The sequence below is a fragment of the Vreelandella songnenensis genome (assembly GCF_003002925.1).
In the GTDB taxonomy this organism is placed as follows: Bacteria; Pseudomonadota; Gammaproteobacteria; order Pseudomonadales; family Halomonadaceae; genus Vreelandella; species Vreelandella songnenensis.
Genome location: NZ_PVTK01000005.1, coordinates 115,344 through 170,955 on the forward strand (window position 1 = coordinate 115,344; position 55,612 = coordinate 170,955).

57 protein-coding genes and 1 riboswitch (2 of these 58 only partly in view) are annotated in these 55,612 nt (G+C 59.4%); of the genes, 30 read left to right on the plus strand and 27 right to left on the minus strand.

The window, feature by feature from the left end:
* The 3 genes in view from B0H98_RS17055 to B0H98_RS09930 are tightly spaced (at most 38 nt apart) and all read right to left on the minus strand, a layout consistent with a single transcriptional unit that may run on beyond the window.
* Window positions 1-1,766 carry the 5' end (the start) of a bifunctional diguanylate cyclase/phosphodiesterase gene (locus B0H98_RS17055; protein WP_167392667.1) on the minus strand. Its footprint begins 2,209 nt before the window's first position, so only the first 1,766 of its 3,975 coding nucleotides appear in the window; it begins with the start codon at window positions 1,764-1,766; its stop codon lies beyond the left edge, outside the window.
* Between the two features lie 38 nt (window positions 1,767-1,804).
* Window positions 1,805-2,791, minus strand: a complete 987-nt coding sequence (locus B0H98_RS09925) for a Bug family tripartite tricarboxylate transporter substrate binding protein (RefSeq protein WP_106374910.1) — start codon at window positions 2,789-2,791, stop codon at window positions 1,805-1,807.
* Window positions 2,792-2,826: 35 nt separating this feature from the next.
* On the minus strand, window positions 2,827-3,306 hold the full coding sequence (locus B0H98_RS09930; RefSeq protein ID WP_167392668.1) for a YchJ family protein: 480 nt from the start codon (window positions 3,304-3,306) through the stop codon (window positions 2,827-2,829).
* Window positions 3,307-3,606: 300 nt separating this feature from the next.
* On the opposite strand from B0H98_RS09930, the gene B0H98_RS09935 reads away from it, so the two are divergent.
* The gene (locus tag B0H98_RS09935) at window positions 3,607-3,918 is read left to right on the plus strand and encodes a hypothetical protein (protein ID WP_106374912.1); all 312 of its coding nucleotides are present in this window, start codon (window positions 3,607-3,609) and stop codon (window positions 3,916-3,918) included.
* Window positions 3,919-4,001: 83 nt separating this feature from the next.
* Here the strand turns inward: B0H98_RS09935 and argE are convergent, their stop codons facing one another.
* Window positions 4,002-5,171, minus strand: a complete 1,170-nt coding sequence (gene argE / locus B0H98_RS09940) for an acetylornithine deacetylase (protein ID WP_106374913.1) — start codon at window positions 5,169-5,171, stop codon at window positions 4,002-4,004.
* Window positions 5,172-5,371: 200 nt separating this feature from the next.
* On the opposite strand from argE, the gene ugpB reads away from it, so the two are divergent.
* The 4 genes from ugpB to B0H98_RS09960 all read left to right on the plus strand — a co-directional run bounded on the left by ugpB (window position 5,372) and on the right by B0H98_RS09960 (window position 9,664).
* Window positions 5,372-6,700, plus strand: coding sequence for a sn-glycerol-3-phosphate ABC transporter substrate-binding protein UgpB (gene ugpB / locus B0H98_RS09945; protein ID WP_106374914.1), 1,329 nt, complete (start codon window positions 5,372-5,374; stop codon window positions 6,698-6,700).
* Between the two features lie 158 nt (window positions 6,701-6,858).
* Window positions 6,859-7,743: a sn-glycerol-3-phosphate ABC transporter permease UgpA gene (gene ugpA, locus B0H98_RS09950; RefSeq protein ID WP_106374915.1), complete on the plus strand. Its 885-nt coding sequence runs from the start codon at window positions 6,859-6,861 to the stop codon at window positions 7,741-7,743.
* A gap of 18 nt (window positions 7,744-7,761) precedes the next feature.
* Complete coding sequence (ugpE, locus tag B0H98_RS09955; protein ID WP_106374916.1) at window positions 7,762-8,610, plus strand: sn-glycerol-3-phosphate ABC transporter permease UgpE; 849 nt, start codon at window positions 7,762-7,764, stop codon at window positions 8,608-8,610.
* Between the two features lies 1 nt (window position 8,611).
* Window positions 8,612-9,664 (plus strand): sn-glycerol-3-phosphate import ATP-binding protein UgpC, encoded by a 1,053-nt coding sequence (locus tag B0H98_RS09960; protein ID WP_106374917.1) that lies wholly within the window; start codon window positions 8,612-8,614, stop codon window positions 9,662-9,664.
* 12 nt (window positions 9,665-9,676) lie between these two features.
* Here the strand turns inward: B0H98_RS09960 and B0H98_RS09965 are convergent, their stop codons facing one another.
* On the minus strand, window positions 9,677-11,320 hold the full coding sequence (locus B0H98_RS09965; RefSeq protein ID WP_106374918.1) for a bifunctional metallophosphatase/5'-nucleotidase: 1,644 nt from the start codon (window positions 11,318-11,320) through the stop codon (window positions 9,677-9,679).
* A 172-nt stretch (window positions 11,321-11,492) separates the two neighbouring features.
* On the opposite strand from B0H98_RS09965, the gene B0H98_RS09970 reads away from it, so the two are divergent.
* Window positions 11,493-12,572, plus strand: coding sequence for an aldo/keto reductase (locus tag B0H98_RS09970; protein ID WP_106374919.1), 1,080 nt, complete (start codon window positions 11,493-11,495; stop codon window positions 12,570-12,572).
* A gap of 102 nt (window positions 12,573-12,674) precedes the next feature.
* Here the strand turns inward: B0H98_RS09970 and B0H98_RS09975 are convergent, their stop codons facing one another.
* Window positions 12,675-13,676: a porin gene (locus B0H98_RS09975; protein ID WP_106374920.1), complete on the minus strand. Its 1,002-nt coding sequence runs from the start codon at window positions 13,674-13,676 to the stop codon at window positions 12,675-12,677.
* A 330-nt stretch (window positions 13,677-14,006) separates the two neighbouring features.
* Here B0H98_RS09975 and B0H98_RS09980 point away from each other — a divergent pair, with 330 nt between their 5' ends.
* The 3 genes from B0H98_RS09980 to B0H98_RS09990 all read left to right on the plus strand — a co-directional run bounded on the left by B0H98_RS09980 (window position 14,007) and on the right by B0H98_RS09990 (window position 17,225).
* Complete coding sequence (locus B0H98_RS09980; protein WP_106374921.1) at window positions 14,007-15,170, plus strand: glycosyltransferase family 4 protein; 1,164 nt, start codon at window positions 14,007-14,009, stop codon at window positions 15,168-15,170.
* Window positions 15,133-15,672, plus strand: a complete 540-nt coding sequence (locus B0H98_RS09985) for a phosphatase PAP2 family protein (RefSeq protein WP_106374922.1) — start codon at window positions 15,133-15,135, stop codon at window positions 15,670-15,672. Before B0H98_RS09980 ends, B0H98_RS09985 begins: the two co-directional genes overlap by 38 nt.
* Before the next feature lie 107 nt (window positions 15,673-15,779).
* Window positions 15,780-17,225 (plus strand): sodium/glutamate symporter, encoded by a 1,446-nt coding sequence (locus B0H98_RS09990; RefSeq protein WP_106374923.1) that lies wholly within the window; start codon window positions 15,780-15,782, stop codon window positions 17,223-17,225.
* Window positions 17,226-17,891: 666 nt separating this feature from the next.
* On the opposite strand, the gene B0H98_RS16980 is transcribed toward B0H98_RS09990, so the two are convergent.
* Window positions 17,892-18,173 carry a hypothetical protein gene (locus tag B0H98_RS16980; protein WP_146130248.1) on the minus strand — a complete coding sequence of 94 codons (282 nt, stop codon included), beginning with the start codon at window positions 18,171-18,173 and terminating at the stop codon, window positions 17,892-17,894.
* Between B0H98_RS16980 and B0H98_RS09995 the strand changes: the two genes are divergently transcribed.
* Window positions 18,172-18,717, plus strand: a complete 546-nt coding sequence (locus B0H98_RS09995; protein ID WP_106374924.1) for a YqiA/YcfP family alpha/beta fold hydrolase — start codon at window positions 18,172-18,174, stop codon at window positions 18,715-18,717. The genes B0H98_RS16980 and B0H98_RS09995 overlap by 2 nt on opposite strands.
* A gap of 8 nt (window positions 18,718-18,725) precedes the next feature.
* Here the strand turns inward: B0H98_RS09995 and ntrC are convergent, their stop codons facing one another.
* The 4 genes from ntrC to B0H98_RS10015 form a co-directional block, all read right to left on the minus strand.
* Window positions 18,726-20,153 (minus strand): nitrogen regulation protein NR(I), encoded by a 1,428-nt coding sequence (ntrC, locus tag B0H98_RS10000; protein ID WP_106374925.1) that lies wholly within the window; start codon window positions 20,151-20,153, stop codon window positions 18,726-18,728.
* Window positions 20,150-21,208: a nitrogen regulation protein NR(II) gene (gene glnL / locus B0H98_RS10005; RefSeq protein ID WP_106374926.1), complete on the minus strand. Its 1,059-nt coding sequence runs from the start codon at window positions 21,206-21,208 to the stop codon at window positions 20,150-20,152. Before glnL ends, ntrC begins: the two co-directional genes overlap by 4 nt.
* Window positions 21,209-21,476: 268 nt before the next feature.
* Window positions 21,477-22,883, minus strand: a complete 1,407-nt coding sequence (glnA, locus tag B0H98_RS10010) for a glutamate--ammonia ligase (protein ID WP_106374927.1) — start codon at window positions 22,881-22,883, stop codon at window positions 21,477-21,479.
* 501 nt (window positions 22,884-23,384) lie between these two features.
* Window positions 23,385-24,413 carry an acyltransferase family protein gene (locus tag B0H98_RS10015; protein ID WP_106374928.1) on the minus strand — a complete coding sequence of 343 codons (1,029 nt, stop codon included), beginning with the start codon at window positions 24,411-24,413 and terminating at the stop codon, window positions 23,385-23,387.
* A gap of 183 nt (window positions 24,414-24,596) precedes the next feature.
* Here B0H98_RS10015 and B0H98_RS10020 point away from each other — a divergent pair, with 183 nt between their 5' ends.
* Together B0H98_RS10020 and B0H98_RS10025 are read left to right on the plus strand one after the other, a co-directional pair.
* A complete protein-coding gene (locus tag B0H98_RS10020) occupies window positions 24,597-25,454 on the plus strand; it encodes an alpha/beta hydrolase (protein WP_422822148.1) in 858 nt (285 codons plus the stop codon).
* Window positions 25,455-25,517: 63 nt separating this feature from the next.
* A complete protein-coding gene (locus tag B0H98_RS10025; RefSeq protein ID WP_106374929.1) occupies window positions 25,518-25,823 on the plus strand; it encodes a hypothetical protein in 306 nt (101 codons plus the stop codon).
* A 204-nt stretch (window positions 25,824-26,027) separates the two neighbouring features.
* Here B0H98_RS10025 and B0H98_RS10030 read toward each other — a convergent pair whose 3' ends face one another.
* Genes B0H98_RS10030 through B0H98_RS10050 form a run of 5 tightly spaced genes read right to left on the minus strand, consistent with a single transcriptional unit; the run spans window position 26,028 to window position 30,711 of the window.
* Complete coding sequence (locus tag B0H98_RS10030) at window positions 26,028-26,975, minus strand: 2-hydroxyacid dehydrogenase (protein ID WP_106374930.1); 948 nt, start codon at window positions 26,973-26,975, stop codon at window positions 26,028-26,030.
* A 45-nt stretch (window positions 26,976-27,020) separates the two neighbouring features.
* Window positions 27,021-27,704: a GntR family transcriptional regulator gene (locus B0H98_RS10035; RefSeq protein ID WP_167392669.1), complete on the minus strand. Its 684-nt coding sequence runs from the start codon at window positions 27,702-27,704 to the stop codon at window positions 27,021-27,023.
* On the minus strand, window positions 27,701-29,194 hold the full coding sequence (locus B0H98_RS10040; protein WP_106374932.1) for a tripartite tricarboxylate transporter permease: 1,494 nt from the start codon (window positions 29,192-29,194) through the stop codon (window positions 27,701-27,703). The genes B0H98_RS10035 and B0H98_RS10040 overlap by 4 nt, the downstream gene beginning before the upstream one ends.
* A complete protein-coding gene (locus B0H98_RS10045) occupies window positions 29,188-29,676 on the minus strand; it encodes a tripartite tricarboxylate transporter TctB family protein (RefSeq protein ID WP_106374933.1) in 489 nt (162 codons plus the stop codon). The genes B0H98_RS10040 and B0H98_RS10045 overlap by 7 nt, the downstream gene beginning before the upstream one ends.
* Before the next feature lie 57 nt (window positions 29,677-29,733).
* Complete coding sequence (locus B0H98_RS10050; protein WP_106374934.1) at window positions 29,734-30,711, minus strand: Bug family tripartite tricarboxylate transporter substrate binding protein; 978 nt, start codon at window positions 30,709-30,711, stop codon at window positions 29,734-29,736.
* A gap of 371 nt (window positions 30,712-31,082) precedes the next feature.
* Between B0H98_RS10050 and B0H98_RS10055 the strand changes: the two genes are divergently transcribed.
* From B0H98_RS10055 to B0H98_RS10105, 12 genes are all read left to right on the plus strand, one after another.
* Window positions 31,083-31,736 carry a hypothetical protein gene (locus tag B0H98_RS10055; RefSeq protein WP_106374935.1) on the plus strand — a complete coding sequence of 218 codons (654 nt, stop codon included), beginning with the start codon at window positions 31,083-31,085 and terminating at the stop codon, window positions 31,734-31,736.
* A gap of 120 nt (window positions 31,737-31,856) precedes the next feature.
* Window positions 31,857-33,575, plus strand: a complete 1,719-nt coding sequence (locus B0H98_RS10060; protein ID WP_106374936.1) for an HD domain-containing phosphohydrolase — start codon at window positions 31,857-31,859, stop codon at window positions 33,573-33,575.
* Between the two features lie 132 nt (window positions 33,576-33,707).
* The gene (locus B0H98_RS17060) at window positions 33,708-33,857 is read left to right on the plus strand and encodes a hypothetical protein (protein ID WP_167392670.1); all 150 of its coding nucleotides are present in this window, start codon (window positions 33,708-33,710) and stop codon (window positions 33,855-33,857) included.
* Complete coding sequence (locus B0H98_RS10065; RefSeq protein WP_106374937.1) at window positions 33,854-34,588, plus strand: metal ABC transporter ATP-binding protein; 735 nt, start codon at window positions 33,854-33,856, stop codon at window positions 34,586-34,588. Before B0H98_RS17060 ends, B0H98_RS10065 begins: the two co-directional genes overlap by 4 nt.
* The gene (locus tag B0H98_RS10070) at window positions 34,572-35,462 is read left to right on the plus strand and encodes a metal ABC transporter permease (protein WP_106374938.1); all 891 of its coding nucleotides are present in this window, start codon (window positions 34,572-34,574) and stop codon (window positions 35,460-35,462) included. Before B0H98_RS10065 ends, B0H98_RS10070 begins: the two co-directional genes overlap by 17 nt.
* A gap of 23 nt (window positions 35,463-35,485) precedes the next feature.
* Complete coding sequence (locus B0H98_RS10075) at window positions 35,486-36,601, plus strand: metal ABC transporter solute-binding protein, Zn/Mn family (RefSeq protein ID WP_106374939.1); 1,116 nt, start codon at window positions 35,486-35,488, stop codon at window positions 36,599-36,601.
* A gap of 160 nt (window positions 36,602-36,761) precedes the next feature.
* Complete coding sequence (gene ampC, locus B0H98_RS10080) at window positions 36,762-37,934, plus strand: class C beta-lactamase (RefSeq protein WP_106374940.1); 1,173 nt, start codon at window positions 36,762-36,764, stop codon at window positions 37,932-37,934.
* A gap of 382 nt (window positions 37,935-38,316) precedes the next feature.
* Window positions 38,317-39,327, plus strand: coding sequence for a UDP-glucose 4-epimerase GalE (galE, locus tag B0H98_RS10085; protein ID WP_106374941.1), 1,011 nt, complete (start codon window positions 38,317-38,319; stop codon window positions 39,325-39,327).
* A gap of 281 nt (window positions 39,328-39,608) precedes the next feature.
* Complete coding sequence (locus B0H98_RS10090) at window positions 39,609-40,796, plus strand: glycosyltransferase family 1 protein (protein ID WP_106374942.1); 1,188 nt, start codon at window positions 39,609-39,611, stop codon at window positions 40,794-40,796.
* On the plus strand, window positions 40,793-41,953 hold the full coding sequence (gene glf, locus B0H98_RS10095) for a UDP-galactopyranose mutase (RefSeq protein ID WP_167392671.1): 1,161 nt from the start codon (window positions 40,793-40,795) through the stop codon (window positions 41,951-41,953). The genes B0H98_RS10090 and glf overlap by 4 nt, the downstream gene beginning before the upstream one ends.
* 32 nt (window positions 41,954-41,985) lie before the next feature.
* Window positions 41,986-43,128 carry a glycoside hydrolase family protein gene (locus B0H98_RS10100; RefSeq protein ID WP_106374944.1) on the plus strand — a complete coding sequence of 381 codons (1,143 nt, stop codon included), beginning with the start codon at window positions 41,986-41,988 and terminating at the stop codon, window positions 43,126-43,128.
* 84 nt (window positions 43,129-43,212) lie between these two features.
* Window positions 43,213-43,878: a cupin domain-containing protein gene (locus B0H98_RS10105; RefSeq protein ID WP_106374945.1), complete on the plus strand. Its 666-nt coding sequence runs from the start codon at window positions 43,213-43,215 to the stop codon at window positions 43,876-43,878.
* An 8-nt stretch (window positions 43,879-43,886) separates the two neighbouring features.
* Here B0H98_RS10105 and B0H98_RS10110 read toward each other — a convergent pair whose 3' ends face one another.
* Together B0H98_RS10110 and gloA are read right to left on the minus strand one after the other, a co-directional pair.
* Window positions 43,887-44,255: a DUF6164 family protein gene (locus B0H98_RS10110; protein WP_106374946.1), complete on the minus strand. Its 369-nt coding sequence runs from the start codon at window positions 44,253-44,255 to the stop codon at window positions 43,887-43,889.
* A 2-nt stretch (window positions 44,256-44,257) separates the two neighbouring features.
* Window positions 44,258-44,791 (minus strand): lactoylglutathione lyase, encoded by a 534-nt coding sequence (gene gloA, locus B0H98_RS10115; RefSeq protein ID WP_106374947.1) that lies wholly within the window; start codon window positions 44,789-44,791, stop codon window positions 44,258-44,260.
* A 176-nt stretch (window positions 44,792-44,967) separates the two neighbouring features.
* Between gloA and B0H98_RS10120 the strand changes: the two genes are divergently transcribed.
* The 6 genes from B0H98_RS10120 (at window position 44,968) to B0H98_RS10145 (ending at window position 49,217) form a co-directional block, all read left to right on the plus strand.
* Window positions 44,968-45,342, plus strand: coding sequence for a DUF2237 family protein (locus B0H98_RS10120; protein WP_106374948.1), 375 nt, complete (start codon window positions 44,968-44,970; stop codon window positions 45,340-45,342).
* A 93-nt stretch (window positions 45,343-45,435) separates the two neighbouring features.
* Window positions 45,436-45,530: riboswitch (TPP riboswitch) on the plus strand.
* 26 nt (window positions 45,531-45,556) lie between these two features.
* Window positions 45,557-46,357 carry a hydroxyethylthiazole kinase gene (gene thiM, locus B0H98_RS10125; protein WP_106374949.1) on the plus strand — a complete coding sequence of 267 codons (801 nt, stop codon included), beginning with the start codon at window positions 45,557-45,559 and terminating at the stop codon, window positions 46,355-46,357.
* Window positions 46,357-46,977 carry a thiamine phosphate synthase gene (gene thiE / locus B0H98_RS10130; RefSeq protein WP_106374950.1) on the plus strand — a complete coding sequence of 207 codons (621 nt, stop codon included), beginning with the start codon at window positions 46,357-46,359 and terminating at the stop codon, window positions 46,975-46,977. The genes thiM and thiE overlap by 1 nt, the downstream gene beginning before the upstream one ends.
* Before the next feature lie 11 nt (window positions 46,978-46,988).
* Window positions 46,989-47,909, plus strand: coding sequence for a LysR family transcriptional regulator (locus B0H98_RS10135; protein ID WP_106374951.1), 921 nt, complete (start codon window positions 46,989-46,991; stop codon window positions 47,907-47,909).
* 87 nt (window positions 47,910-47,996) lie between these two features.
* Complete coding sequence (locus B0H98_RS10140) at window positions 47,997-48,416, plus strand: DoxX family protein (RefSeq protein WP_106374952.1); 420 nt, start codon at window positions 47,997-47,999, stop codon at window positions 48,414-48,416.
* Window positions 48,417-48,479: 63 nt separating this feature from the next.
* Window positions 48,480-49,217 carry a DODA-type extradiol aromatic ring-opening family dioxygenase gene (locus B0H98_RS10145; RefSeq protein ID WP_106374953.1) on the plus strand — a complete coding sequence of 246 codons (738 nt, stop codon included), beginning with the start codon at window positions 48,480-48,482 and terminating at the stop codon, window positions 49,215-49,217.
* Window positions 49,218-49,325: 108 nt separating this feature from the next.
* Here the strand turns inward: B0H98_RS10145 and B0H98_RS10150 are convergent, their stop codons facing one another.
* From B0H98_RS10150 to rplO, 9 genes are all read right to left on the minus strand, one after another.
* Window positions 49,326-50,690, minus strand: a complete 1,365-nt coding sequence (locus tag B0H98_RS10150) for a D-alanyl-D-alanine carboxypeptidase family protein (protein WP_106374954.1) — start codon at window positions 50,688-50,690, stop codon at window positions 49,326-49,328.
* A gap of 291 nt (window positions 50,691-50,981) precedes the next feature.
* A complete protein-coding gene (gene rplQ, locus B0H98_RS10155) occupies window positions 50,982-51,368 on the minus strand; it encodes a 50S ribosomal protein L17 (RefSeq protein ID WP_106374955.1) in 387 nt (128 codons plus the stop codon).
* A 39-nt stretch (window positions 51,369-51,407) separates the two neighbouring features.
* A complete protein-coding gene (locus tag B0H98_RS10160; protein WP_016915790.1) occupies window positions 51,408-52,403 on the minus strand; it encodes a DNA-directed RNA polymerase subunit alpha in 996 nt (331 codons plus the stop codon).
* A gap of 125 nt (window positions 52,404-52,528) precedes the next feature.
* Window positions 52,529-53,149: a 30S ribosomal protein S4 gene (gene rpsD, locus B0H98_RS10165; protein WP_078089857.1), complete on the minus strand. Its 621-nt coding sequence runs from the start codon at window positions 53,147-53,149 to the stop codon at window positions 52,529-52,531.
* A 12-nt stretch (window positions 53,150-53,161) separates the two neighbouring features.
* Entirely contained in the window at window positions 53,162-53,548 is a 387-nt protein-coding gene (gene rpsK, locus B0H98_RS10170; protein WP_106374956.1) for a 30S ribosomal protein S11, read from the minus strand.
* 52 nt (window positions 53,549-53,600) lie between these two features.
* Window positions 53,601-53,957 carry a 30S ribosomal protein S13 gene (gene rpsM / locus B0H98_RS10175; protein ID WP_018917719.1) on the minus strand — a complete coding sequence of 119 codons (357 nt, stop codon included), beginning with the start codon at window positions 53,955-53,957 and terminating at the stop codon, window positions 53,601-53,603.
* 123 nt (window positions 53,958-54,080) lie between these two features.
* Window positions 54,081-54,194 (minus strand): 50S ribosomal protein L36, encoded by a 114-nt coding sequence (rpmJ, locus tag B0H98_RS10180; RefSeq protein WP_081139244.1) that lies wholly within the window; start codon window positions 54,192-54,194, stop codon window positions 54,081-54,083.
* Between the two features lie 27 nt (window positions 54,195-54,221).
* Window positions 54,222-55,553, minus strand: a complete 1,332-nt coding sequence (gene secY / locus B0H98_RS10185; RefSeq protein ID WP_106374957.1) for a preprotein translocase subunit SecY — start codon at window positions 55,551-55,553, stop codon at window positions 54,222-54,224.
* Window positions 55,554-55,612, minus strand: partial view of a 50S ribosomal protein L15 gene (gene rplO, locus B0H98_RS10190; RefSeq protein WP_030074208.1) — the 3' portion only. Its footprint extends 376 nt past the window's final position; only the last 59 of its 435 coding nucleotides appear in the window; its start codon lies off the right edge, out of view — the gene reads right to left on this strand; the stop codon is at window positions 55,554-55,556. It lies immediately after the preceding gene.

Sequence of the window (55,612 nt, forward strand, 5' to 3'; positions counted from 1 at the left end):
GAGGCCAACCCTGCCTGCCGAGCGACGCCGTGGTAACCGCGCCAGCGCTCATCTTCGGCGATATTGGCGCAGATTACCGCGGCCCCCTGGAAGGCGGCGCTGCCACAGGCACCGTTGTTGGCGCTGATCAAGATGCGCGAAATGGCGTTACGGTAAGCGGCAGGCAGGCGGTTGCCCGCCGCAAACTCAAGATGCGTGCCTTCATCATTCACCAGCATGACCGAACAGATGGCGTGGGGCAGCTCGCGCTCGAGCATGAGGCACAGGCTTTCGAGTATCTCGCCAAGCGGCTGCTCCTGAGCAATCATGCGCTGCACCATCTGCTGGTCTTCGAGCGAGCGACGCGTCTGAGCAAGCTCGCGGGCGCGCAGTACACTCACGCTCACCACGCCCAGGCTGAACGCCAGCAAACCGCTCAGCAAAAGGCTGCCAAGCGCGATGGCAAACGGCAGCAGGTTAAGCTGGTACCAGTTGTGATGGCTACCCGGGTAGGCATATAGCTCCATGTTGATGCCACCAGGCAGGCCGATATAGCGTGACGCCAGCGCAAGTTCAGGGGTTTCCATCAAGTCGGCGGAAAACCCTGCCGGGTGAAGCCTGACAAGCGATGTTTCGTCGCGGTTGATCCGGACCTGGAAGGGCCCTACCTCAAGGCGCAGCTCGTTTTCGAGCATGGTGGCAAGGTCAAAGCTGGCCAGCAGATAGTGGCCGTTGGCAGGCACGGGGATGATGAACAGCGCTTCACGAGGCTGACTGCCATCCGCCATCAATAACCGCGGACGGTCCAGAGGGATCTGCATCCAGGTGCGGGTGAACTCATCTTCCAGACGCTGGCGCAGCCAGGCTTCTCTTTCCGCCGAGCGGCTTACCCCCCAGCTCCAGGTCAACTGCTCCTCGTCGACCAGCGCGATGGCGCCGATGCTGGGTGTATCACGCAGATAGTTTTGCGCATCGTTTTCCAGCAATGCCTCATCCCAGCGTGGCCCCATGGCGTTCAGGCGCTCGGCCATACGCTGCATGAGGCGCAGGCGGGTCTGGATCGCCTGTTCGATTTTCAGCTGTACGTTATCCAGAAGATACGCTGCCTGCTGCTGGGTTGCCGCCTGCTGGTAGCTATTGAGCAGTAGCCAGATAAAACAGCTGATAATGACGCCCCAAAGCGAGGCCGCCACCGTAACCCGCCCTGGATTCAAGCGTTGCGGCGTGCGGCGAGCGCCGATGATCAGCATGGCGGTTCCGGAAAGCCAGGCAAATACCAGCGCCACCATCGGTGACGAGGAAAACAGCGGCGAACTGGCGCCTGGCCCCTTCCACAGCTGAGCAATGACCAGCAGCGACAGCCCCCACAAGCAGATGCCTGCGCTCACCCACAGCCAACGCCGCCAGGACGTGGAAAGCCCTACCAGCAGGCATGCCCCAATCAGCGCAAGAAATGCCCCGGCAAGGCTGGTAACGCGCCGGCCTCCGGTCAGCCACGAGCCCTCCGCCCCACCTGCCAGGGCGTTATGCACGACGGTATAAACCACTACCAGCAGCAGCGCGCAGGCGCAAATGAGCCGCGCCCTGTTCCACTTCTGCAAGGCTGCCAGCAACCCGACACCGACCAGCAGCACCACCAGCGCACCATCCGGCACCAGTGTGGCAAAGAAAGGACTGGCTGGTACGCTGACACCAATGATCAGACCTACCGCTCCCATGCACACAAGCGTTGCCAGTATCATCAGCAATAGAGTTTCGAGCGCTAGATTACGCGTATTAATCGGCATGGTCGGCGTCTCTTGAAACCTGGGAGGTTTACACCAGATCAGCGTTTGAAGTGTACTTGTTCGGCCAGCGGCACCAGCACATGAAACTGCTCATCCATATAATTGCTATACGCCGCCAGCGGCCGGTAATCGATCAGCGAGCCGTAATCGTAGGCCAGGCGGTAGCGTAGCTGCGTATCGTTAATCGCTTGCGCCAGTGCACTGGCCAGTATGGCCAGGCGTTCCGGCGGCGTATCTTTCGGGGCAAGAATACCGCGATCGGTCGTATTCACCAGGTCGATTCCCTGCTCACGCAGGGTCTCGACATGCGGCAACCCTGGCAGGCGCTCGCTGCTTGCCACTCCCAGGGCCGTCAGGGCATGCGACGTATACAGCTGGCCTGACGACGGCATGTCCAGCATGGCAAAGTCGATTTCGCGGGCGAGCAAGGCCTCCACCTGAGAGGTCATGTCGGGAAAGTACACCATCAGTACATCGGCAGGTGAAATACCGCTTTGCTCGAAAAACTGTAGCCAGAAGAAATGATCGTTGGAGTTGTGGGTAATGCCAAAGGCGAGCGGTCTTGCCCGTTGACTTACCAGCGCTGCGATATCGCTGGCTTTTTGAGCACTGTGCCCGGCATAGGTAGTAGGTATGCTGACCGTGCGGATCAGCATTGAAACGGGAGCAAAGTGGGCATGATAAAAGGACGCCTGCCCGGCCAGATAGGCAAGATCAAGCGCCTGGTGGCTCACCAGCAGCGTATAGCCATCCGAGGCGGCCTCCTTGACGTAGTGCGCGCCGCGGACGGCACCACTGCCCGGCATGTACTCCACTGACACGGGCTGCCCCAGATAAGGTTGCGCTGCTCGGAAAATATCACGCAACAGCACATCAGTCGGCCCCCCAGCCACATAGGGAATCACGACGGTAATTTCTTTTTGTGGAAAGCTATCGCTGGCAACGGCCCAACCGGCAATTAACAGTAATCCGCTTACTACCCCTATTCTCAAGTAACGCCACGCGCCCCTGCCACTATACGTCATGCCCCCTGACCCTCATTTTTATTAGTAACGCATAGCTACTCGTTGCAACATAGCTTTAATTTGCGCCCGCTACCACAAAAGCATGGGTCGTTGCGGCGCGGTTTGAGGCGCACCACGGCAGGCGTTCCATCCACGTACCACCAGCGGCCGCTTTCATGCACAAAGCGCGAGTTCTCCTCCAGCATGTGCCAGCGCTCGCGCTCCTTGAAATAGGCACGAAAATGCACAAAACCGCCCTCTGCTTGAGAAGATGCCTTGGTGGCATCAGGGCCACTTTTGATAATTGATAAACCTTTCCACTGGGTTTCAGGATCGGGTGATAGCGCGGCCGGACGCGTACTGATGTGCCAGGTCGCCAGAAGGTAGTCGTGCAGTGTCAGGGCAAAGGCTGTGTAGCGCGAGCGCATCAAGGCCTCAGGCGTTGGCGCAGGCTCGCCCTGATGGTAGCGCCCGCAGCATTGAGGCGTGGATAGACCCGTCCCGCACGGGCAACTTGATGTGTCTTGCAACGTCATAATCTAGGCTCGATAAATCCGGTTAGGATAAGACTAACCGATCACCTGGGAGGCGTCTTGCTGCAGACCTGCTTTTAGTTCGATATTCATACGTTGTTAGGCGTATAGTGGTTGGCGCAGTATTTAAAAGGTAGTACTTGGTAAGATAGTACTTGGCAAGGTGGCGCCTGGGACAGCACTCGGCACATCGACGCCTAGCGCACTCAAGAACATAAGCGCACTCAAGAACCTATCAGAACGGCAGATAACGGAGCACGAAACACGACCCCATTATTCTTTCCAAATGCAGCGGAGGTTCTCATGAAGGTCTACAAACCGGAATGGCAGTGCACGTTTAGCGTAAACGAAGGCGCAGAAGAATCAGCTAACTGGAAAGAGCGAGTCGCCTGGCGGCTTCGCGCAATGGCCGACCGTCTGGACGGTGTCGGTCGGACGCTCAAGATCAACTGTAATGTGACCCCTCAGGTAAGCCGCGAGGAAGTCGATACCTGCCTTGGTAAAGGCTTTGAAGTGACCCAGCAGCTATTGACTCAACTGGCCCATCAACAGGCCTGCGAAGACGTCATGCGCGATGCCAAGGCCAACCTGTACGAAGAGCGCTCCTCGCTCTAGCCCCTTGCGCGTACAAGTCGATTTGAAGACACCCGCCCCGGCGGGTGTCCTTGTTTGCGGCGCACCGCATCGTTTCAATTGCCCTACTCCTCGAACGGCACGTCCAGCGCGCGGCCCATCCGGGTCATGAAGTCCAGGCACGCCTCAATCTCGCTTTTATCGATGTACTCATCCGGCTGGTGCGCCTGGGCGATGCTGCCCGGGCCCAGAATGATGGTCTGCAGTCCCTGGCCCTGAAACTGCCCCGCTTCGGTGGCGTAGGCCACCGCGTGGTTGCAGCACTGCCCGGGCAGGTGATCCTTGGCCAGGCGGAGCACCTTGTCATTATCCCGGTCGGCAAGCCCCGGCACCGTGACGTTCAACGCCTCGGTCGCGATATCCACCGTCTTGCCACGCGCCTCGAGTTCGCCGGTGAGCCGATCGCAATAGGCGCCGAAACGGGCGTAGATGGCATCGAAGGTGTCGGTAGGCAGGTGGCGAATCTCCCACTCGAACTGGCACTCCCGGGCCATGATGTTGATCGCCGTGCCGCCCTTGATACGGCCCACGTGCAGGCTGGTATGGGGCACGTTGAAGGCCTCGTCCACACGGCCCTCGTCGACCAGTTCCGCCATGGTGTCCTCGATGAACGTGACCAGGCGGGCGGCCACGTGAATCGCGGAGGTGCCCTGGTTGACCTGGCTGCTGTGCGCCTCACGGCCTGTGACCGTGGTGCGCAGGTTGGTTGCGCCCTTTTGCGCCACCACCGGCTGCATGCTGGTGGGTTCGCCGACGATCACGTGCGCGGTGGTCGAGTAGTGATCATGAAAGCGCTGAATCAGCGCCGGCGCGCCCACGCAGCCGATCTCTTCATCGTAGGAAAATCCGAAGTAGAGGGGCTGTTCGAGCGGCGCCTTTACCCACTCGGGCACCATGGCCAGCGCACAGGCGATAAAGCCTTTCATGTCGCAGGTGCCACGACCATAGAGTCTGCCGTCGTCGCCTTCGACCAGGGTGAAGGGGTCCGTCGACCAGGGCTGACCCTCGACCGGCACCACGTCGGTATGCCCGGAGAGCATCACTCCGCCCGGGGCGTCGGGGCCGATACGCGCGATCAGGTTCGCCTTGGTGCCGCAGGGGCTCATGACCCGCTCCGAGGCGACGCCGTGCTCATCGAGATACCCCTCGACAAACTCGATCAGCGCAAGGTTCGAGCCTTTTGATGTGGTGTCAAAGGCGACCAGTTTGCTCAATAACGAAATGGCGTCATTCATAAGGCTCTCGCTGGTTATACGTTTCATCTCACCCTATCACCGGCTTCCCCGTGCGCCTACTGCCAAAGTTGCACACGCGCGAGGCGTCACCTGCTTAGCGGTCATCAAAATGTCATCTACACTGACTACTGTTCAGTGCATCCAAAACCTCAACAAACGCACTGTGCCGCCTGGCGATGCCGGGCTCAAAAGGAGTCGATATGTCCCGCTTCACGTTACGCGCGTTATCTGCCGGTATCGCGGCGGCAAGCTTGAGCCTGTCCGCCCACGCCGCCACCGAGATCACCTGGTGGCACTCCATGGGTGGCGAGCTTGGCGAGCGCTTGAGCGCCCTGGCCGAGGACTTCAACGCCTCCCAGGACGAGTACCGTGTCACGCCCTCCTATCGGGGCGAATACGAACAGACCATGGTCAACACCATTGCCGCCTTCCGCGCCGGCGAGCAGCCGCACATCGTGCAGATCTACGAAGTGGGCACCGGCACCATGATGGCGGCGCGCGGTGCAATCTACCCCGTCTACGAGCTGATGGAAGAGCACGGCAACACCTTTGACCCGGATGACTACCTGCCCGTGGTGACCGGCTACTACACCGATACCGACGGCAACATGCTCTCCATGCCGTTCAACTCGTCGACGCCGATCCTGTACTACAACAAGGAGGCGTTCGAGGCCGCCGGTCTTGATCCTGAATCGCCGCCCACCACCTGGGCCGAGATGGGCGAGATGGGTCAACAGATCGTCGATGAAGGCGCGGCGTCGTGTGGCTTTACCATGGCCTATGCCGCCAACTGGATTGGCCTTGAGAACTTCTCGGCGCTGCACAATCAGCCCATCGGCACCCAGGAAAACGGCTTTGGCGGGCTGGACACCGAATTCGAATTCAACGGCGAGGTGCAGGCGCGCTTCTGGGATCAGTTGAAAGAGTGGAACGACAGCGGTGTCTACAGCTATGGCGGCCCGGCCAATGGCCCGGACGCAGCACCTTCGTTCTACTCCGGCGACTGCGCGATGTACATGAACTCCTCAGCCTCGCGCGCCGACGTGCTGGCGAACTCCGACTTCGAGGTCGGTTTCGGCATGCTGCCTTACTACGATGACATCGAGGGCGCCCCGCAGAACTCGATCATCGGCGGCGCGACCCTGTGGGTACTCTCGGGCCATGAAGACGACGAGTACACCGGCGTTGCCGAGTTCCTCGAGTACCTGTCGCTGCCTGAAGTGCAGGCCGAGTGGCACCAGGGTACCGGCTACCTGCCGATCACCACCGCGGCTTATGAGCTGAGCCAGGAGCAGGGTTACTACGACGAGAACCCGGGTGCAGATATCGCCATCGAGCAGATCAACCTGAACGAGCCGACGGCAAACTCCAAGGGCCTGCGTTTTGGCAACTACCCGCAGGTGCGCATGGTGCTGGACGAGGAGTTCCAGGCGGTGCTGGCGGGCACCAAGAGCGGCCAGCAGGCGCTGGATGACGCGGCGCGCCGCGGTAACCAGATCCTGCGCGACTTCGAATCGGCCAATAACTGATCCCTTCTCGCTGCGTGTAATGAAGTCCCGGCCTCGTGCCGGGGCTTGTCCAAGCCATCCCATACGCCCGGGTCAACAGGGCCTATGGGATGGCTTGCTTTCCAGCGGCCAACCGCGGCCATCACGTTGCATCAAGCGCCCGCAAGACAGGAAGTAACATGCAGACCAAACGCTCCACCTACCAGAACCGGTGGCTCCCCTTCTTTCTGCTCGCCCCGCAGCTGGCCATCACGCTGGTGTTCTTCATCTGGCCGGCGAGTCAGGCGGTCAAGTCGAGCTTTGAGCGCACCGACGCCTTCGGCTTCAAGACCACCTTCGTGGGCCTTGAAAACTACGCGCGCATTCTGGCCGACCCCAGCTACCTGAACGCGCTGGGGCGCACCGCCATTTTTGCCATCTCGGTGACGGTGCTCTCCATGGGCATGGCGCTGTTACTGGCGGTGTGCGTCAACCGCGTCCTCAAAAGCGCCAAGTTCTATACCACGCTGCTGGTCTGGCCATACGCGGTCGCGCCGGTAGTGGCCGGGGTACTGTGGTGGTTTCTGTTCAACCCGACCATCGGCCTCCTGCCGCATTTGCTCGACTGGTTCGGCATCAGCTGGAACCACCGCGTCTCGGGCTCACAGGCGATGATCCTGATCACCATCGCCGCCGCCTGGAAGCAGATCTCCTACAACTTTCTGTTCTTCCTGGCCGGGCTTCAGTCGGTGCCGCATTCACTGATCGAGGCGGCCGCGATTGACGGCGCCACGCCGTTCAAACGTTTCTGGACCATCGTGCTGCCGCTGTTGTCGCCCACCACCTTCTTTCTGCTGATCATCAACATCAACTACGTGATGTTCGACACCTTCGGAGTGATCGATGCCACTACCGGTGGCGGGCCGGGCCAGGCCACCATGACGCTGGTCTACAAGGTCTACACCGACGGCGTGGCGGGGCTGAACATCGGCTCGTCGTCGGCGCAGTCGGTCATGCTGATGGGGATCGTGATCATTCTAACGTTCATCCAGTTCCGCTACGTGGAACGCCGGGTCAACTACTAGTGCGTTAAGGACATGAACATGGTTGAAAGAAGACCCTTTCTCAATATTCTCACCCACCTGGTACTGATTGCCGGTGTGCTGATCGTGGCGTTCCCGGTGTACGTGGCGTTCATCGCCTCGACCCACGAACCCAGCGCCTTCGTGCGCGGCGTGCTGCCGCTCACGCCCGGCGACAACCTGCTCGAATCCTACGGACAGATGCTCAATGCCGGCTGGCAGGTGGGCGGCACGCCGCCGGTCTGGCTGATGCTGGGCAACTCGCTGATCATGGCGCTGACGATTGCCATCGGCAAGATCAGTATCTCGATTCTCTCGGCCTTCGCGATCGTCTATTTTCGCTTTCCGTTTCGCATGCTGGCGTTCTGGATCATCTTCATCACCCTGATGCTGCCGGTGGAAGTGCGCATCATCCCCACCTACGCCGTGGTGGCGAATCTGGGCATGCTGAACTCCTACGCCGGGCTCACTCTTCCGCTGATCGCCTCGGCCACCGCGACGTTTCTGTTTCGTCAGTTCTTCATGACCGTACCCGAAGAGCTGATGGAAGCCAGCCGGGTGGACGGCGCCGGACCAATGAAGTTCTTCAAGGACATACTGCTTCCGGTATCGATCACCAATATCGCCGCACTGTTCGTGATCATGTTCATCTACGGCTGGGTGCAGTACCTGTGGCCGCTGCTGGTCACCACCGATGAAGATTTCTACACCATCGTGCTGGGCATCAAGCGCCTGATGGCCTCGTCCGACCGGGTGCCGGCCTGGAACTTGATCATGGCGACGGTGACCCTTGCCATGCTGCCGCCGGTGCTGGTGGTGCTGTTCATGCAGAAACTGTTTGTGAAAGGCCTGACCGAGACGGAGAAATAAGATGGCCAGTATTACCTTGGAAGGGCTTAGAAAGACCTACGCGGGCAACGTGCAGGCGGTGAAAGGTGTGGATCTCGCGGTTGAAGACGGCGAGTTCGTGGTGCTGGTAGGCCCGTCAGGCTGCGGTAAATCCACACTCTTGCGCATGGTGGCTGGGCTCGAGACGATTTCCGAAGGCACGCTGAAGATCGGTGATCGGGTGGTCAACACGCTCGAACCCGCCGAGCGCGATATCGCCATGGTGTTCCAGAACTACGCGCTCTACCCGCACATGACGGTGTACCAGAACCTCGCCTACGGGCTGAAAAACCGCGGCTTCAAGAAGCCGGTGATCGAAGAGCGCGTACAGAAAGCGGCCAAGATGCTCGAAATCGAGGATTTTCTTTCGCGCAAGCCGCGCAATCTTTCCGGCGGCCAGCGCCAGCGCGTGGCCATGGGCCGGGCATTGGTGCGCGAGCCCGCCGCTTTCCTGTTCGATGAGCCGCTCTCCAACCTGGATGCCAAGCTGCGCGTGCAGATGCGCGTGGAGATCCGAAAACTCCAGCGGCGGCTCAAGACCACAAGCCTCTACGTCACCCACGATCAGCTGGAAGCCATGACCCTGGGCGACCGGCTGGTGGTGTTGAACGGCGGCTTGATCGAGCAGGTGGGCACGCCCATGGAGATTTACGCCCGCCCGGCGTCGATGTTCGTGGCAGGCTTTATCGGCTCCCCGGCGATGAACATGGTGCCCATCGAGTACCTCTCGAGCCGCGGTGCACGAGAGCTGCTGGTGGATTTGCCACCCGAGACCGATATCGTCGGCATTCGCCCGGATGACATGCGCCTGTCACCTCCCGAGACCCCGCACCTGGTGGTCGAATCAACGCTCGAGCTTTTCGAGGCTGCCGGGGCCGAGAGCCATCTCTACGTACGCCTTGCCGAGAGCGAGCAGCCCACGGTGATTCGGGTCAGCGGTCAGCCGCCGGTCAATGAAGGCGAAACGCTGCGCTTTTATGTTACCCGCGAAGCGCTTCATCCTTTCAACAGCGACACCGGTCAACGCACGGGTTAGCGCCTTGCCCGCCTACGGGCGGGCGATATCCTTGAGGCGCCCTTCCACCTGATACGCCACCTCGCCTGACGAGACCAGGTAGTCGCGCAGCATCTCCCAGTCGGTATTGCCGACGATATGGCTGCGGTCGTCATCATGGGCGGCCTCGAGCGCTGCGTGGCTATCGCCGCCGGCGGCGGTGAAGTTGTTGGTGGCGATGGTATAGGTGCGCGCCGGGTCAATGGCCTGCAGCTCGCCATTTTCAGTCACTTTCAGGCTCACCACGCGCTCGCCAGGGGGCTGGCGGCTGTCATACTCAACCTCGGTGCCGCGAGAAATCTGCAAGAAGGCGCCGCTCTCTTCCGGAGCATTGGCGAGCGCGATCTCGAAGGTTTCCAGAAGCTCCGCGCCGGTCACGTCCATCAGCGTCAACCGATTGCCGAAAGGCTGTACGGCGATCAGCTCGCCCACGGTGACCTCTCCCGCCGCCACCGGCTCACGAATGCCGCCGCCGTTTTGCAGCGCCAGTACCGTCTCCGGGTTCACTCGGCGGGCGGCGGCCAGCTGGCCATCGGCAATCAGGTTGCCAAGGGCGGTTTCATCGGCGCGTACGCTCGTTTCATCCCCCTTGCCGTGGCGCGGGTTGGGAAGCGCCTGTACCAGGTGGACACCCACTTGGGTATCGCGTACTTCTTCGATGCGCGCGGTGTAAGGCGCGAGCATCGCGGCCGCCTGGGCGTCGGGTTCGAAGTCCTCGGTGGCGAGCAGCTCACCCGTGGCGTCCGTCACCACGCCGTCGTCATCGAAGGTGACCTGCATCACGCCGAGATACTTGCCGTACTCGTTCGCCTGGCCGATCACGGTGGGCGCCTTGGCCTCGCCCAGGTCGTTTTCGGCCATGATCACCGGCGATGCCAGGCGCGTATGGCTGTGCCCGCCGATGATGACGTCGATACCTTCCACGTGCTGGGCAAGCAGTACGTCGTTACCCACCGCCGGGTCGCTGTCGTAACCCAGATGCGTCAGTGCGACGATCTTGTTCACCCCTTGGGCTTCGAACGCTGCCACCATCGCTTCAGCCGCTTCGCGGTAGTCGCCGATGGTGACGTTGCCGGGGCTTGAGACGGTGTCGCTTGATTGCGTGCTCAGCCCGAAGATACCGATGCGCTCGCCGTCCTGCTCGACGACGATGCCATCGTACAGATGGCCCGGCTGGGGTTTAAGTTCAGGCTCGCCGTTGATCGAATCACCCAGCAGCTCACCAAATTCGGGGGCGGCAGAGAAGTCCAGGTTCGCGCCCAGAATGGGAAAGTCCGCCGCCTCGAACAGGGCCACCAGCGCCTGGTGGCCCTGCTCGGGTTCGTTCAGGTCGAACTCGTGATTGCCGGGTACGAAGGCGTCATAGCCCATCAGGTTCATGAATTCGACGGCGTCCTGCCCCCGGTACTCGTTGAAATAGAGCGTGCCCGAAAAGATATCCCCGGCATCCAGCAGCAGGCCGTCGCCGAAGCGTTCGCGCGCATCCGCCAGCGCGCTGATCAGCTGTGGGTAGCTGTCGGTGCGCCCGTGCAGGTCGTTGGTGTGGAAGAGGGTCAGCGTATAGGGAGCGGCCGTGGCCGAGGAGCCGAACAGCCCAAGCGCGACGCCTAGCGCAAGGGCATGGGGGGTAACGCGCATCAGCAGAATTCCTTTTATAAGGTTTGATTAACCACGTTAGCCTGCTCTTGCCCCCGAGCAAACCACTGCGCCTGTTTTTTTGACATACAGCGCTGAGTTTCTAGGCTTAGAGGCATACGCAATCTAAGACTTTAGATTAACGCCACGTTCGATCAACAGGGAAGCTATCGAAATGAAATATCGTCCTCTAGGCAATTCAGGGCTGCTGGTATCTGAAATCGTGCTGGGTACCGTGCCGTTTGGCGGCAGCGGCGGTTTCGAGAAGGCGGCCAGCGTCGATGTAGAAGGCGCACGGCGCCAGATCGACATGGCCATCGATGCCGGCGTCAACCTGATCGATACCGCCGATCTCTACTCCATGGGCGAGTCCGAGGAGATTGTCGGCAAGGCGCTGGGCGACAAGCGTAACGACATCATTCTGGCCTCCAAGGCGCGCAGCCCCTTGGGCGACAACCCCAACCACAGCGGATTTTCGCGCTACCACCTGATCAACGCCTGTGAAGCAAGCTTGAAGCGCCTGGGCACCGACCATATCGACCTGTACCAGATGCACAACTGGGACGGCGTCACGCCGGTCGAGGAGATGCTCTACGCGCTGGACCACCTGGTGCAAAGCGGCAAGATCCGCTACTACGGCACGTCCAACTTTACCGGTTGGCAGATGATGAAGACCATCGGCAAGGCCGAGCTGCATAACCTGGCCGGGCCCATCAGTCAGCAGATCTACTACACCCCGGAGTCCCGCGAGGCCGAGTACGAGCTGATGCCGCTGGCGATCGATCAGAACATCGGTACGCTGGTCTGGGGGCCGCTGGGAGAAGGCGTGTTCAACGGCAAAGTGCGCCGCGGTCAGAAGGCCCCGGAAGGTACCCGCCAAGGCAACGGCTGGCCCGAGCCCTATATCCACGACATGGAGCGCGCTTACGACATCATCGAGCTTCTGGCCGAGATTGCCGAGACGCACAACACGTCCATTCCACGCACGTGCCTTGCCTGGCTGAAGGACCGCCCGGGCGTGACGTCGCTGATCGTGGGGGCGCGCAGCGAAGAGCACCTGAAGGACGACCTGGCAGCCGCCGAGCTTGCGCTGAGTGGTGAAGAGATCGAGCGTATCGAAGCCGCCACGCGCCCGGCACCGCAGTATCCCTACTGGCACCGCGTGGTGGCCGGCATGGACCGTATCGACAAGGCAGAAAAACCGTTTATCGATAACTACCGCAAGACCATCGATAACCGCCGCGACGAACGCTAATCGCGCAACGCCAAAAAGTCGGTATGGCGCATGCCATACCGACCAAAGATCGGAACAAGTCTTTAACTGCTGTCTTCAACTACCAAGGAACCTGGGCGCTGCCTAGAAGTGGTAACGCGCGCCGAACGCGTAGTACAGATCGTCTTCGTAGTTATTGATCGCGTCCAGATCCGCGTCATTCAGCTCGATAAAGGTATCCAGGCTGCTGGAAACCTTATACAGCGCACCGGCAGCCCAGGCGTTGCGGCTGGCGTCACGGTTGTCCGGGTCGATATTGTAGTAATCGGCATACAGCTTCCACGAATCGATGATGTAGGTGGCACCTACGCCGATCTTGTCGAAACCTCCACCGTAGACGTCGCTATCGCCACGGGTTTCGTAACCTACGCGGGCCGCGAATGCGTCGTTGACTTCAAACGCGCCGGTCGCGCCATAACGCGTCTTGCCGTTGCCGCCGCCACGCAGGGTATCTTCAACATAACCAATGGCCAGACGGGCCGGGCCGGTGGAGTAGACAAGGCCGCCTTGAGTGGCGATGACGCTGCCTTCATCGGTTTGATCTGCTTCTGTCAGGCCGCGCTCGGAGAAGTGCTTGGCCGAAATGACGGCCTGGAAACCGTTCAGTTCCGGCGTCTTGTAGCCCAGTGAGTCACCACGGGCCTGTACGCCGCCACCGGCAAACTCATAGCCGCGCTCAACGTAGACGTCGAACGGCGTCATGATGTAGTTGTCGTAGAAACTGTTGTAGTTACCCGCCATGAACGTACCGAACTGCTCACTTTCCAGACCCAGGTAGCTGTTGCGCACTTCATCAAAGCCCGGGCGGCTGCGCTCATCGCCTTGGAAGCGCCACTCTACGCGGGCAAAGGCACGCAGGTCAGGGGTGATCTGGTGGCCGGCCGTGAAGCGCAGGCGTGAACCGAAGTTGCGGAACTCTTCGCCGTTATCGACACCGTTTTTAGCGCCACCGCCATCAAACCCCATGGCAATACGGCCATAGATATCCAGCGTGGTGCCATCCTGGTCGTATACCATGGCCGCCTGAGCGGCGCTGGCACCCAACAAGCCGCAAATACCCAGCGCCAGTGTCGTCTTCTTGAACATGTCTGATCCCTTCGAAATAAAAATAATTAATTTTTTTAGGCGTTCATGTTTAGTCCGGCAGAGACCACGTCATGGCCTGCCTCGACGCTGCGAATATTAGAGGGGATATATTTCAGTTCGCTTAACGTTTTATTAATTAATAACTTGAAAGAATTATTTAAACTTTCACAGAAAAGCCGCATGCACTTAATAAGAAAATGCTAATAGGAAAACAGGGGGGAAACTAAGTATTCCTTGTCCTTTTGTCATCACTTGGTCACTCGCCTGACTTGGCAGTGTCACCGTCTCTGGCCACACTGAATCAAAATGTGAGCAAGGGACGGATCGCTTATGCGGCTTTGCATTGTTAGCGAAACATGGGCACCGGAGATTAACGGGGTGGCGCATACGTTGAGCCGATTGCATCAGGAGCTCTTTCGCCAAGGTGTCTGCGTGGACGTGATTCGTCCCCGACCACGCGTCACGGCGCCGGCGGCCAACGTGGAGCAGGAGCTGCAGGTCAATTGCTGCGCCATGCCGGGCTATAAGGATGTTCAGGTCGGTTTGACGCGCCCCTCTACCCTTAAGCGCTTCTGGCGCGAGCACCGCCCAAGCGTGGTGTACCTGGCCACCCAAGGCCCGCTCGGCTGGGCGGCGCGCCAGGCCGCTCGTCAGTTGAACATTCCCCTGGTGGCTGGCTGGCATACCAATTTTGACCACTACTGCCACGACTATGGCGTGCCTTGGCTGGCCTCGGCCACGCGGCGCTATCTGCGCTACTTTCATAACGGCTGCGAGATGACGCTGGTGCCCACCCGCCTTCAGGCCCAGGCCCTGCGGGAGCAGGGTATCCACGATGTCCATGTCATGGCACGGGGGATCGAGGGCGAACGCTTCTCACCGGCCCACCGCGATATGGCCTTGCGCCAGCAGTGGGGGGTGAGCCTCCATCAGCCGGTAGCCCTTTACGTGGGCCGCCTGGCACTCGAGAAAAACCTGACGCTGCTGCAGGAAACCCTGCAGGCCATGCGCGAGGTGCGCCCGGATATGGCCCAGGTGATCGTGGGCGACGGCCCGGCCCGCGCGCAGCTTGCGAAGGCGCTTCCCGAGGCGCACTTCACCGGTTTCGTGGAAAGGGAAGACCTTGCCCGCTACTACGCCAGCGCCGACCTGTTTATCTTCCCTTCGCTTTCTGAAACCTGGGGCAACGTGGTCGCCGAGGCCATGGCGAGCGGCCTGGCAGTGGTGGCTTACCGCCATGCGGCCAGCGCCGAGCTGATCGAAAGCGGTCAGAACGGCATTACCGTGGCACCGGAAGACAGTGAGGCCTTTCAGCAGGCAGCCGTTGAGCTATGCCAGCACCCGGCCGACTACGCAAGGCTTGGCCGTGTTGCGCGTCTGCGGGCGCTTGAGCAGAGCTGGACAGGTATTGCCGACCAGTTCCTGCAGTACCTTCACCAGGCCCAGGAGGCTTACCATGCGCCCACGCCCGCTTGTCGTGTTCGATCGTCTTGATCTCTGGGAGTGGCAGCTTTGCCAGCGCGTTACCCGGCTGAACCTGTTCCGCCCCTGGCGGATCGCGCTTCAGACCGCCAGCCGTATGGGCGACTGGCCGGTGTGGGTGCTGCTGATCGCCGCCCAGCCCTGGCTGCAGCCCAACGGTAGCTGGCACATGCTGCAGTATGCCGGCATCGCGCTACTGGCCATGGTGGTGTACCGGTTGATCAAGACGCGCCTGTGCCGCGAGCGGCCATTCATCACTTATCTCGGCGGCGTGCACTGCGGCGAACCGGCCCGCGACCGCTATAGCTTCCCAAGCGGGCACACCATGCATGCCGTGCTGTTCAGCGTACTGGTGGCCGCCCATACGCCATGGCTGCTGCCTATCGTGCTGCCCTTGGCGCTGCTGATTGCCATCTCCCGCGTGGGCCTTGGCCTGCACTACATCAGCGATGTCATCGCCGGCGGCGCCATTGGCTATGGCTTTGCTTTTCTTAGCCTTTATTGGATGGGGTGAAGTAAACTTTTCGCCATTTCAAGCATTAGACGCTAGATTTAGACCAACCAAGTCATTTAACGGTCTTGCCAGGCTTATGGCCCCGGCATTCATTAGGGAGCGATGTAATGACCATGACGGTTGGCGAACTCTTTATAGCGCTGGTAATCATCGCGCTGGCCCTGGTGGTCAGTAACGCGCTGCGCCTGAAACTTGCCTGGCTGCGCAAGCTGTTCATGCCAAGCTCGGTGATTGCCGGGCTGATTCTTTTACTGCTGGGGCCGGATGTCATCGGCCGTCTGATACCTACCCTGTTTGAAGATAGCCCTGGCCTGTTTCCTGCCTACGTGCAGGAGAGCTGGTCGGCGCTTCCCGGGCTCTTGATCAACGTGGTATTTGCCGCGCTGTTTATCGGTAAAGCCATTCCCGGCCTCAAGACGATCTGGATGCGCGCGGGCCCACAGGTGGTGGTAGGCCAGACCATGGCCTGGGGGCAGTATGTGGTGGGGCTTACTCTGGCATTACTGGTACTGGCACCGCTGTTCAACATGAACCCGATGGTAGGCGCACTGATCGAGATCGGCTTTGAAGGCGGCCACGGTACGGCGGCAGGCATGGCCGACACCTTTGCCGACCTGGGCTTTGAAGAAGGCGCCGATCTGGCGCTGGGGCTCGCCACGGTCGGGATCGTCTCGGGCGTACTGATCGGCACACTGATGATCAACATTGCCGCGCGCCGGGGGCTGATTACCCCCAGCAAGGAGAGCGATGACCCTGACGACCTGATGCGCGAAGATGAGCGCCCCTCTACCGAAGAATTCAGCGAGTTCAAGAAAGACCTCACCCATGAAGCCGGCACCACCGACCCGCTGAGCCTGCACATTGGCCTGGTGGGCATCGCCATCTTGATAGGCTGGCTGCTGCTTTCCGGCTTGCAGTGGGTCGAGCAGGTCACCTGGGCGCGCAACGATGGCCTGGAGATACTCGCTCATGTGCCGCTCTTCCCCATTGCCATGATAGGCGGTGTCATCGTTCAACTGGTGATCACCCGCTTTGGCCTTGAGCATCATGTGTCTACCCGCACCATGGCCCGCATTGCCGGCACCGCGCTGGATTTCACTATCGTGGCGGCTCTCGCCACGCTTTCGCTGACCACCCTGGGCGACTACTTCCTGCCCTTCTTGCTGCTTTCAGTGGCGGGTATTGCCTGGGGGCTTTTCGTGCTTATCGTGATCGCCCCGCGGGTCATTCCGGAGAACTGGTTCGAGCGGGGCATCGGCGATTTTGGTCAGTCCATGGGCGTAACGGTTACCGGCCTTTTACTGATGCGCATGGCGGACCCGAAAAACGAATCCGGCGCGTTCGAGAGCTTTGGCTACAAACAGCTCATGTTCGAGCCGGTGGTAGGCGGCGGGTTATTTACCGCCGCCGCGCTTCCGCTGATCGCCGAGTTCGGTGCGCTGGCCGTACTGATCTTCACCGGGGTCTTGACCCTTGGCTGGCTGGCCTTTGGACTGCTTTACTTTGGCCGCATGGTCCCTGAGCGCGGCAAAGGCCGCTGGAAGCAGCAGTAGCCTGCTGACAAGCATAAAGCCCCATGCGTGCAAAGGCAGGCATGGGGCTTTAAGGGGACTACTGAAAAGGTACGGCGACAGTCTTAAATCAGGCTACCGACAGGTGACAATCAAATATCAGGCGGTAGATCTTCCCTGTCTTCAGTGGCTACCATAAAAGAGGTCTTGAACATCATGTACAGCCCGATAGCAGAAAACCCCAAGAACAGCACGAACATGCATAACATCAGTACCATTGCCATAACGCTTGTCCCTGAAAGTATGCGGCTGTAGCGTTGACGTTTTCTAACCGCTTAGATTTAGTATGCCGAAAGGATAGACTAAATCGTCGGCTTCAGCTGTACCAAAGCTTTGCAAATTATTGATTAAAAACAACAATATTATAATAATCAGTAGCTTGCGAATAAAAATAAACGCAAAAAAACCATCCCGCTTACGCGAAATGGTTGTTTTGCATCTCCGCCACTCCTTGGCCTCGACGATTAGCGCCTCCGTACGCTAATACAAGTGAGCGGAATGAGTGTCCTAAAGCGTCCCTGTTCTTCTACGTATGGCTCCTGCCTTCCCTTATCTTCTGTCATTCCACTCACACTGTTACTACCAAGGTATTGCATGGCCCGGGCCATATATTGATAAATTCAAAAATTTTTTTTTAAAAACATACACTTAATTAAAAACACCGGTCACCAAAAGGATCGCCAACCCGCCTGAAAAGTGTTTAAAAAAGGCACATGCGACAAAAAATACTCCACGGAGTGTAACGCTTGTCACCTCACCTAAAGGCTTGGGTGAGCGCGACAGCGATATACGATGACGAGGTGGGCCTTGAGCGAGTGCTGGCTGAAATTGCCGCCGCTGCGTAGTATAAAAAGCAGACTTCACGACGCCGATGCAGATATTGAACAGGCGGCCAGGCCCTTCACCCTTCAGCAGCGAGTTAATTACCATGATGACTGTCTACCTGTCCCACGGACTGGAAAGCGGCCCAGAGGCCTTGAAAATCCAGGCTCTGAAAGGCGTTGCTGAAAAGCTGGATGATTGCGAGGCGGTCGTCATGGACTACCGTGGCATGGCAGAACCCTCAAAACGCCTGGAACACCTACTGGCCACCATTTCCAAGCGCAACGACAAGCCCGAGGAGTGCGTTCTGGCAGGTTCGAGCCTTGGCGGCTGGCTGAGCGCCGCGGCCAGCGCTCAGCACTCTGTGCTTGGCTGTTTTCTGCTGGCCCCGGCGCTGGGCCTTCCCGAGTATCCGCAGACCTCGCCCACCATTGCCGCCCGGCTTACCCATATCATTCATGGCTGGCAGGACGACGTGGTGCCGCCCGGCCCCGTGATCAGCCACGCCGAGCGGCAGCGGCTTTCGCTGCGCATGGTGGATGACGACCACCGCCTGCACGCAAGCCTTGAAACCATACTCGGCGATTTCGAGCGCTTTCTTGCCCAGTGCCACGCGCTCGATCAACAGGCCGTTCAGGCTAGCTGCCCCTAGGCCTTCCGCTACTCGTCGGCGAGCGCTGGCAGCAGGGTTTTGAGCTTGCGCGTCAACGTATTGCGCCCCCAGCCCAGCAGCTCGGCGGCTTCACCCTTGCGCCCGCCGGTATGTTTTAACGCCGTTTCGATCAGGATGCGCTCGAAATCCGGCACGGCCTCTTCCAGCAGATGCGTATGGCCTTCCGCCAGCGCGTGGTCGGTCCATTCGCGAAACGCCGTGCGCCAATCACCGTGGCCGCCGCTCTCTGCGCTTGCGATGGCGCGCAGCTCCGGCGGCAGGTCTTCGACCAGAATCTCCCGCCCCGAGGCCATGACGGTCAGCCAGCGGCAGATGTTCTCGAGCTGACGCACGTTGCCCGGCCACGGCAGGCGGGTCAGGTGCGTTTCAGTCTCTGCGGTCAGCACCTTGATATCCGTTGCCAGCTCCTTGGCGGCTTCGGCCAGAAAATGGCGTGTCAGGCGGGGGATGTCCTCACGCCGCTCGGCAAGGCGCGGCAGGTGAATGCGGATAACGTTCAGGCGGTGAAAAAGGTCTTCGCGAAAGCGCCCGTCATCGACAAGCGATTCCAGATTCTGGTGGGTGGCGGCGATGATGCGTACATCCACCTTGACCGGCGTATGCCCCCCTACCCGGTAAAACTCGCCATCGGCCAGCACGCGCAGCAGGCGAGTCTGGGTTTCCGACGGCATGTCGCCGATTTCATCCAGAAACAGCGTACCGCCGTTGGCCTGTTCAAAACGCCCCTGACGCTGCGCCGCGGCGCCGGTAAAGGCGCCCTTCTCGTGGCCGAACAGCTCGGACTCGATCAGATCACGCGGGATCGCCGCCATGTTAAGCGCAATAAACGGCTTGCCCGCCCGAGGACTGTGCTGGTGAAGCGCCTGGGCAACGCGCTCCTTGCCGGTGCCGGACTCGCCGTTGATCAGCACCGTGATATGCGAGTGGGAGAGCCGCCCGATGGCGCGAAACACCTCCTGCATGGCGGGCGCCTCACCGATGATCTCCGCGTTCAGCCCTTCGGGCACGCTCACCGGGCGCTGCCGTTCGCGGGCGTGAGCTACCGCGCGGCGCACCAGCGCCAGCGCCTCGTCCACGTCAAACGGCTTGGGCAGGTATTCAAAGGCGCCGCCCTGGTAGGAGGCCACGGCGCTATCCAGGTCCGAATGCGCGGTCATCACGATCACCGGCAGATCCGGGTGCGCCTCGCGAATGCGCGCCATCAGGTCAAGCCCGTCGATGCCCGGCATGCGAATGTCCGTGACCAGTACATCCGGCGGGTCTTCCAGCAGCCTGGGAAGCACCGTATCGGCCCGCTCGATGCACTCGACATCGAGATCCGGCTGCGCCAGCGCGCGCTCGAGCACCCAGCGGATAGCGCGGTCGTCGTCCACAACGACCACCCGTGCAACATCGTTACGTGTCGCCTCAGTCATGACGCTTCTCCGGTGCAGTTAATAACCATGGGAATCAGTAAACGGAATTCGGTGTGTCCGGGTTGCGAGTCGCATTCGATCAATCCTTGATGCTGGTGCAAAATCGACTGGGCAATGGAAAGCCCCAGCCCGCTGCCTTCGGCACGCCCGGATACCATCGGGTAGAAGAGCGTCTCCTCGAGTCCTTCGGGTATGCCGGGGCCGTTATCGATCACCCCCACTTCGCTGACCAGCCGGTGCCGTTCGGCGCCGAGCGTAAACTGGCGCCGGGCGCGGGTGCGCAGCGTCAGCTCCGGTGCCGGGGTGCCGGCATCGCTCATCGCCTGAACCGCATTGCTGGCCACGTTGAGCACGGCCTGGATCATCTGCGACTCGTCGCCGGAGAGATCCGGCAGGCTCGGGTCGTAATCGCGGCTGATGGTAACGTCCGGGTGCTCGGCAATCAGCAGCGTCCGGACCCGTTCCAGCACCTTGTGGATATTGACCGGCTCGTGCTTGACGATGCGGTTGGGGCCGAGCATCGAATCCACCAGGTCACGCAGGCGGTCGACCTCCTCGACGATGATATGGGTAAACTCACGCAGCGCCGGGTCGTCAAGGTCGCGCTCCAGAAGCTGCGCGGCGCCACGAATGCCCCCCAGCGGGTTCTTGACTTCGTGGGCCAGCCCCCGGGCCAGCACCTTGATGGTTTCCTGGCGGGTGGTCAGCGCTTCCTCGCGGGAGATCTGCATCAAGCGGTCGCGGGGCTCCACTTCCAGCAGCAGTTCATTTTCCGATAGCGGCGTCACGGTGTAGTCCACCGTCAACGCTTCGCCGTTGACCGGCGTAATGCGCGCCTCGCGCTGGGTATAGGGATGGAAGGCATCGCGCGCCTTGGCCAGCACCTGGTCGATACTTTCATCGCCCCCCAGCAGCGTATCCAGGCTGATACCCTCTACGCGGCTGAAGCTGACCGCCAGCAGGGCTTCAGCGGCCGGGTTCATCCAGCGTACGCGGAGCTCACCGTCCAGCAGCAGCACTGCCATGGAGAGATGTTCTAGTAAACGCTGATACATGAAGTGTCCTGACGCATCGCGGGTGAAGTCATTCATCATGCAGGGGAAACTGCAAAAAGCGCGCCAAGTTGTTCCAAACCCGACACACTGCACGGCTTGTGGGCATGCGGCGCTGCTTGATCGAGCATTTACCGCCCGCCCTTCGCCAGTCTCTGTGCACTTATGCACTATTTTAGTGCATAAGTGCCAACAAGCGTCAGCAAGCTCCCCGCTTCAGTGCAATAAAAAAACCCCGCCGAGGCGGGGTTTCGTGACTGCCGATGCGTGCTTAGCAGCTGTAGTACATATCAAACTCGATGGGGTGTGTGGCCATACGAATACGATCCACTTCTTCCATCTTGAGTTCGATGTAGGCATCGATCATGTCGTCGGTGAACACGCCACCTTCGGTCAGGAACGCGCGGTCAGCGTCGAGCGCTTCCAGGGCCTGATCCAGGCTGTTGGCCACGGTCGGTACTAACTTGCCTTCTTCCGGCGGCAGGTCGTACAGGTTCTTGTCCATGGCGTCGCCAGGATGGATCTTGTTCTTGATACCGTCGATACCCGCCATCAGCAGTGCTGCGAACGCCAGGTACGGGTTGGCGGTCGGATCAGGGAAGCGCGTCTCGACGCGCTTGCCTTTCGGGCTCGCCGTGTACGGAATACGGATGGACGCACTGCGGTTGCGGGCGCTGTAGGCCAGCATGACCGGCGCTTCAAAACCCGGCACCAGACGCTTGTACGAGTTGGTAGACGCGTTGGTGAAGGCGTTCAGGGCGCGGGCGTGCTTGATCACACCGCCGATGTAGAAAAGCGCCATTTCAGACAGGCCCGCGTACTCGTCACCGGCAAACTGGTTCTGGCCATCTTTCCAGAACGACTGGTGTACGTGCATACCTGAGCCGTTGTCACCGACCAGCGGCTTGGGCATGAAGGTAGCGGTCTTGCCGTAAGCGTGGGCCACGTTGTGGATCACGTACTTCATTTCCTGAACTTCGTCGGCCTTCTTCACCAGCGTGTTGAACTTGACGCCGATTTCGTTCTGACCGGCGTTCGCCACTTCGTGGTGGTGAACTTCGACGGTCTGGCCGATCGCTTCCAGTGTGTTACACATGGCACCACGGATATCGTGGAAGCTATCCACCGGCGGAACCGGGAAGTAGCCGCCTTTGAGGCGCGGACGGTGACCCAGGTTGCCGCCTTCGATGCGGCTGTCGGTTGCCCAGGCGCCTTCGTCGGAAGAGATCTTGTACATGGAGCCCTGAATGTCGGTCTTCCAGTGCACTTCGTCAAAGATGAAGAACTCAGGCTCAGGGCCGAAGAACGCCGTGTCGCCGAGACCGGTTGACTCGAGATACGCTTCAGCACGCTTGGCGATGGAGCGCGGGTCGCGGTCATAGCCCTGCATGGTGGCAGGCTCGATGATGTCGCAGCGCAGAATCAGGGTCGCGTCTTCGGTGAAGGGGTCGAGGAACGCGGTACCGTCTTCCGGGCGCAGAATCATGTCGGATTCGTTAATGCCTTTCCAGCCCTCGATAGAGGAGCCGTCAAACATCTGGCCGTTTTCGAAAAACTCTTCGTCTACATCGCGAGCGGGCACGGTAACGTGCTGCTCTTTGCCGCGAGTATCGGTGAAACGCAGGTCCACCCACTTAACATCATGTTCTTCGATTAGCGCGAGCGTCTTGGCTGACATTGTGTCCTCCGGTATGAGCGTGGCTTAAAGCGTAAAAACAGTAAGCGATCGATAAAAAGTGTTATTAGACAAACTAATCATTCGACAAATAACGTGCCAGAGGGCGCGTTTGTCATTGTTGTTCGCTCAACGATTGCCTGATGTGGATGACACATCGTCCAGCGATCATTTCAGACCGGCTATCGTTGTAGCACGCCGCAAGGCTTCTGCCTACGACCCGCTAGCCGCTGACAAATATAATGCAGAGAGCGTGCCAATCCTGCACCAACATAGCCTATCAAAACACTAAGCCGTTGTTTTAAAGTGCATAAAAGCGTGCACTGCGTGCCTTCACATGTCGCATGGCAGCGTTTGGCTAGCGCCGCATCCATCACAACCGCATTTCATTGAACCAAAATAGTGCAATAAACGATTAAAATGAAACGCTTTGGTGCAATAGCGCAATTTTTTTAAATAACCGGGACGATATCAGATCAGGACATGGCCTATCGCCGTGAACCGCTATGCCTTCAAACGCTTGCCAAACATCATGGCGCCAGCGGTCGTGGTATTGGCAAGCCTGTTCAACAGAATCGACCCAACCGCCCCCACCACGGCGAGCAACGTGGCATACACCGCGACCGGCAGCGCCATGCGTGCAACGAACACATCGGTAATGGAAAAGAACATCGGGTGGGCAAGGTAGATCCCGAACGAGTAGACATTGATGTAGCGCACCCAGCCGGGCGCCGGCCGACCTTTCAAATAGCGCATGGCCACCAGGGTAAAAAGCACGAACAGCGGCACGACCCACACCTCCTTGGAAGAGAAGTGCAGCCAGCCCGCCACGCTTGCCGCCACCAGCAGCGCCACCCACGCACAAAGCCACACCGGATGAGAAAGGCACTGCATCCATGCTGGGCGCTCGGGCGTCTTGACCAGCGAATCGAAGGGGTAGTAGCGCACCAGCACCAGGGCCAGAAAGAACAGGTACACCCAGCCAAGTGGCGCAATCCACAGCAGATACCCCGGCAGTTCGACCTCAAGCCAGTAGGCCATGCCCCAGTACGCCATGCTGACCAGACAGCCAAGCCACAGCCACGGCACCGGATTGAAGCGCCACAGCCGCCAGCGGGTAAACAGCCAATAAGCCACATAGAACTGCATGGCGATGATCAGAAAATAGCCGTGCCAGCCGGCAAACACGAAGTACTCCACCGCGTTGGCCACGAAATCCACCGGCCGCCCGGCCATGCTCAGGCGCGCCCACTCGGCGGTAGAGTAGATAAAACCGTACACCAGATAGGGCAGCATCACGTACTTCACCCGCTGGGCCAGAAAGCCCGGCGGCACGGCCTTGTCGTAGCGCATGGCGAACACGAACACCGAGATGAACAGAAAGATCGGCGTACCCAGCACCAGCGGCAGGCGCATCAGGTCAGTGGCCAGGTTATCCAGGCGCTGATTGACGTGGTCCAGCAAATGAAACAGAAACACCGCCACGCAGCCGTAAGCCCGCAACCAGTAAATCTCTTCTATTCTTTTATGCATACCCACTCCGCTGCATGCGTAGGATTGGCCTGCGCTGAACACTCATGGTAATGGCGGGTCCGACTTTATATTCTGACAATAATTCCCGGAGGCGTTTTGTCACTTCTTCCTTTTCCCGGCAACCGGCGCTGCACACGTTACCCCTTTCTGATCAAGCTTGCCGCATTACTTGGCCTCTGGAGTCTGTTCAATACGGCCATTGCCGGCGAGGTGCAGCACCACACGTTCGACTCCCCCACCCTCGGCCATCCCTACCCGTACACCGTCTATTTACCCGATGGGTATGACGCCCAGGCAAGCACCCCCTACCCGGTGGTGTACATGCTGCACGGCTCGTTCGGTAACGAACGCGACTGGGTGGCCAAGGGCAACTTGGCGCAAACCGCCGATCGCTTGATTCGCGCCGGGCACATTCCGCCGGCGGTCTTCATCATGCCCGGCAGCCGCAGCTGGTGGATCGATGGCCACAACGAAGCCGCACGCAGCGCCTTCTTCAACGACCTTCTCCCCCACGTGGAATCCACCTACCGGGTAGGCGACACCCGCGCGCTTCGCGGCGTTGGCGGGCTTTCCGCGGGCGGGTTCGGCGCGCTCAACTTCGCCCTGGAAAAGCCCGAGATGTTCGCCGCCGTGGCCGCCCTCAGCCCGGCAAGCTACGTGCCCTATCCGCCGCCCAACTCCTCCGCCCACCGCCACCCGGCGCTGCTGGATGAGCAGGGCAACTTCGACACCGCCCTGTGGGAGCAGCGCAACTACCCCGCGTACCTGGAAGCCTACCGCATCAAGGTAACCCCGCGCCCCAGCGCCGAAGAGAGCGATGTACCGCCCGTACCGCTCTACATCAGCGCCGGCCGCAGCGACGTGTACGACGCCGAGTTCCACGCCCGCCAGCTGCGCCAGGCGATGGAGCGCATTCAGCCCAACAGCGTGCGCCTTGATCTCTACCCCGGCGGGCACACCTGGCGCGTATGGCGCGCCAGCCTGCCCGCCGCGTTAACCTTTATGTTTCAGCATATTGGCGATACACCCATCGGCCAATAACTGGCGAAATCAACAAAAAGCAAACTACACTTGCCGTATCGGCCAACGTATAAGGAGATAACGATGCATCGACACATTGAATGGGACGACCCGGGCAGCGCCAGCGTATCCAAACTGTTCGCCAACGACCATCACGGTCACGCCCAGATAGGCGACGGCGATATTCTCTCCGCCCGCTACCAGGGCAAGATCGTCCGTGTGGAAGTAGAAGCCTACCGCGAAGAAGACGCCGTCAGCATCGCCAAGGTCGTCGCCATCCTCGACACCAAAGGCAACCGCCTCAAAGGCATGGACAACCTCAACCTCGGTGACATCGTCCGCCTGCCTGACGACAAGCGCGCGTTTGAGAAGCGAGAAGATTACGACTGAGCCAAGCCCGTTACCCTGTTTTAAACAAAGAGCCCGTAAGGGCTCTTTGTGTTTGGTGAAATCGCGTCCTTTGGTATCCACACTTATTTAAGATAACGGCACATACCGTAGCGCGGCGTAAGCGCTAGCGCACCCGCGAAGCGCCGCACCGCGGTGCCCCATGCACACTTTAATCATGACTACTGCCTGGACGGCAGCATTTGATCAATTGACGGGGGTCAGCAACTCGCGTTGTGCGGCAAACGCGTCTAGGTTCGCGAACTGTAGATCGCCCATGGCTTCACGGGTCTGTAGAGTGCCTGAACCTTGATGAGGTTGAAGAATCACATTATCCAGCGTCAGTAATCCAGGATTGACTGTAGGCTCGTTCTCGAAAACGTCCAGCCCAGCACCGCCTAGGCGACCCGACTCCAGTTGTTCGATCAATGCGATCTCGTCAATGACTGATCCTCGGGATACGTTGATGACCACTGCGCCAACGGGTAATGCATTAAGTACCTTTGCCGAAACCAAATGACGAGTATCGACACCACCAACGACGGTTACGAACAACACATCCACGGTAGCCGCCAGTTCCAACGGCGTTGAATGGTACTGCCAAGTTGACGGTACATTCTTAGGACGGCGAGACTGATAGTGCAGCTCTGACTTGAAGGCGGCCATTCGATCAGCTATTTCACGACCAATACGCCCCATACCAAGCACACCGACCCGCAATCCGTTAGCGTTAGCGTTGAGTGGAAAAGTGCCACGTCGAGCCCACTCACCTTCTCGAACCCATCGATCTCCAGCTAATAGCTGCCGCTTAACGGCCAGCAACATGCCTACCGCAAGATCAGCCACATCGTCATTAAGCACGTTCGGTGTATTGGTGACTTTAATGCCACGGGCTACGGCCGCCTCGATATCGATATCGTCATACCCCACACCAAAATTGGCAATCAGCGCAAGCTGGGGCAACTGATCCATCTCTGCTGGACCAAAGGGAGAGTGGCCGTGATAAGCAATACTTTGACATGTTTGACGTACTGATTCGGGCACATCATTCAGAGAAGCTAGATGACTAATTGAATAAGTAGAAAATCGAGTTTCGAGCTGTTGGCGCTGCCGCGGTGAGTAGTCACCGATCAAAATAACACTAGAGGCTGACATTAAAACTCCCTTAAGAAAGGTTGATTAGCGAAAAATCGAGCTGCATCACAAGTGCAGCAACCCGTCACGTTCAATAGCTAGGGTCTGCTGCCGCGTTAAGTGATGCAGCTTGGCAAGCGCATCCAAGGCTCTCTTCCCATCATTAGCAGCGATAGATTGCATAATTTCGATATGCGGCTGTACCGTCGCTGCAGGTTCATGGTGAGCAACCTGGGCAAGAAAGAAGCCAATACGTCGAGAAACGGCATGCAACGGCATAACGGCCCTCGCGGCGACAACGTGATTAGCAGCTTCACAAACCCGCTCGTTGAAGCGCTTGTCGATCCGCGAAAAAAGCCTGTTGTCTCGCGTTTCCAACGATTGTTCCGCTTGTCGAGCCATATGAACGAACTCGGCTCGCTGGCTCTCGCTAGCCAGGCGGGCAGCGCGTTCAATCAACAACCCCTCAAGATGATGGCGAACGTCCAAGGCCTCCAGCGCTGTTGTTGTATCGATAGGTCTGATCAAGATTCCCTGACGTGGTAGCACAGTCAGCAGATAGTCATGCTTGAGACGCAGTAAGGCCTCGCGTACAGGAGTTCTCCCCATTTCCAATCGTGCACACAGCGCCTGCTCGGTAAGGCTCTCACCGGGTGCCAATTCAAGGGTAACGATCATTTCTTCGATAGTGTTGTAAGCAATCTCTGCACGTGAGGCGAGTAAAGTCCGCTTTTGTATAGTCGCATTCATGCTGTAGGTTTCCTCGCCTTCATGTAATGCACTAATCTTATCAGTGGAGGAACGACCCATATCGCTAGCGTTATCATGGCCAGTCCGACTGCCAGAGGACGACTCAAGAAGATCATTAGATCGCCGTTCGATTTAACCAGCGTATTCAAAAAATTCTCTTCGACTATAGGGGCTAGCACGACACCTAGTATCGCTGGCGCTAATGGAAAGCCATTCTCTTCCATGTAGAAGCCAATCAGACCGGCAATCAGCATGGTGACTACCGCATAAACGGTATTCTCAACCGCAAAAGAGCCAATGATGCACGCGCCAACAATGAGTGGCATTAATACGCTACGTGGCACCGCCAGAATATGGCGAAACAGACGAATAGCCACGATGCCAAAGGGTAGGATCAGTAGGTTAGCGAGCAAGAACGCAAGAAAAACTGCAGTAATCAGCGTTCCTTGAGTCAGGAAGACAGTAGGCCCTGGGTTGAGGCCTTTCATATAAAGTACGCCAATGATAACTGCGGTCAGGCTATCGCCGGGAATGCCGAAGACAGTAGCTGGCACTAAAGCGCCACCGACTGAAGCGTTATTGGAAGCACTAGCCGATGCTACACCATCGACAATACCCGTACCGAAACGCTCCGGGTGGGGCGATTGCTTCTTGGTCGCTGCATACGCTATGTAGGAGGCGATATCCGCTCCAGCCCCAGGGATTGCACCTACCAGCGTGCCAATGCCGCACCCCTGCAAAATCTGAAACCAGAGCCGTCTAATTTCTCCAAATACACCTCTAAAAAGCCCATTAAGCTTACTAATCGGCGGTCTATCGCTATCGCCAGGCGCCAGAGCAAAACGAAAAACCTCTGACATGGCAAACAGTCCAATCAAGACCGGGATAAAACCTAACCCTCCGGAAAGATAACTGGTCTCAAACGTGAACCGTGACTGCCCTGATACAGGATCCAGCCCCACACAAGCAATGAGCAAACCAATACACAGAGATATTACTCCCTTGGCCGCAGAGCCCTGCGAGACACCAATCGCCGCGGTCAGCCCAAGACACGCTAGCCAGAAGTACTCAACAGAGCTGAACTGCAGTGCCAGGTCACCTAACGTGGGGGCTGCGAGAATCAGTGCGATGCTGCCGAAAATACCGCCGATGGATGAACAAATTAGCCCTGTCCCTAACGCTAGTCCGGCGTTACCGCTACACGTCATTTTATAGGATTCGTCAACGTAAGCAGCCGAGGCAGGCGTACCGGGGATGCGCAACAGAGCGCCCGGAATGTCACCTGAGAAAATAGCCATGGCGCAGAGCGTCACCACACCGGCCAGTGCTGGCACAGGATCCAGAAAATAACTGACAGGCACCATTAGTGCTACAGCCATTGCGGCTGAGAAACCAGGAATTGCGCCCACTACAAGGCCGTAGATTGCACAGGCCACCATAACGCCGAGAGTGGTTGGCGTCATCAACATCATGAAAGCGTCGATCACCATGTCAGCACTCCAGCGAACGGTGTCAGCAGGCCCCAGGGCAGCTGCACGGACATCAATTGATAAAAGAAGCTATGCAGCAAAAAGCTACCAATGATTGCAATCAGGAGGTCGCGCACGATACGCCGGTCAAAAAAGATCAGCAGCACAAAGAGCGAGACTGGCATGGCAATCAAGAACCCCAGAATATTGAGCGTGGCGATGTAAAACGCGATAGCGCCAACTACAACACCTATAGCGCTCAGAGCCTGTGGCCAGGATTGAGCACGGGGTAGTGCTGCCCAGGTAATACTCGCGCCACGCTGCAGCAAAGGTTTAAGCGCTATCACGCTGCCAGCGATCATCATCACGCAACCAATCAAAGTCGGGAAAAAGCCCGGCCCATAATCAATGAACGTAAGCGTCGGCAGTTGCTGGGCGAGGAAGACGACCACGCCACCGAGAAGAATAAATACAAGCCCGTTGAGGCGATCGTCGAAGTACAAGGCAAAGCTCCATTGGCAAAGAAGCCATTCTGAACAAGGAGATCGAGCTCCTTGTGTTTAGGAATTGCCGCTGGCTAATCCCAGGGTTTCAATGATGGCGCGGACAGAGCTTTGCTGATCCAACATGAACTCGTTGAAAGCCTCTGAATCTCGCCACTGAACGCCAAAGCCACGATCCTGCATTTGCTGACGCCACTCATCATCGTGGACTATCTCGTTCATGGCATTCTCAAGCTCAGCGACGATATCGTCCGGAAGGCCCGCTGGTGCGATCAACCCACGCCAAGCCCCCAGCTCAAGCTCCATATCAGTAGATTCCTGCAGAGTAGGCACATCAGGAAAAGCTTCTAGCCGCTCTTTGCCCATTACGGCGAGCGCTTTGATGCGTCCGGACTCTATCAGCGGGCCGGCTTCCGGTAGGGAGGATGGCACAACATCAACACCGCCTGCTGCCAGATCCTGCAATGCAGCGGCAGCGCCTTGGCCAGAGATAAAGCGGACCTGAGAGACATCAACTCCGTACTCATTCATCATCGTAGCAGCAGCCATTGGCCAGGATCCGCCACAGCCGCCGCCGCAAGCAATCACATAGTCGTCAGGTGCATCTTTGATAGCCTCCAGCGCTTGGTCGATGTTTTCCCACTCGCTGTCACTGCGTACTTGGAATCCAGCTGGGTCAAAGTTGTACTGAGCGATCGGAGTAAAATCTTCAACATGAACGTCGGACTGCCCCATAGTGGCGTAATGAGCAAAGTTGAATATGACGCCCAACGTATAGCCATCGGGATTAGCATTTTTGATAGATGAAATGCCAACCACGCCTCCACCCTGGCCTTGATTAACCACATTAAACGGCTGGCCAAAGCGCGCCTGCAACCGTTCAGCGAGCATGCGCCCCGTTTGATCGGTTCCCCCGCCAGCACCGGATGGTACTACGATAGTGACGGGCCTTTCCGGCCATTCGGCCATAGCACTAAGTGGTGTAATACCTATAACAGCGGTAATCAGGAAGGCCTTGGCAATTTGGTGTCGCATTGTTCTTCTCCTGTGATATATCACAATGTATAAGAGATCCTTTTGCGATTAGTGTCAAAATTTCGAGGCTAAACTTTAGTTTTTTAGACTTTAGAATCAAAAAATATAACCAATTGTTTTAATTTAGATTTAAAGAAAATCGCCTTCATCAAAAAAACAAATTTAAAGAATAAATAGGGATTAATTAAAATCACGAGCCAGTGCCATTGCATGAATGCAGGATTAGCACACAAATAACTAGACGCTTAGTAGCTCAGTCATGGTCGATACTGATTGGGCGGATATATTTAGCGGTCCTCACTCGACACTAATGCTTTCCAGCGAGCATGCTACGCTTAACGTCACTTTCCCTTGATGACAGGATGTTGCTCATGCGTTTAAACCATTTGCTGGGCGCGCTGCTGTGCGCGGTAGTATTGCCGGCCCAGGCCCAGAGCGGGAATGAGTGGGCGGGATACGACGATGTGTTTGAGGGCGGGGCGCGTCAGGCCAATGTGTGGCAGTGGGGCTGGACGGGGATTTATGGCACGAGCCTTGCCGTGAATGCCTACCAGTCGAGCGAGGCGAGCGACCGTGACGACCGCTTTGATGCGCGGGTAGGCGTGGTGAAATCGGCGCTGGCGCTGGGCGGTATGCTGCTGGACCGCCAGCCACACCCCGCCGCGCTGGCGGAATACGAGCGCCTGAAGGCGAGTGGCGATATCAGCGGCGTGCAAGCGCTGGGGCTGGAGCTTGCTCAGGCCGAACGCGAGCGCCGCGGCTGGGGTGCGCGGGTCAACTCGCTGGTGGTGAACGGCGTGGCGGGTGCGGTGATTGCCGCCGATGGGCGTGAAAGCGACGCGGCGGTCAACTTCGCCACCGGCATGCTGGTGAACGAGCTGCAGATCTGGACCCAGCCGAACCAGGCATCGTCGGCCATCAACCGCTTCCAGCCTGCCAACCTGTCGCTGGGGCCGGTCACCATTCCCGGTGAATATGCGCTGATGGTGTCACCCCAGCAGTTGGGCGCTACCTGGCGCTACTGATCCGCCCTGCGCCTGCTTGATGGGGTGCAAGGCACGGAATGTGCGCTAATCTGCCACATTGGCAGGGTAAAGCCCGGCGCGGATTATCGCCGGGCACAATAATGAAAAAAAGAGGCGCGGATGGAAACGGTCCTATCAGGGAAGAGCGACAGCGTTGTGGTGGATGACGCGCGTCATATTACCGATGTCTTGATCAATCTGGATGATCGCTGCGATGCGCTGACCGTGTCGCTTCACGATCAAACACCCCACGCGCCGTTCGATTACCCGGTGCATCTCGACCGCCTTGACCCGGCGGCTGGCGAGCTTTCGCTGGTGGTGACCGATGCCGGTAGCCTGGATGCTCCAACGCTTGGCGATCAACGCCTGACGCTGCGCGCCGAGAATGACCAGACGCTGCGATTTGAGTCCATCCGCGTGCTGGAAGCCGAGCGCTACGGCGATGCCCTGCAGCTGCGCTGCGCGTTTCCCCGGCGCCTGCTGGCAGCTGCTCGCCGCCAGAGCGCGCGTATCACCCTGCGCAAGGACATGCCGGTCAGTGCCGCGATAACCCGCTATGTAGATCAGCCGCCCATGGCAGCCACCCTGCGCGATATTTCAAGCGGCGGCTGCCTGCTGAGCCTGCCGCTTGCCGAGTGCGCCGCGCTGAGCGAAACCCAGGCACTGCCTGAGGTGACACTTACCTTCCCCAGCGGCGAGCGCTTCAGTATCGATGCCTCGGTGCGCCATATCACGCCGGTCCCGCGTAGTGATCAGGCCGCCGTCGGTCTCGCCTTTGACCGTATTGACCGCCCCCACCAGCGCCAGCTGGCCCACCTGGTGTCCTCCACCGAGCGGGAGATTGCCTGGCGTTCCGGGGAAGGATCGCGGTTGGCAGCGCCTACACCGCTTTATACCAGCGCTGACCGCCCGCGCCGCAAGGCAGCCAAACGGCGGCCAACGCGCACCGCCAGCGGGCTGAAAACGCTGCGCGACATTGCCCGCCACCAGCATCTGTTCCTGCTGGCTTTGCAAAACGGCCGCCCCTTGCCGGTAGAGCGCCTGGAGCGCAGCGCCAACCAGTTGATAAAACTGCTGGGTAAAGGGCGCCAAACGTTCTTTTATGATCTTGCCTGCCTGTCCGATGAGCCCCAGTGGATGCAGCATTCGCTTAACGTGGCGGGCAGGCTTGCGGATTTGATGCTGGCCGAGCCTGCGCTTGCCGCGGATACCCACCGCGCCGTTCGCGCGGCGCTGGTTCATGATCTTGGCAAGGCGATGCTGATCGATGAGGCGTTGCCTTCGCTGGAGAGCGAGATGAGCGACGCCCAGCGCACTCGCCTGCGCGGCCATGTAGGCGAGCTGCTCACCGCCCTTGAGCGTGCAAACTACCCCATCGATGCATTGGAGCGGGAGATCATCAGCGATATCAACGAGCGGCTGGATGGCTCCGGCTACCCGCGGGGGGTAACGGGCGAGGCGCTATCCCCGGTCGCACGCCTGGCGGCAGTGATTGATGTGATCGATGCCATGACGCGCGCACGCGGCGACCGGCCGGCGTTGAATGCAGTAAAGGCGTATCGCTACCTCTACAACCGCCCTGCGCGTTTTGACCGCCACTGGGTAACCCGTTACGTGCAGCGTCACGGCTTCTACCCGCTGGGCAGCCTGGTGCGATTCTCGCACGGCTACCTGGCCTGGGTGGTGGCGCTGGATGAGCGCGGCCAGCCCTGCCGAGTGCGGGTGGTACGTAACACCCGCCGTGAGGGCATCTTTTATGATGACGAGATCGGCCGGGTGGATTTCGACCAGCTGGGCCGCTTGGTCGAATCGGTACAGCCTGAACATTACGGCCTCTGAAAAGGTCACCTCGCCTTAGTAATTAGCTCGCTCACGATTGCCACCCGCCGGTGAGCGAGTAAAATATCCAGCAATTTTTTGGCATCGCCAGATGTTATGTTATAACTTATTCTATTGTTGAGAGGATATACCGTGAGTCATCACCCGCACCGACATAACCGGGAAGGGCCTTGCCACTTCTCCCTGATGTCCTTGTCGGCCACCAAACGGCTGGTATTTGTGGCGCTGCCGCTTTTATTACTCTGGGCCCTGGTGGCCTGGGCAAGCGGGTGGACGCCATGAGTACGCGCGAGTTACCGCCCTTGCAGCTTGAAAACCTGCACCTGGCCCAAGGGCACCGCACGGTGCTGGAGCACGTGGATGGCGATATCAAGCCCGGTGCCATTACCGCACTGATTGGCGCCAACGGGGCGGGCAAGAGCACGCTGATTCAGGCCATCATGGGCGAGCTTCGCCCGGTGAGCGGCAAGGTAACCTGCCGCGTGCCTTCCGAGCGCCGCGCCTGGCTTCCCCAGCAGCTGGCGCTGGATCTCACCTTCCCCATGAGCGTGGAAGAGCTGGTGATGACCGGCAGCTGGCCAAGCCACGGGGCGCTGAAAGGCTACTGCGCGGCGCATTATCGTAAAGGGCGCGACATCATGGCGCGTCTGGGCATTTCGCACCTGGCCCACCGCCCGCTGGGCGAGCTTTCCGGCGGCCAGCGCCAGCGCGCGCTGATTGGCCGCACGCTGATGCAGGAGGCGGAGCTTCTACTGCTGGATGAGCCGTTCGCCAACGTGGATAGCGACACGGTAGATATCCTGATCCGCATACTGCGCCAGATGGCCGATGACGGCACTACCATCATTGTGGTGCTGCACGATATGGATCATCTGCAGCGCCTGGCAGATGAAGTGCTGATGTTGAACGGCGGCCACGCTCGCTGGATGGCGCCCGCGGCGCTGACCCAGCAGCAGGCGCCCGCCCAGGCGGTGCCTTTTACCCTGGGAGGCCACCATGCTGGAATTGCTTAACGCGTGGTTTGTCGCCCCGTTTGATTACGGCTTCATGCGCCGCGCGGTGGTGGGCGGCCTGGCACTTTCACTGGCCGCGCCACCGCTGGGGGTGTTTCTGGTGCTGCGCGGCATGAGCCTGATTGGCGATGCCATGGCTCACGCCATCCTGCCGGGGGTCGCCATCGGTTTTCTGCTGGCCGGCTTTTCGCTGCCGGTAATGAGCATCGGCGGAGTGATGTTCGGGCTGATGGTGGCGCTGCTGGCCGGGGCGGTTTCGAAGATGGGCGGCCAGCGTGAAGATGCCGCCATGGCGAGCTTTTTCATTATTTCGCTGGCCGCGGGGGTCATGCTGATCTCCGTGGGCGGCAGCAGCGTGGACCTGACCCACGTGCTGTTCGGTTCGATCCTGGCAGTCAATTCGACGGCACTGGCGCTGATTGCCGGCATCAGCACGCTGATCGTGATCATTCTGGCAGTGATCTTTCGGGCGCTGGTGGTGGAGTGCCTGGATCCACTGTTCCTGCGCGGCCAGAGCCGGCGCAATGGCTGGGTACACAGTGTTTTTCTGGGCCTGCTGGTGCTCAACCTGACCGCCGGTTTTCAGACGCTGGGGACGCTGATGGCGGTGGGTTTGATGATGCTGCCGGCCACCGCGGCGCGGTTCTGGAGCAAGCGGCTGGAAGGCCTGATGGGCATTGCCGTGGTGCTTGCCATGACCGCCAGCACCGGGGGCCTGCTGCTCTCGTTTCATCTCGATATTCCCTCGGGGCCAAGCATCATTCTGCTGGCCGGCGCGGGCTACTTTTTCTCGGCGCTGTTCGGGCGTTATCACAGCCTGGCGGCCAGGCTGCGGCGTAAGACAGCACCGCTCAGCGCCGAGACATCCATGTAACACACCATCACACAGGAGTAGGTATGTCTTTACGGTTATCTTCACGCATGCTGGTTGGCGTTTCCGCAATGCTGGCACTACCGGCGGCCATGGCGGCCGATCGTGTTCAGGTAGTGACGAGCTTTTCGATTCTGGCCGATATGGTCGAGAACGTGGGCGGCGAGCATGTGGACGTTACCTCGCTGGTTGGCGCTGATGGCGACTCGCATGTCTACTCCCCCCGCCCCGGCGATGCCCGCGCCTTGGCAGGTGCTGATCTGGTGGTCTTCAACGGCCTGCTGTTTGAAGGCTGGATGGAGCGTTTGATCGAGGCCAGCGATTACCAGGGCGCGCTGGTCACCGCGACCGACGGTATTGAGGCGCTCTCCTATGCCGGTCACAGCCATGATCATGGCCACGGGCATGATCACGATCACGGGCATGGTCACGACCACGGGCATGACCACGATCACGGGCATGATCACGACCACGGGCATGACCACGACCACGGACATGATCACGGACATGATCACGTGCATGGCGAGTTTGATCCGCATGCCTGGCAGGATATGGCCCAGGCGCGGGTTTATATCGCCAACATTCGCGATGGGCTGGTGGCCGCCGATGAAGACAATGCCGATGAGTACCAAGCCAATGCGGAGCGCTACCTGGCTGAAATCGCCGAGACGGATGCCGAGATTCGTGAGCTGATCAGCGAGATTCCGGCCTCGACCAGCGTGATTACCGGCCACGACTCGTTTGGTTACTTCTCCAACGCCTACGGTATTCGTTTTCTTTCCCCGGTAGGGCTTTCGACCGAAGTCGAGCCGAGCGGTGCCAGCATGGCCGAGCTGGTGGATGTGATCAACGACCAGAACGTTCAGGCGCTGTTTCATGAAAACATGACCAACCCGGCGGTCATCCAGCAGCTTTCCGAAGAGACGGGCCTGCCGATTGCCGGCACGCTGTATGCCGATGCGCTGGCCACTGAAGGCGAAGCCAGCACCTACCTTGGCATGATGCGCCATAACGCCCAGGTGCTCCACGACTCCCTGGCCGAGCCCGGCCATGATGACCACGGCCACGACGCTCATGGCCATGACCATGATCACGATCACGATCACGATCACGATCACGATCACGGCGAGCATAGCCACTAAGCATCTGATGAGAACAGCGATAATCGCTTTTTTGAGAGCGCCCCACGCGGGCGCTTTTTTATTGTCCAGCTAAGCCTCGCAACAAGACACTTGTACGCTGGCGCAACGCTTCATACATTACACCTCTGCCTTGCCACTTAATCCTTCACTGGTTGCCGATATGATCAATGTGCTCTTCAAAGCCGCCGGTATTAGCGGCGTGCTTTCCCTGCTGACCGCCGCCCCTGTGTGGGGGGCTGATGATATAGATCGCGCCCGTATCGAAGCGCTGGTCAATGACACCATCGCTCCGCTGATGGCCGAGCAGCGTATTCCCGGCATGGCGGTCGCACTGAGCGTGAACGGCCAGCGTCATGAGTTCAGCTATGGCGTTGCCGATCAGGCAACCGGCCAGACCGTTACCCCGCACACCCTGTTTGAACTGGGTTCGATCAGCAAGCTGTTCACCGGCACGCTGGCCGCCAGACTTCAGGCAAGCGGCGCCATTTCCCTTGATGACCCCGCCAGCCAGTATTTAAAAGCGCTTGAAGGCACGGCCTTTGATGACATCAGCCTGCTGGAACTGGGCACCTATACCGCCGGCGGGCTGCCTTTGCAGTTTCCCGACGAGGTGCAGGATGAGGCGTCGATGATCGACTACTACCGAAACTGGCAGCCTGAGTACGCGCCCGGCCACCAGCGGCTCTACTCCAACCCCAGCATTGGCTTGCTTGGCTATTTGACCGCCCAGCGTTTGGGCCAGCCCTTTGAAGCGCTGATGAGTGAGTACGTATTTGCACCGCTGGGCCTTGAGAACAGCTATTTTCAAGTACCCGACGCACACCAGGCAGACTACGCCTTTGGCTATTCCAAGGAGGATGCGCCTATCCGGGTCAACCCCGGCATGCTGGATGCCCAGGCCTATGGCGTGAAATCGACCGCTGCGGACGTACTCACCCTGGTGGAGGCCAATATGGAAGATAGCGCGCTTGAAGCGCCGCTTCGTCAGGCGCTGGCCGATACTCGCGCGGGCTACTTCAGCGTAGGCGACATGGCTCAAGGGCTTGGCTGGGAAAGCTACGCCTACCCGCTCACCCTTGAACAACTGCTGGCAGGCAACTCCCTTGAAGTGATACTGGAGGCCAACCGCGCCGAACGCCAGACCCCACCGCTGCCGCCACGCAAGGATGCGCTTTACAACAAGACCGGCGCGACCAATGGCTTTGGCGGCTATGTGGCGTTCATTCCCGGCGAGCGGCTGGGCATTGTCATGCTGGCGAACCGCAACTACCCCAATCAGGCCCGCATCGAGGCGGCCTATCGTATCCTGACCACCCTGGCCGAAGCGCACTGACGTTCACGCCGGTTTAACGAGCGCCGCCTTGCTGGCGGCGCTATCCGTTTTAGCTCGTTTTTTTAAGTAATTCTTCTTATCTAATTGCTTTAAAGTAAAAGCGGTTACCAACTACCGGCCAAATAGCGCGGCTATTTAAAAAAACACCCACACCTAAACTTTATTAGGCGTATTGAAAAGTATAACAATAGCGGTTGATATTAGTTAAAGTATTTGAAACAGAAAATTTAAACCTGTATTAAACCACTACTTAACACTATACCTTAATATACATACTTTATCTTTTATTCCAGCGCCCAGGTTAATACCATCAAAAACAATAAACACCTGCCCAGCACTTGTTAATCATCAAATATGGATTAAATCCGTGAGGTCATGAGTGATGGCTAGATTATTGGTAGTGGGTGGCTGTGGCTATATTGGCTCACATACGGTCAAGCGGCTGCTTCAGGCCGGTCATGATGTGGTGGTGCTGGACAATCTGTCCTCCGGTTTTCGCGATAGCCTGCTGGGCGGCACGCTGGTCGTTGGCGACTGCGGTAACCGCCCGCAGCTCGACACGCTGTTTTCCAACTACGCCTTCGATGGCGTTCTGCACTTTGCTTCGCTTATTCAGGTCGGCGAATCGGTAACCGATCCGGCCCGGTACTATCTCAATAACGTCATGAAAACCCTGACGCTGCTGACGGCCATGAAAGACCATGGCGTAGGCCCGCTGGTCTTCTCCTCTACGGCAGCCATTTTTGGTGAGCCGACGACGGCGCGCCTGAGCGAAAGCCACCCCTGCACGCCGCTGAACCCCTATGGCATGAGCAAGCTGATGGTGGAGCATATGCTGGGAGACTTTCTGCACGCCTACGGGCTGCGTTCGGTGGCGCTGCGCTACTTCAATGCTTCTGGTGCCGACCCGCTGAATCGTATAGGCGAGCGCCATGACCCGGAAACGCACCTTATCCCGCTTGCCCTTCAGGCGGCCTTGGGGCTGCGTGGGCCGCTCAGCGTGTATGGACGCGACTACGCCACCCCGGATGGCACCTGCGTTCGTGACTATATTCACGTGGATGACCTGGCGCAGGCGCATCTGCTGGCGCTGGAGTATCTCTGGCAGGACGGCGAGCCTGGCGCCTTCAATCTAGGCAACGGCGGCGGCTTTAGCGTACAGCAGGTGCTGGATACCGTGGAGCGGGTAACGGGGTGTCGCGTACCGTTTGAAAACGCCCCGCGCCGCCCGGGCGACCCCGCCCAATTGGTGGCGGATGCCCAGCTGGCCAGGCACACCCTTGGCTGGGCGCCACGCCACGCCGCGCTGGAAACCATCATTACCCACGCCTGGCAGTGGGAGATCAAGCGCGCGGGCCTCACGCCCACACTTTATAACCCTCATGCCGCTTGACGTTATAACACTGAATAATCGTCAGGCTTGCATAGGCAAAGCAGCTTTTCAAACCCATTAAAAGAGGTGTTTCATTACTATAAAACGCTACTTATTTATCCATAAAAGCCTTGTTCCATTAACACACGACAGACTTGTTCTATAAGCAAACAACTGATCACCACGTCCCAAAAAGCGCAGAACATCAATAGCGTTAACTATGCAACGGAAAAGAAACTTATTTTTATACGCTTTTAAAGCGGCTGAAAATAAGCCTTCTTTATTAATCAAGGAGAGTTCCCATGCGTTGGACAGAAGCTGAGCCACCCGGTATTGGCAAACGGCAGCAACACACCTTATCGCCCAGCGATTTAATTGCCGATAACCCTTCTCACACCACCGTGCTTATCTGCTTTTCCCATTTACGCTGGCGATTCGTTTATCAGCGCCCCCAGCACTTGATGTCGCGCATGGCCACGACCCATCAGGTCATCTTCTTCGAAGAAGCCCTGCCCACGGATGCTGCCGAACCCTGGCTCGAGCAGCGCCAGGAAGACAACCTTCAGGTACTGATTCCGCGCCTGCCCGCGTCGTGCCAGGGCGAGGCAGCCATTGATGCCCAGCGCCGCTTGTTGGATGCGTATCTGGATGACATCGCTGCAAGCGACCTTATCGCCTGGTACTACACCCCGATGAGCCTGCCCTACTCCACGCATTTGAAGCCTCGATTGACGGTTTACGACTGCATGGATGAGCTTTCCGCGTTTCGCGGGGCGCCGCCTTCGCTGGTAGAGCAGGAGCGGCGCCTGATGGAGCGCGCCGATATCGTCTTCACCGGCGGGTTCAGTCTGTTCGAAGCCAAGCGTCATCTGCACGCTAACGTCCACCCTTTTCCCAGCAGCGTGGATATCGCCCACTTCGGTGCCGCCCGCCACGTGCAGCCGGAGCCCGAGGATCAGGCATCGCTTGCCCATCCCCGTCTGGGCTTTTTCGGGGTCATCGATGAGCGCCTGGACATTGCGCTGCTGGAGGAGGCCGCCATCAAGCGCCCCGAATGGCAGTTCATCCTGATCGGCCCGGTGGTCAAGATCGACCCGCAGACGCTTCCCCGGCAGGCCAACATTCACTACCTGGGGTCGAAATCCTATGCCGAGCTACCCCGCTACCTGGCCAGTTGGGATGTCGCGCTGATGCCGTTTGCCCTCAATGAATCGACCCGCTTCATCAGCCCCACCAAGACGCCGGAGTATCTGGCGGGCGGGCGCCTGGTGGTGTCCACCCCCATCACCGATGTGGTGCGTACCTACGGTGACAGCGGCGTGGTCAAGATCGCCCGAACCCCGGACGAGTTCATGGCCGCCATCGAGCAGGCGCTGGATGAAGGCCGTCAGCAGGCGCGGGTGTGGCAGTTGGCCGATGCTGCCCTGAGCGATATGTCCTGGGATACCACCTGGAAGCTCATGGAGGAGAAAATGCGATGTGCAGTATGAACACTACCCCGAGCGGCACTTATGACTACCTGATCGTGGGCGCAGGCTTTGCCGGCAGCGTGCTGGCCGAGCGCCTGGCCACCCAGCTCGACAAGCGCGTGCTGGTGATCGACCGGCGCCCGCATATCGCGGGCAACGCCTTTGATCACTACAACGAGGAGGGCGTGTGGGTACACCGCTACGGGCCGCATATCTTTCACACCAACGCCCAGCGGATCGTCGATTACCTGAGCCAGTTCACCGAGTGGCGGCCTTACGAGCACCGCGTGCTGGCCCAGGTCAAGGATCAGCAGGTGCCCATGCCGATCAACCTGACCACGCTCAACATGCTTTACGGCCTTACCCTTGATGCCGAGCAGGGCGCGGCGTTTCTGGCCTCGCGCGCCGAGCCGGTGGACGATATTCGCACCTCGGAAGATGTGGTGGTAAGCCAGGTGGGGCGCGAGCTTTACGAAACGTTCTTTCAGGGCTATACCCGCAAGCAGTGGGGCCTGGACCCGTCGGAGCTGGATAAATCGGTGACCGCCCGCGTGCCTACCCGCACCAATACCGACGACCGCTACTTCACCGACGCGTTTCAGATCATGCCCAGGGATGGGTATACCGCAATGTTCGAAAAGCTCTTGGATCATCCCAATATCACCGTTGCGCTGGGCGTGGATTTTGCCGAGATGCGCGAGCGGGTCGACTACCGCCACCTGATCTATACCGGGCCGATCGACGAGTACTTTGACTATCAGCTCGGCAAGCTGCCCTACCGCTGCCTGCGCTTTCAGCATGAAACGCTGGACCAGGAAGTATTCCAGCCGGTGGGCGTGGTCAACTACCCGTCTGAAGACGTGCCCTACACGAGGATTACCGAGTACAAGTACCTGACCGGTCAGCAGCATCCCAAGACCAGCGTGACCTACGAATTCCCCACCGACCAGGGCGACCCCTACTACCCCATCCCTCGGCCCGAGAACGCCGAGCTTTACCGACGCTACCGGGCGCTGGCCGATGCCACACCGGACGTCACCTTCCTGGGCCGCCTGGGCAGCTACCGTTACTACAACATGGATCAGGTAGTGGGCCAGGCCCTGGCCACCTTCGAGCATCTGGCCGAAGCGCACGCCGCCGATGCAGTGGCGAGCCCCGTCGAATCGCGGGCAAGCTGAGCCGCCCGCTTCACCGACAAGGACCTAACGGCATGCATCAGCCGAGTCTCTTCAAGAGCTTTTTCCTGGGTGGGTTCGAGTGTTCCACCCAGCGCCGCCGGGATGGGCATCGCCTGGACGTGCTGGCCGGCACCCGCCATGACCAGCACGCCAGCGCCGACTACGCAGCGCTTGCCCAGCACGCCATTCACAGCGTGCGCGACGGCATGCGCTGGCACCTCATCGAAACCGCCAAGGGCCGTTACGACTGGCAAAGCGTGCTGCCCATGGTGCGCGCGGCCAAGGCCCAGCGCACCGAGGTCATCTGGGATCTGTGCCACTACGGCTGGCCGGATGATATTGATATCTTCAAGGCCGAGTTCGTCGAGCGCTTTGCCGCCTATGCCGGCGCGGCGGCGCGGCTGTTGCGCGATGAGGGGATCGAGGCGCCGCTGATCACGCCGCTCAATGAAATCTCGTTCTGGGCCTGGGCCGGGGGAAGCGTGGCCCACTTCAACCCTACCGTGCGCCATCGGGGCAATGAGCTCAAGCGCCAGCTGGTGCGCGCTGCCATTGCCGCCATGCGGGCCGTTAGAGACGTCTCGCCCCGGGCACGTTTCATTCAGGTCGACCCCATCATTCACGTGGTCTCGCGCTCGACCCGGCGCCGCGACCGCCTGCGCGCCGAGCAGCTGCGCCTTGAGCAGTTCACGGCCTGGGACATGCTGTGTGGCTACCGTCACCCTGAGCTTGGCGGCAAACCCGAGTACATGGATATCATGGGGGTGAACTACTACCCGCATAACCAGTGGTACGCCAACCGTCAGGATATTCCACGAGAAAGCCCGGACTACCGCCCGTTCCACGAGCTGCTCGCCGATGCCTACCAGCGCTACGGCAAGCCGCTGCTGATTGCTGAAACCGGCGCCGAAGATGAACACCGCGTGCCCTGGGTGCGCTATGTATGCGAACAGGTCGAGCTGGCCTTGCGCCAGCATATCCCGGTTGAGGGTATCTGCCTGTACCCGGTGACCGACTACCCGGGCTGGGAGAATAACCGCCACTGCCGCACGGGCCTTCTGGGCTACGCCAATGTGCTGGGGCAACGCCCGGTATTCGCCCCGCTGGCGGAGGAGCTTGCCCGCCAGCGGCCACGCCTTGAGCCACACCCGGTGCATAAAGCGCTCACTGTATAGGCGGGGTATCCGGTACGGGCAGGTTGCAATTGGCGGGCTATCTATCGAGACTAGGCAGCTTATATACGCTAATGAGCGAACATCATGCACCTGAATGCCGATTTCTCGCAGTTTGCCTGCGTCACCCCCGACCAGTACCAGTGGGTAGATGCCCCCAGCGCAGGCGTTGAGCGCATGATGCTGGACCGCATTGGCGGTGAAGTAGCGCGGGCGACCAGCCTGGTGCGCTATGCCCCCAACAGCCGGTTCAGCGCTCATACCCACGGCGGGGGCGAAGAGATTCTGGTGCTGGAGGGCGTGTTTGCCGATGAGCACGGCCGCTACCCGGCGGGCAGCTACCTGCGCAACCCGGTCGGCACGCAGCATACGCCCCAGATTGGCGACGAAGGCGCGCTGATTCTCGTCAAGCTGCACCAGTTTGACCTGACCGATACGCTGCGTCTGGCCGTCCCTGCCCATCGGCTGCCCTGGCAACCAGACCGGCGCCCACGCATTGCCTACAAGATGCTGCACACCTTTCGTCAGGAGCGGGTAAGCCTTGAGCGCTGGGCTGCAGGCACCTCCATCGCCTACCCGACCCTCAAGGGCGGTCTGGAGCTTTTCGTGCTGGAAGGCACGTTAAGCGATGGCGAGCGAAGCTACCCGGCAGGCAGCTGGTGCCGCTACCCAAGCGGGGCGCTGCCATCTCTGACCGCCGAAGGCGATGGCGTGATGATGTACCTCAAACGCGGCCATCTACCGGCCGCGTAAGCCGCCCCCTAGCCGCCCATCAGGCCCAGAAACGGCAGAAGCGTCAGCGCGGCGATCAGGCCGATGGCGATCAGCACCAGTACGACCTGAACGGGGTGCTCAAGCAGACGGCGCAGGAGCGTAGGCGCCTTGCCTTCTGCGCGGGCAGCGCTCAGCTCGCGCCGGGCTTGATCGAAGCGCTCGGCCTGGTAGGCGGCGAGCACCGTTTCGGCGGCCTCGCGCTGGCGCTCGTCGCGCAGCCAGATGGCATCGACCCCCAAACGAAAAACACCCGCCTGGGTTTCGTACACATCGAAGCCGTGCTCATCGAGCAGCGCACGCACCTCCAGGGCCTCCTCGTCGGTCACGTGGCGCAGCCGAAACAGCAGATGGGCCAATATCAGTCGCCCATCGCCGCCATCAGGTCGGCCTGGATCACTTCGATCCAGTAGCCATCCGGGTCCTTGACGAAGATCACGTCTTTCATCTTGCCCTGGTCGGCGCGTTTTACGAACGTCACGGCGTGCTCGTCGAACCACGCCTGGGCGGCGTTCAGATCCGGCACGCTAAAGCAGATATGCCCAAACCCCTGAGGCTCGGCGTTGCCATCGTGATAGGCAAACTCCTCCTGCTCTTCGGTGCCCCAGTTATGGGTCAGCTCCAGCAGGCCTTTCTGGCTGAACGTCCAGGCGGTGCGGGCCTTTGTCTCTTCCGGCACGCGGTCATCGGCGTCGAGATTGGCCAGGAAATAGAGCGAGAACTGCATCTCTTCGAAATCCAGCCGACGCAGTACCTGCATACCGAACACCTTGGAGTAGAACGCCAGCGAGCACTCCGGGTCCTTGGCCCGCAACATGGTGTGATTCAGTCGAAATCCCTGCGTCTGCGGGGCACTTGGGTTGACACCGGGATGCTGCTCTCCTGCAAAACTCATCTTGAGCTCCTTAAGCTTTTTTGCCGCCAAATGGGTCGATCGGGCGGTTATCTTTGACAAAATTGAGACAATGTACAAGCCTGTAGCTAAACGGCGCCACACGACTTGCAACCCCGTGGTAACTAACCATGCGGGCGGAGTAGCGATTATTCCAGCCCCAACGACAGGTAGACGACATGTCTCGCGATCTCAACGTGCTGGGTGAACCCCTGACACCCTGCTGCCATTCACCAAAAACCGGGTTCTACCGGGATGGCTTCTGCCGTGTAGGCCCCGAAGATACCGGGGTACACGCGGTCTGCGCCATCATGACCGAAGAGTTTCTGGCGTTTGCCAACGCCCAGGGCAATGACCTGGCGACGCCGCGCCCCGAATTCGGCTTTCCAGGCCTTGGCCCAGGCGACCGCTGGTGTTTGTGCGCCAGCCGCTGGCAGCAGGCCGCCGATGCGGGCGTAGCACCCCCGGTGATTCTTTCCGGCACCAACGAGCGCGCCCTTGAATTCACCACGCTGGCCACTCTTCGCCAGTACGCCCTGGACCTTGTGCATTAGCAACGCCATTTACCCGGCCACCCGCCGCGCTATCTGGAACCGAATTTTCCCACCGCCTGCGCTTTACACCTTCGCCCCAGGCTAGGATAGTAGCGCTACCGACAGGGGCGCCTGATATCTCAGGCTGAGACGCACCCTTTGAACCTGAACCGGATAATGCCGGCGTAGGAAGTCGCGGTGTCACGGCACACGCGCTCTACGCTGCGAGGTGGCCATGACATCACTCCCGCTGAGCGACGCGCTGTTCGCTGTACAACGCACCACGCCGCTGGTGCACTGCATTACCAACTATGTCGCCATGAACAGCACGGCCAACTGCCTGCTGGCCATGGGTGCCTCGCCTGCCATGCTGCACGCCCCTGAAGAAGTGGCCGAGTTTACCCACCTGGCCGGCGCGCTTTCGATCAATATCGGCACGCCTTCAGCGGCTTGGGCGGAAGGTATGCAGCTGGCAGCGAGGGCCGCGCAGGAGAGCGGCACGCCTTGGGTATTCGACCCGGTCGCGGTCGGCGCCACCCGCTACCGCCAGACGCTTTCTCAAGCGCTGCTGGCGCATGACCCCGACGCGATTCGCGGCAACACTTCAGAGATCATGACCCTTGCAGGCCTTGCGCACGCAGGCCGCGGAGTGGATGCCACGGCGTCTATCGATGAAGCGCGCGCAGCGGCCATTGCCCTGGCCAGGCGTCAGGGCTGTCTCGTGGCCATGACCGGCGAGCGTGATTTCATCACCGACGGCCAGCAGCACTGGTACATTACCGGCGGGCACGCCTTGATGCCGCGCGTGACGACCTTGGGCTGCGCCCTGAGCGCGACCGTGGCGGCGTTTCTGGCTGCCTCACCTTCAATGCCACTGGCCGCCGTGGCGGCGGCCGTGGCAAGCTTTGCCGTGGCGGGCCAGCGCGCCGGACAGCAGGCCGCAGGGCCCGGCAGTTTTCAGGTAGCTCTGCTCGATGCACTTTATCAGCTGACACCCGACGACCTTGATCAGTTTACCGGCCTGGAGGCAGCCTGATGCGCGTTGACCTTTCACTCTACCTGGTGACAGATGCAGAGCTGTGCAGAGATGCCGGCCTTGAGCGCACCGTGATGGACGCCGTCGAAGGCGGTGTCAGTTTTGTTCAGCTGCGCGACAAGCACGCAAGCGATGCCGAGATGATTGACCAGGCCAGGCGCCTCAAGGCTGCCCTGGCCGGCAGCGGCGTACCGCTGGTGATCAATGACCGCCTGAACGTTGCCCTGCAAAGCGGTGCCGACGGCCTGCACGTGGGCCAGAGCGATACGGCCGTGCAGGAGGCCCGCGCTGCTCTCGGCCCCGAAGCGCTCATCGGTCTTTCGATCAATACCCTCGAGCAGCTACACAGCGCGCCGATATCACTGCTGGATTATCTGGGCCTGGGCCCGGTATTCGCAACACAGAGCAAGCATGACCACGCCGCTCCTTTGGGGTTTGAAGGACTGGCGCAGCTGGCCGCCGCTTCGCCCTTGCCAAGTGTCGCCATTGGCGGGCTGAAAGCCGAACACGCCGAGCGCGTCTTTCAGGCCGGTGCCGACGGATTGGCGGTCATTTCGGCCATTTGCGGGCAACCGGACCCGTGCGCTGCCGCCCGCGCCTTCCTGCGCCCTAGCCGCTAAGCGAGACCGCCATGCTCCAGCTTGAGCCGATCATTGCCTTTGTACGCGTCGCCGAACTGAAGAGCTATACCCGTGCGGCCGAGGCGCTGTCGCTATCGCGCACCCGCGTATCGCGGCTGGTCATGGCGCTTGAGGCCTCACTGGGCGTGCGTCTGATTCAGCGCACCACGCGGCGCTTGCACCTGACCGCCGAGGGCGAGCGCTACCTTGCCCATGCCCAGGGTATTCTGCAGGCACTGGATGAAGCCGCCGCCGATGTGGGTAGCGGAGTGACCGACATGCGCGGCCGGCTGCGCATCAACGGGCCGATGAGCTTTGGTACGCGCCATCTTTCCCCTTTGGTGGCGCGCTTCATGGTCGAGCACCCGGACCTGGACGTGCGCCTGGATCTGAACGATCGCCGCGTGGATCTTCTCGAAGAGGGCTACGACGTGGCCATTCGTATCGGCAGCCTGCCGGATTCCAGCCTGATTGCGCGGCGCTTGACGCGCTGCCGGATGCTGTTCTGCGCCTCGCCGGATTACCTGGCAAGAGAGGGAATGCCCGCGAGCCTCGAAGCGTTGAAGCAGCACCAGTGCCTGCGCTATCGCAGTGGCCCTATCAGCGGCGACTGGCATCTGGGTGCCACTACGCTGACGACTCAGGGGCCGCTTGAAAGCAATAATGGCGATGTGCTGACGCACGCTGCGGAAGCAGGGCTGGGCATCGCCCACCAGCCAAGCTTTCTGGTGACCGAGAGTATTATTCAGGGACGTCTGGTACCGGTTCTGGAGCATGTAGCCCCCAGAATGCTGGATATTCACGCCCTTTACCCGGCAAGACGCTTTCTGCCCGCCAAGGTGGAACGCTTTACCGACCTGCTGGCAGCCGCCTGGGGCTCACCGCCCAGCTGGGAACGGGACATGGGATTGTCGCCCATTACGCAACAGTGATGTTCGTCTATCGCGGATTATCTCCTTACTCAAGCGTCGTAAAGTGTCTTCATTGAGATCGCCTCCCCCCTATCCAATGGAGCACCCATGAACGTATCGACTACCGCTACTTCCACACCCGCTGTTCAACCCCACGCCATTGCACTGCTGCGCGTCTCGCTTGGCGTGATGGCACTGGCTCACGGCCTGCTCAAGGTCTTCGTTTTCACTCTGCCCGGCACGGTGGGTTATTTCGAGTCGCTGGGGCTACCGGGCTTCGTGGCCTATTTGACCATCATCGGCGAACTGGGCGGCGGCCTTGCTCTGCTGCTGGGCGTTTATACCCGCTGGGTCAGCCTTGCCATGATACCGCTTCTGCTGGGCGCGACCTCGGTACACCTGGGTAACGGCTGGATGTTCTCCAACGCCGGTGGCGGCTGGGAATTCCCGCTGTTCTGGAGCGTGGCGCTGCTGGTCCAGGCTGGCCTGGGCGGTGGAAGCTTCGTCCTTAGCCGCCGCTTGCGCTAATCCAAGCCCACTGCGCTGCATGCCCCGGCCCTCTGCCGGGGCTTACTGTCAGGAGAATTTGCCATGTTACCCAGCCTTTTCATCTCTCACGGCTCTCCAATGCTGGCACTTACCCCGACGCCTGCACACCGCTTTCTGCGTGAGCTGGGCCAGACGCTAAGTCCTAAGGCCGTCGTCGTCGTATCCGCCCATTGGGAGACGCTGTCGCCCAAGGTAAGTACCAGCGCCTGGCCGGAAACCATTCATGATTTCGGCGGCTTCCCCCGCGCGCTGTTCGAGTGCCGGTACATGGCCCCTGGCGAGCCAGCGCTCGCCAAGCGCGTCGCGGCGCTTCTGGACGCCCAGTGCGTGGAACGCGGGTTCGATCACGGCGCCTGGGTGCCGCTGTCACTGATGTTTCCCAAAGCCGATATTCCGGTTGTTTCCGTATCGCTGCCTATCCGCTGGACCAACGATGAGCTGGCCGATCTGGGCGAGCGCCTTTCAGCCCTGCGCGAGGAGGGCATCCTGGTCATCGGTTCAGGCAGCCTGACTCATAACCTGTATGAAACCATGGCTCAGGATAGCCAGGCGCCCAACTGGGTAACCGCCTTTGCCGACTGGGTCACCCGCAAGCTGGCAGTCAACGACCGCGAAGCCCTGCTCGACTGGCAAAAGGCGCCCTACGCGCGGGACAACCACCCCACCCCTGAACATTTCCAGCCACTGCTGGTCGCCATGGGCGCCGGTGGCAAACCGAGCCAGTTACACCACAGCGTTGAGCATGGCGTGCTGGCCATGGATGTCTACGCGTTTGCCTAGGCGGCACAAAACGCTTTGCGTCAGTAGCGTTCGCAAGGCCCGTGCATAAAAAAGCCCCCGCCGGCTACGATGAGCTTCGCAACCGGCGGGGGCTTTTCAGGGTCTGACTTACAGGCTGGCGTTGACCACCATGCACTCCATGCCCTGTATCTGCAGCTCACGGCAGGCTTCACGGGCGTGCTGCTCGTCGAGAGCTACCAGACGCGCGCGATAAACCGGGGTCTGGCCTTCCAGGGTATCCACCGCAATCCGCCCGGCCAGGTTGTTGGTCAGCCGCTGGGCAGCCTGCTGGGCGAGCTGCTGGGCCTGAGCTTCCTGGCTGAACGCACCCACCTGAATACCCCAGCCGCCGGTGGGCGGCGCCTCGATCAGCTGTTCATGCTGAATGAAGGCCTGCAATGGGTCAGCTTCAGCCGGGCCTTGGGGCTCCGCCGGGCCTTCCACGGTTATCTTGGCCAGCCGCTCATCGACGCTGGCCTCAGGCGCTGGCGACAGCGTGGTGGCTTCTACGCTGGCCATCATCTGGCTGGGAGGCGCCGGGCGCTGGGGTGAACTTGGCGGGGCGACGGGCGGTGTCGAGCCAGAAAACGCCATGAACTCCTTCGAGAAGCTGGTATTGGCAAGCCAGGTGCGCTGGTCGCGAAGCCCGGCACGGGAAAAGCTGCGGTCCAGCAGACTGGCCATGTGGGTATCCCGCGATGCAGCGCTGAACCCGCCCATGACCACAGCCACCATGCGCCGTCCATCGTGTACGGCGGTGGTCGCCACGTTGAATCCCGAAGCGCGGATAAAGCCCGTCTTCAAGCCGTCGGCACCCGGATAGTCGCGCACCAGCCGGTTATGGCTGGTGTGACGCGTACCGCGGTAGGTAAATTCCTGCAGGCCAAAGTAGTGGTAGTACTGGGGAAAGTCCTGCATCACGCGCACCGAAAGGGTCAGCATATCCCGGGCAGTGGTCATCTGCTGATCATCGGGCAGCCCTGACGCATTACGAAAGGTGGTAGAAGACATCCCCAGCTCACGCGCCTTTTCCGTCATCAGCCGGGCGAACTGCTGCTCGCTGCCGCCCAGTGCCTCACTGATCACCACCGCCACATCATTGGCAGAGCGCACCGCCAGTGCGCGGATCGCGGTATCCACGGGGATACTGCTGCCCGCCGCCAGCCAGAGTTTGGTCGCCGGCATGGCGGCCGCCTGGGCTGAAACCGGCAGCGGCTGGTTAAGACCCAGCTCGCCTTTTTCAAGGGCTTCAAAGGTAAGGTACAGCGTCATCATCTTGGTCAACGAGGCGGGATAACGCGGCGCGTCGGCGTTTTCCGAATAGAGTACCTCGCCGTTATCCAGGTCCACCACGATGCCTGCGTAGCGGGGATTCGCCTGCACGTCCGTGGCCATCAGCGCTATTAGAAAAAGCAGGGTAACCGTTAGCCACACCCTTGCCACACTGTTGTCGTTAACTCCCCTCGCCGCCATGTCTGCCCCTTGCTGATTGATCTACGCTGAAAACGAACCCATGATCGATGTGACTCGCACACGCCAGGAACACCGCACTATCACGGCTATGAGCGCGCGGATAAAGATATTTACCGGTTAAAATTAGCTCACTCTAGACTAGCACGCCCACCCGACAATTTAACGTCTGCGCGAGGTATAAATATGCGCGGCGTAGCGCTTTGACACCGCTAAATGGGCTAAAACGGCAGAAACAAAAAAACCGACCCCAAAGGGTCGGTTTTCATTTTGCCTGGAGGCAGTGGCGAAGATTTACTCTTCAGCCGCCGCTTCTTCAGCAACCGGACGGTCTACCAGCTCAACGTACGCCATGGGCGCGTTGTCGCCTGCGCGGAAACCGCACTTGAGAATACGGATGTAACCACCCGGACGCTCGGCGTAACGCGGACCCAGCTCGTTAAACAGTTTGCCGACGGCTTCTTTGGAACGTGTGCGAGAGAACGCCAAACGGCGGTTCGCAACGCTATCCTGCTTTGCCAGGGTGATCAGCGGCTCGATGACGCGACGCAGTTCCTTGGCCTTGGGCAGGGTTGTCTTGATGACTTCATGTTCGACCAGCGAGACAGACATGTTCTTGAACATGGCCTGACGATGCGAGCTGGTGCGATTCAGATGACGACCACTCTTACGATGACGCATGGTTGCAATTCCTTACCAAACTGGGACTCGAGTCGACGCTCACGCGGAGGCCTTGTCGTCCTTCAGGCTAGCCGGCGGCCAATTTTCCAACCGCATGCCGAGGGACAAGCCGCGCGCCGCCAAAACGTCCTTGATTTCATTCAAGGATTTTTTACCGAGGTTCGGTGTCTTCAACAGCTCAACTTCTGTGCGCTGGATAAGATCACCGATGTAGTAAATATTCTCGGCTTTAAGGCAGTTCGCGCTGCGAACGGTCAACTCAAGATCGTCTACGGGGCGCAATAGGATAGGATCGACATGATCCTCTTCCTCTTCGACTTCCTGCTCTTTGTCAGCTTCCAGGTCGACGAAGGCGGCCAGCTGCTCTTGCAGAATGGTCGCACTGCGACGGATAGCCTCTTCCGGATCCAGGGTACCGTCGGTTTCCAGATCGATAATCAGCTTATCGAGGTCGGTACGCTGCTCGACACGAGCGGCTTCGACCGAGTAGGAAACACGGCGGACAGGGCTGAAGGTGGCATCCAGCTGCAGGCGGCCAATAGCACGGGTCTCTTCATCAGAGCCACGAGCGTCAGCCGGTTCGTAACCACGACCCAGCGCTACCTTAAGCTGAATTTTCAGCTCGGCACCTTCATTGACGTGTGCAATGACGTGGTCCGGGTTGACGATTTCGACGCTATGATCAAGCGCAATGTCGCCAGCAGTGACGACGGCTGGGCCCTGCTTGTTCAGCGAGAGCACCGCCTCATCGCGGCTGTGCATCTTGATCGCAACATCTTTCAAGTTCAGGAGGATTTCGATGACATCTTCCTGCACCCCTTCGAGCGCACTGTACTCGTGCTCTACACCAGCAATCTCAGCCTCTACCACGGCAGCGCCGGGCATGGACGAGAGCAGAATGCGACGCAGTGCATTCCCCAGGGTGTGACCAAAACCACGCTCGAACGGTTCGAGAACGATCTTGGCATGATGTGCGCTGATTTCTTCGACCTTGATGTCGCGGGGACGAAGAAACTCTGTCACTGAACGCTGCATATGAACACCTTTCAGGCTGCCAAACGGATACTGAGTACTCTAAAGCACAATACTCAAGAGCATCTGGGCGGCTAGCTTCGCTACTCCGCCCAGGCCTCAAGAAGCAGTGATGTAAATCAAACCGCTTACTTGGAGTACAGCTCGACGATCAGGTTTTCGTTGATGTCGGCAGTCAGGTCACCGCGTTCAGGCAGAGCCTTGAAAGTGCCTTCCATCTTCTTGGCGTCGATTTCGATCCAGGCGATATCGCCACGGTTGGCCGCAATGGTCAACGCGTTTTGAATACGTGCCTGGTTCTTCGCCTTTTCGCGAATGGAAACAACGTCACCCGGCTTCACTTGGTAGGAAGCTACGTTAACGGTGCGGCCGTTCACGGAAATCGCCTTGTGGCTGACCAGCTGACGCGCTTCAGAGCGAGTCGAGCCAAAGCCCATGCGGTAGACGACGTTATCCAGTCGGGATTCAAGCAACTGCAACAATACTTCGCCCGTCGCGCCTTTCAGGCGAGCGGCTTCTTTGTAGTAGTTGCGGAACTGTTTTTCGAGTACGCCATACATGCGACGTACTTTTTGCTTCTCGCGAAGCTGCAAGCCGTAGTCTGAAAGACGCTGACGACGCTGGCCGTGTACACCCGGGATCTGCTCGGATTTACACTTTTTCTCGAAGGGAGTAACACCGCTCTTCAGGAAGAGGTCGGTGCCTTCACGACGAGACAGTTTGCACTTCGGTCCAATATAACGAGCCATGAATCTGTCTCCTTAAACGCGGCGTTTCTTAGGCGGACGGCAGCCATTATGGGGAATGGGCGTCGCGTCTACGATGCTTTGCACGCGGAAGCCTGCGGCATTGAGTGCGCGCACGGCGGATTCACGACCGGGACCTGGGCCTTTAACCAGTACGTCTACGTTTTTCACACCATACTCGGCTGCAGCAGTTGCTGCACGCTCGCTTGCTACTTGAGCAGCGAACGGGGTGCTCTTGCGAGAACCACGAAAACCCGAACCACCGGCAGTTGCCCAAGAAAGCGCATTGCCCTGGCGGTCTGTGATCGTCACGATCGTGTTGTTAAAAGAGGCATGGATATGCGCAACGGCATCCACAACCTGCTTTTTAACCTTTTTACGGTTATTACGCGGGTTAGCCATGTTGATGTCTATTCCTGTCTTTACGTCAGCTCTCTCTTAAAGAGCCTGCGTGTTATTTGCGGATCGGCTTACGCGGGCCCTTACGGGTGCGCGCGTTAGTCTTGGTCCGCTGACCACGCAGCGGAAGACTACGACGATGACGCAGACCACGGTAGCAGCCTAAGTCCATGAGACGCTTAATGTTCAGCGTAACATCACGACGAAGGTCGCCTTCTACGGTGTACTTACCAACTTCAGAACGCAGGGTATCCAGCTCTTCGCCAGACAGATCCTGGATCTTGGTAGTCAGCTCGATACCAGCAGCAGCACAGATGTGCTGAGCGCGGGTACGGCCAATCCCGAAGATATAGGTCAGCGAGATCGCCGCATGCTTGTTGTCCGGGATATTGACGCCTGCAATACGGGCCATCAGCTTACTCCGAAATTTGAGCGGCTTGCTCGTTTATTCATCTACAAAAGGCGCAACAGCATACCCCTTTAACTGCCCGAAGGCAAGGGGTATGCCAAACACCCACTTAAAACAGCGCAGGTATTAACCTTGACGCTGTTTGTGCCGTGGCTCGACGCAGATAACGCGGACAGCGCCATTGCGACGAATGATCTTGCAGTTACGGCACATCTTCTTTACGGAAGCTCGAACTTTCATCGTTCTCTCCAATACGGTCGGCGCGCCTCAGCGCATGATGCCGCCGCTACCGTAGCCTTTCAGGTTGGACTTCTTCATCACCGAGTCATATTGATGCGACATGAGATGCGATTGCACCTGGGCCATGAAGTCCATGATGACCACTACCACGATCAGAAGTGACGTACCGCCAAAGAAGAACGGAACATTCCACGCAACGATCAGGAACTGGGGCATCAGGGAAACCGCAGTGATATACAGGGCACCGAATAAGGTCAGACGAGTCATGACTTTATCGATATAGCGAGCGGTCTGCTCGCCGGGGCGAATGCCCGGCAGGAACGCACCTGACTTTTTCAGATTGTCAGCTACATCCTTGGGATTGAAGACCAGCGCTGTGTAAAAGAAGCAGAAGAATACCACTGCCGCCGCGAAAAGCAAGATGTAAAGCGGTTGCCCGGGGGCTAATGCTTGTGAAGCTCGCTGCAACCACTCCATTCCCTCACCGGCACCTACCCACTGTCCGATCGACGCCGGAAAGAGCAGAATGCTGGAGGCGAAGATCGCCGGAATAACGCCGGCCATGTTCACCTTGAGAGGCAGGTAGCTGCTTTGACCTGCATACATCTTATTGCCCACCTGGCGACGTGGATAGTTCACTTTCAGGCGGCGTTGACCGCGCTCAATGAACACTACGAATGCCACGGTGGCAATACCTAGCACTGACAGCGCTAACAGCGGGAGAACATTCCAGGCCCCTTCGTTACGAGCGAGCTCGAACGCTTGCCCCACGGCACTGGGCAGCCCAGCGACGATACCGGCGAAAATCAGCAGCGAGATACCGTTGCCGATCCCCTTCTCGGTAATCTGCTCACCTAGCCACATCATAAACACCGCGCCTGACACGAACGTGATCACGGCGGTGAAATAGAAGCTAAAGTCAGCGCTGTATGCGATGCCTTGGCTAGCCAGGCCCACGGACATGCCGGTTGCCTGGACAAAAGCCAGTATCACCGTGCCGTAGCGGGTGTACTGGCTAATTTTGCGGCGGCCGGACTCGCCTTCCTTCTTGAGCTGCTCAAGATGGGGCGAGACCGCGGTCATCAGCTGCATGATAATCGACGCCGAGATATAGGGCATTATGCCCAGGGCGAGGACGCTCATGCGCTCCAGGGCGCCACCCGAGAACATGTTGAACATGCCCAGGATGGTGCCCTGTTGCTCCCTAAACAAGGCAGCAAGCTGGTCAGGATTGATACCGGGAACGGGAATATGGGCACCGATACGGTACACCACGATGGCGAGGAGCACGAAGCGCAAACGCGCCCACAGTTCACTCAGACCGCTGCCCGTCGCCGGCATATTTCCTGACTTGGCCATTTAGTCCTCTACCTTGCCGCCAGCAGCTTCGATCGCTTCACGGGCACCTTTGGTGACCT

Excerpts from the sequence above, each read along its gene's own strand:
- B0H98_RS09925 (WP_106374910.1), bottom strand. The coding sequence starts at position 2,791 with ATGACGTATAGTGGCAGGGGCGCGTGGCGTTACTTGAGAATAGGGGTA.
- B0H98_RS09930 (WP_167392668.1), bottom strand. The coding sequence starts at position 3,306 with ATGACGTTGCAAGACACATCAAGTTGCCCGTGCGGGACGGGTCTATCC.
- B0H98_RS09935 (WP_106374912.1), top strand. The coding sequence starts at position 3,607 with ATGAAGGTCTACAAACCGGAATGGCAGTGCACGTTTAGCGTAAACGAA.
- argE (WP_106374913.1), bottom strand. The coding sequence starts at position 5,171 with ATGAATGACGCCATTTCGTTATTGAGCAAACTGGTCGCCTTTGACACC.
- ugpB (WP_106374914.1), top strand. The coding sequence starts at position 5,372 with ATGTCCCGCTTCACGTTACGCGCGTTATCTGCCGGTATCGCGGCGGCA.
- ugpA (WP_106374915.1), top strand. The coding sequence starts at position 6,859 with ATGCAGACCAAACGCTCCACCTACCAGAACCGGTGGCTCCCCTTCTTT.
- ugpE (WP_106374916.1), top strand. The coding sequence starts at position 7,762 with ATGGTTGAAAGAAGACCCTTTCTCAATATTCTCACCCACCTGGTACTG.
- B0H98_RS09960 (WP_106374917.1), top strand. The coding sequence starts at position 8,612 with ATGGCCAGTATTACCTTGGAAGGGCTTAGAAAGACCTACGCGGGCAAC.
- B0H98_RS09965 (WP_106374918.1), bottom strand. The coding sequence starts at position 11,320 with ATGCGCGTTACCCCCCATGCCCTTGCGCTAGGCGTCGCGCTTGGGCTG.
- B0H98_RS09970 (WP_106374919.1), top strand. The coding sequence starts at position 11,493 with ATGAAATATCGTCCTCTAGGCAATTCAGGGCTGCTGGTATCTGAAATC.
- B0H98_RS09975 (WP_106374920.1), bottom strand. The coding sequence starts at position 13,676 with ATGTTCAAGAAGACGACACTGGCGCTGGGTATTTGCGGCTTGTTGGGT.
- B0H98_RS09980 (WP_106374921.1), top strand. The coding sequence starts at position 14,007 with ATGCGGCTTTGCATTGTTAGCGAAACATGGGCACCGGAGATTAACGGG.
- B0H98_RS09985 (WP_106374922.1), top strand. The coding sequence starts at position 15,133 with ATGCGCCCACGCCCGCTTGTCGTGTTCGATCGTCTTGATCTCTGGGAG.
- B0H98_RS09990 (WP_106374923.1), top strand. The coding sequence starts at position 15,780 with ATGACCATGACGGTTGGCGAACTCTTTATAGCGCTGGTAATCATCGCG.
- B0H98_RS09995 (WP_106374924.1), top strand. The coding sequence starts at position 18,172 with ATGATGACTGTCTACCTGTCCCACGGACTGGAAAGCGGCCCAGAGGCC.
- B0H98_RS16980 (WP_146130248.1), bottom strand. The coding sequence starts at position 18,173 with ATGGTAATTAACTCGCTGCTGAAGGGTGAAGGGCCTGGCCGCCTGTTC.
- ntrC (WP_106374925.1), bottom strand. The coding sequence starts at position 20,153 with ATGACTGAGGCGACACGTAACGATGTTGCACGGGTGGTCGTTGTGGAC.
- glnL (WP_106374926.1), bottom strand. The coding sequence starts at position 21,208 with ATGTATCAGCGTTTACTAGAACATCTCTCCATGGCAGTGCTGCTGCTG.
- glnA (WP_106374927.1), bottom strand. The coding sequence starts at position 22,883 with ATGTCAGCCAAGACGCTCGCGCTAATCGAAGAACATGATGTTAAGTGG.
- B0H98_RS10015 (WP_106374928.1), bottom strand. The coding sequence starts at position 24,413 with ATGCATAAAAGAATAGAAGAGATTTACTGGTTGCGGGCTTACGGCTGC.
- B0H98_RS10025 (WP_106374929.1), top strand. The coding sequence starts at position 25,518 with ATGCATCGACACATTGAATGGGACGACCCGGGCAGCGCCAGCGTATCC.
- B0H98_RS10030 (WP_106374930.1), bottom strand. The coding sequence starts at position 26,975 with ATGTCAGCCTCTAGTGTTATTTTGATCGGTGACTACTCACCGCGGCAG.
- B0H98_RS10035 (WP_167392669.1), bottom strand. The coding sequence starts at position 27,704 with ATGAATGCGACTATACAAAAGCGGACTTTACTCGCCTCACGTGCAGAG.
- B0H98_RS10040 (WP_106374932.1), bottom strand. The coding sequence starts at position 29,194 with ATGGTGATCGACGCTTTCATGATGTTGATGACGCCAACCACTCTCGGC.
- B0H98_RS10050 (WP_106374934.1), bottom strand. The coding sequence starts at position 30,711 with ATGCGACACCAAATTGCCAAGGCCTTCCTGATTACCGCTGTTATAGGT.
- B0H98_RS10055 (WP_106374935.1), top strand. The coding sequence starts at position 31,083 with ATGCGTTTAAACCATTTGCTGGGCGCGCTGCTGTGCGCGGTAGTATTG.
- B0H98_RS10060 (WP_106374936.1), top strand. The coding sequence starts at position 31,857 with ATGGAAACGGTCCTATCAGGGAAGAGCGACAGCGTTGTGGTGGATGAC.
- B0H98_RS10065 (WP_106374937.1), top strand. The coding sequence starts at position 33,854 with ATGAGTACGCGCGAGTTACCGCCCTTGCAGCTTGAAAACCTGCACCTG.
- B0H98_RS10070 (WP_106374938.1), top strand. The coding sequence starts at position 34,572 with ATGCTGGAATTGCTTAACGCGTGGTTTGTCGCCCCGTTTGATTACGGC.
- B0H98_RS10075 (WP_106374939.1), top strand. The coding sequence starts at position 35,486 with ATGTCTTTACGGTTATCTTCACGCATGCTGGTTGGCGTTTCCGCAATG.
- ampC (WP_106374940.1), top strand. The coding sequence starts at position 36,762 with ATGATCAATGTGCTCTTCAAAGCCGCCGGTATTAGCGGCGTGCTTTCC.
- galE (WP_106374941.1), top strand. The coding sequence starts at position 38,317 with ATGGCTAGATTATTGGTAGTGGGTGGCTGTGGCTATATTGGCTCACAT.
- B0H98_RS10090 (WP_106374942.1), top strand. The coding sequence starts at position 39,609 with ATGCGTTGGACAGAAGCTGAGCCACCCGGTATTGGCAAACGGCAGCAA.
- glf (WP_167392671.1), top strand. The coding sequence starts at position 40,793 with ATGAACACTACCCCGAGCGGCACTTATGACTACCTGATCGTGGGCGCA.
- B0H98_RS10100 (WP_106374944.1), top strand. The coding sequence starts at position 41,986 with ATGCATCAGCCGAGTCTCTTCAAGAGCTTTTTCCTGGGTGGGTTCGAG.
- B0H98_RS10105 (WP_106374945.1), top strand. The coding sequence starts at position 43,213 with ATGCACCTGAATGCCGATTTCTCGCAGTTTGCCTGCGTCACCCCCGAC.
- gloA (WP_106374947.1), bottom strand. The coding sequence starts at position 44,791 with ATGAGTTTTGCAGGAGAGCAGCATCCCGGTGTCAACCCAAGTGCCCCG.
- B0H98_RS10120 (WP_106374948.1), top strand. The coding sequence starts at position 44,968 with ATGTCTCGCGATCTCAACGTGCTGGGTGAACCCCTGACACCCTGCTGC.
- thiM (WP_106374949.1), top strand. The coding sequence starts at position 45,557 with ATGACATCACTCCCGCTGAGCGACGCGCTGTTCGCTGTACAACGCACC.
- thiE (WP_106374950.1), top strand. The coding sequence starts at position 46,357 with ATGCGCGTTGACCTTTCACTCTACCTGGTGACAGATGCAGAGCTGTGC.
- B0H98_RS10135 (WP_106374951.1), top strand. The coding sequence starts at position 46,989 with ATGCTCCAGCTTGAGCCGATCATTGCCTTTGTACGCGTCGCCGAACTG.
- B0H98_RS10140 (WP_106374952.1), top strand. The coding sequence starts at position 47,997 with ATGAACGTATCGACTACCGCTACTTCCACACCCGCTGTTCAACCCCAC.
- B0H98_RS10145 (WP_106374953.1), top strand. The coding sequence starts at position 48,480 with ATGTTACCCAGCCTTTTCATCTCTCACGGCTCTCCAATGCTGGCACTT.
- B0H98_RS10150 (WP_106374954.1), bottom strand. The coding sequence starts at position 50,690 with ATGGCGGCGAGGGGAGTTAACGACAACAGTGTGGCAAGGGTGTGGCTA.
- rplQ (WP_106374955.1), bottom strand. The coding sequence starts at position 51,368 with ATGCGTCATCGTAAGAGTGGTCGTCATCTGAATCGCACCAGCTCGCAT.
- B0H98_RS10160 (WP_016915790.1), bottom strand. The coding sequence starts at position 52,403 with ATGCAGCGTTCAGTGACAGAGTTTCTTCGTCCCCGCGACATCAAGGTC.
- rpsD (WP_078089857.1), bottom strand. The coding sequence starts at position 53,149 with ATGGCTCGTTATATTGGACCGAAGTGCAAACTGTCTCGTCGTGAAGGC.
- rpsK (WP_106374956.1), bottom strand. The coding sequence starts at position 53,548 with ATGGCTAACCCGCGTAATAACCGTAAAAAGGTTAAAAAGCAGGTTGTG.
- rpsM (WP_018917719.1), bottom strand. The coding sequence starts at position 53,957 with ATGGCCCGTATTGCAGGCGTCAATATCCCGGACAACAAGCATGCGGCG.
- rpmJ (WP_081139244.1), bottom strand. The coding sequence starts at position 54,194 with ATGAAAGTTCGAGCTTCCGTAAAGAAGATGTGCCGTAACTGCAAGATC.
- secY (WP_106374957.1), bottom strand. The coding sequence starts at position 55,553 with ATGGCCAAGTCAGGAAATATGCCGGCGACGGGCAGCGGTCTGAGTGAA.